General features: G+C 72.5%; 46 protein-coding genes (2 of these 46 running past the window's edge). 20 read left to right on the top strand and 26 right to left on the bottom strand.

Annotated elements, in window-relative coordinates; all coding sequences use genetic code 11:
- Together ACTWPW_RS09175 and ACTWPW_RS09170 are read right to left on the bottom strand one after the other, a co-directional pair.
- Positions 1-3092, bottom strand: the 5' portion of a protein-coding gene (locus ACTWPW_RS09175) for an AAA family ATPase (RefSeq protein ID WP_443168431.1). 775 nt of this gene lie to the left of the window's left edge; only the first 3092 of its 3867 coding nucleotides appear in the window; the start codon lies at positions 3090-3092; its stop codon lies off the left edge, out of view.
- Positions 3093-4202: an exonuclease SbcCD subunit D gene (locus ACTWPW_RS09170; protein WP_443168430.1), complete on the bottom strand. Its 1110-nt coding sequence runs from the start codon at positions 4200-4202 to the stop codon at positions 3093-3095.
- Positions 4203-4309: 107 nt separating this feature from the next.
- Between ACTWPW_RS09170 and ACTWPW_RS09165 the strand changes: the two genes are divergently transcribed.
- A complete protein-coding gene (locus ACTWPW_RS09165; protein WP_443168429.1) occupies positions 4310-5803 on the top strand; it encodes an alpha/beta hydrolase family protein in 1494 nt (497 codons plus the stop codon).
- On the opposite strand, the gene ACTWPW_RS09160 is transcribed toward ACTWPW_RS09165, so the two are convergent.
- Positions 5776-6705, bottom strand: a complete 930-nt coding sequence (locus ACTWPW_RS09160) for an alpha/beta hydrolase (RefSeq protein ID WP_375118795.1) — start codon at positions 6703-6705, stop codon at positions 5776-5778. The genes ACTWPW_RS09165 and ACTWPW_RS09160 overlap by 28 nt on opposite strands.
- A gap of 1 nt (position 6706) precedes the next feature.
- Positions 6707-7606 (bottom strand): enoyl-CoA hydratase-related protein, encoded by a 900-nt coding sequence (locus ACTWPW_RS09155; RefSeq protein WP_443168428.1) that lies wholly within the window; start codon positions 7604-7606, stop codon positions 6707-6709.
- 191 nt (positions 7607-7797) lie between these two features.
- On the opposite strand from ACTWPW_RS09155, the gene ACTWPW_RS09150 reads away from it, so the two are divergent.
- Positions 7798-9255 (top strand): LCP family protein, encoded by a 1458-nt coding sequence (locus ACTWPW_RS09150; RefSeq protein WP_443168427.1) that lies wholly within the window; start codon positions 7798-7800, stop codon positions 9253-9255.
- Positions 9256-9274: 19 nt separating this feature from the next.
- Here the strand turns inward: ACTWPW_RS09150 and ACTWPW_RS09145 are convergent, their stop codons facing one another.
- The 4 genes from ACTWPW_RS09145 to ACTWPW_RS09130 are packed head-to-tail and all read right to left on the bottom strand — an operon-like array spanning position 9275 to position 12573.
- Positions 9275-10219 (bottom strand): asparaginase, encoded by a 945-nt coding sequence (locus ACTWPW_RS09145; protein WP_443168426.1) that lies wholly within the window; start codon positions 10217-10219, stop codon positions 9275-9277.
- Positions 10212-11027: an amino acid ABC transporter permease gene (locus ACTWPW_RS09140; RefSeq protein WP_443168425.1), complete on the bottom strand. Its 816-nt coding sequence runs from the start codon at positions 11025-11027 to the stop codon at positions 10212-10214. The genes ACTWPW_RS09145 and ACTWPW_RS09140 overlap by 8 nt, the downstream gene beginning before the upstream one ends.
- On the bottom strand, positions 11024-11668 hold the full coding sequence (locus ACTWPW_RS09135) for an amino acid ABC transporter permease (protein WP_364117495.1): 645 nt from the start codon (positions 11666-11668) through the stop codon (positions 11024-11026). Before ACTWPW_RS09135 ends, ACTWPW_RS09140 begins: the two co-directional genes overlap by 4 nt.
- On the bottom strand, positions 11668-12573 hold the full coding sequence (locus tag ACTWPW_RS09130; protein ID WP_443168424.1) for a glutamate ABC transporter substrate-binding protein: 906 nt from the start codon (positions 12571-12573) through the stop codon (positions 11668-11670). The genes ACTWPW_RS09135 and ACTWPW_RS09130 overlap by 1 nt, the downstream gene beginning before the upstream one ends.
- Before the next feature lie 107 nt (positions 12574-12680).
- On the opposite strand from ACTWPW_RS09130, the gene ACTWPW_RS09125 reads away from it, so the two are divergent.
- From ACTWPW_RS09125 to ACTWPW_RS09110, 4 genes are all read left to right on the top strand, one after another.
- A complete protein-coding gene (locus ACTWPW_RS09125) occupies positions 12681-13817 on the top strand; it encodes an ROK family protein (protein WP_375118790.1) in 1137 nt (378 codons plus the stop codon).
- Positions 13818-14093: 276 nt separating this feature from the next.
- The gene (locus ACTWPW_RS09120) at positions 14094-14291 is read left to right on the top strand and encodes a hypothetical protein (protein WP_443168423.1); all 198 of its coding nucleotides are present in this window, start codon (positions 14094-14096) and stop codon (positions 14289-14291) included.
- A gap of 90 nt (positions 14292-14381) precedes the next feature.
- Positions 14382-16043 carry a YwqJ-related putative deaminase gene (locus ACTWPW_RS09115; protein ID WP_443168422.1) on the top strand — a complete coding sequence of 554 codons (1662 nt, stop codon included), beginning with the start codon at positions 14382-14384 and terminating at the stop codon, positions 16041-16043.
- A gap of 16 nt (positions 16044-16059) precedes the next feature.
- Complete coding sequence (locus tag ACTWPW_RS09110; RefSeq protein WP_443168421.1) at positions 16060-16404, top strand: toxin-antitoxin system YwqK family antitoxin; 345 nt, start codon at positions 16060-16062, stop codon at positions 16402-16404.
- Between the two features lie 240 nt (positions 16405-16644).
- On the opposite strand, the gene ACTWPW_RS09105 is transcribed toward ACTWPW_RS09110, so the two are convergent.
- The 3 genes from ACTWPW_RS09105 to ACTWPW_RS09095 form a co-directional block, all read right to left on the bottom strand.
- Positions 16645-17649 carry an enolase C-terminal domain-like protein gene (locus ACTWPW_RS09105; protein ID WP_443168420.1) on the bottom strand — a complete coding sequence of 335 codons (1005 nt, stop codon included), beginning with the start codon at positions 17647-17649 and terminating at the stop codon, positions 16645-16647.
- A gap of 11 nt (positions 17650-17660) precedes the next feature.
- Positions 17661-19037 carry an MFS transporter gene (locus ACTWPW_RS09100; protein WP_375118784.1) on the bottom strand — a complete coding sequence of 459 codons (1377 nt, stop codon included), beginning with the start codon at positions 19035-19037 and terminating at the stop codon, positions 17661-17663.
- An 84-nt stretch (positions 19038-19121) separates the two neighbouring features.
- On the bottom strand, positions 19122-19868 hold the full coding sequence (locus tag ACTWPW_RS09095; RefSeq protein WP_375118783.1) for a TetR/AcrR family transcriptional regulator: 747 nt from the start codon (positions 19866-19868) through the stop codon (positions 19122-19124).
- A 98-nt stretch (positions 19869-19966) separates the two neighbouring features.
- On the opposite strand from ACTWPW_RS09095, the gene ACTWPW_RS09090 reads away from it, so the two are divergent.
- Positions 19967-21412, top strand: a complete 1446-nt coding sequence (locus ACTWPW_RS09090) for an MFS transporter (RefSeq protein ID WP_443168419.1) — start codon at positions 19967-19969, stop codon at positions 21410-21412.
- Between the two features lie 3 nt (positions 21413-21415).
- Here ACTWPW_RS09090 and ACTWPW_RS09085 read toward each other — a convergent pair whose 3' ends face one another.
- The 7 genes from ACTWPW_RS09085 to ACTWPW_RS09055 form a co-directional block, all read right to left on the bottom strand.
- The gene (locus tag ACTWPW_RS09085; RefSeq protein WP_443168418.1) at positions 21416-22582 is read right to left on the bottom strand and encodes a VWA domain-containing protein; all 1167 of its coding nucleotides are present in this window, start codon (positions 22580-22582) and stop codon (positions 21416-21418) included.
- Positions 22579-24819, bottom strand: coding sequence for a DUF5682 family protein (locus tag ACTWPW_RS09080; protein WP_443168417.1), 2241 nt, complete (start codon positions 24817-24819; stop codon positions 22579-22581). Before ACTWPW_RS09080 ends, ACTWPW_RS09085 begins: the two co-directional genes overlap by 4 nt.
- The gene (locus ACTWPW_RS09075; RefSeq protein ID WP_375115391.1) at positions 24816-25880 is read right to left on the bottom strand and encodes an ATP-binding protein; all 1065 of its coding nucleotides are present in this window, start codon (positions 25878-25880) and stop codon (positions 24816-24818) included. Before ACTWPW_RS09075 ends, ACTWPW_RS09080 begins: the two co-directional genes overlap by 4 nt.
- Positions 25877-27280 (bottom strand): DUF5691 domain-containing protein, encoded by a 1404-nt coding sequence (locus tag ACTWPW_RS09070; protein WP_443168416.1) that lies wholly within the window; start codon positions 27278-27280, stop codon positions 25877-25879. Before ACTWPW_RS09070 ends, ACTWPW_RS09075 begins: the two co-directional genes overlap by 4 nt.
- The gene (locus ACTWPW_RS09065; RefSeq protein WP_443168415.1) at positions 27277-29109 is read right to left on the bottom strand and encodes an SWIM zinc finger family protein; all 1833 of its coding nucleotides are present in this window, start codon (positions 29107-29109) and stop codon (positions 27277-27279) included. The genes ACTWPW_RS09070 and ACTWPW_RS09065 overlap by 4 nt, the downstream gene beginning before the upstream one ends.
- A gap of 87 nt (positions 29110-29196) precedes the next feature.
- Positions 29197-30834: a discoidin domain-containing protein gene (locus tag ACTWPW_RS09060; RefSeq protein WP_443168414.1), complete on the bottom strand. Its 1638-nt coding sequence runs from the start codon at positions 30832-30834 to the stop codon at positions 29197-29199.
- Positions 30834-32411 (bottom strand): alkaline phosphatase D family protein, encoded by a 1578-nt coding sequence (locus tag ACTWPW_RS09055; protein ID WP_443168413.1) that lies wholly within the window; start codon positions 32409-32411, stop codon positions 30834-30836. Before ACTWPW_RS09055 ends, ACTWPW_RS09060 begins: the two co-directional genes overlap by 1 nt.
- 133 nt (positions 32412-32544) lie before the next feature.
- Between ACTWPW_RS09055 and ACTWPW_RS09050 the strand changes: the two genes are divergently transcribed.
- The 5 genes from ACTWPW_RS09050 to ACTWPW_RS09030 all read left to right on the top strand — a co-directional run bounded on the left by ACTWPW_RS09050 (position 32545) and on the right by ACTWPW_RS09030 (position 37367).
- On the top strand, positions 32545-33090 hold the full coding sequence (locus tag ACTWPW_RS09050) for a cupin domain-containing protein (protein ID WP_443168412.1): 546 nt from the start codon (positions 32545-32547) through the stop codon (positions 33088-33090).
- 39 nt (positions 33091-33129) lie between these two features.
- Entirely contained in the window at positions 33130-33786 is a 657-nt protein-coding gene (locus ACTWPW_RS09045) for a dsRBD fold-containing protein (protein ID WP_443168411.1), read from the top strand.
- A gap of 72 nt (positions 33787-33858) precedes the next feature.
- On the top strand, positions 33859-34767 hold the full coding sequence (locus tag ACTWPW_RS09040; RefSeq protein ID WP_375115398.1) for an alpha/beta fold hydrolase: 909 nt from the start codon (positions 33859-33861) through the stop codon (positions 34765-34767).
- 155 nt (positions 34768-34922) lie between these two features.
- Positions 34923-35795 (top strand): UTP--glucose-1-phosphate uridylyltransferase, encoded by an 873-nt coding sequence (locus tag ACTWPW_RS09035; protein ID WP_375115399.1) that lies wholly within the window; start codon positions 34923-34925, stop codon positions 35793-35795.
- Positions 35796-35828: 33 nt separating this feature from the next.
- Positions 35829-37367, top strand: a complete 1539-nt coding sequence (locus ACTWPW_RS09030) for an aldehyde dehydrogenase family protein (RefSeq protein WP_443168410.1) — start codon at positions 35829-35831, stop codon at positions 37365-37367.
- Between the two features lie 45 nt (positions 37368-37412).
- Here ACTWPW_RS09030 and glnII read toward each other — a convergent pair whose 3' ends face one another.
- Together glnII and ACTWPW_RS09020 are read right to left on the bottom strand one after the other, a co-directional pair.
- Positions 37413-38432, bottom strand: coding sequence for a glutamine synthetase (gene glnII / locus ACTWPW_RS09025; RefSeq protein ID WP_443168409.1), 1020 nt, complete (start codon positions 38430-38432; stop codon positions 37413-37415).
- An 88-nt stretch (positions 38433-38520) separates the two neighbouring features.
- Complete coding sequence (locus ACTWPW_RS09020) at positions 38521-38997, bottom strand: hypothetical protein (RefSeq protein ID WP_375115402.1); 477 nt, start codon at positions 38995-38997, stop codon at positions 38521-38523.
- Positions 38998-39067: 70 nt separating this feature from the next.
- Between ACTWPW_RS09020 and ACTWPW_RS09015 the strand changes: the two genes are divergently transcribed.
- Positions 39068-40543 carry an LLM class flavin-dependent oxidoreductase gene (locus ACTWPW_RS09015; RefSeq protein ID WP_443168408.1) on the top strand — a complete coding sequence of 492 codons (1476 nt, stop codon included), beginning with the start codon at positions 39068-39070 and terminating at the stop codon, positions 40541-40543.
- A gap of 173 nt (positions 40544-40716) precedes the next feature.
- Positions 40717-41889 (top strand): TerC family protein, encoded by a 1173-nt coding sequence (locus tag ACTWPW_RS09010; RefSeq protein ID WP_443168407.1) that lies wholly within the window; start codon positions 40717-40719, stop codon positions 41887-41889.
- A gap of 93 nt (positions 41890-41982) precedes the next feature.
- Here ACTWPW_RS09010 and ACTWPW_RS09005 read toward each other — a convergent pair whose 3' ends face one another.
- Both ACTWPW_RS09005 and ACTWPW_RS09000 read right to left on the bottom strand, forming a co-directional pair.
- Positions 41983-45189, bottom strand: coding sequence for an AAA family ATPase (locus tag ACTWPW_RS09005; protein WP_443168406.1), 3207 nt, complete (start codon positions 45187-45189; stop codon positions 41983-41985).
- Positions 45190-45199: 10 nt separating this feature from the next.
- The gene (locus tag ACTWPW_RS09000) at positions 45200-45877 is read right to left on the bottom strand and encodes an LptM family lipoprotein (protein ID WP_364117442.1); all 678 of its coding nucleotides are present in this window, start codon (positions 45875-45877) and stop codon (positions 45200-45202) included.
- A 247-nt stretch (positions 45878-46124) separates the two neighbouring features.
- Between ACTWPW_RS09000 and ACTWPW_RS08995 the strand changes: the two genes are divergently transcribed.
- On the top strand, positions 46125-46460 hold the full coding sequence (locus tag ACTWPW_RS08995) for a carboxymuconolactone decarboxylase family protein (RefSeq protein WP_375115406.1): 336 nt from the start codon (positions 46125-46127) through the stop codon (positions 46458-46460).
- Here the strand turns inward: ACTWPW_RS08995 and ACTWPW_RS08990 are convergent.
- A complete protein-coding gene (locus ACTWPW_RS08990) occupies positions 46420-47604 on the bottom strand; it encodes a PQQ-dependent sugar dehydrogenase (RefSeq protein ID WP_443168405.1) in 1185 nt (394 codons plus the stop codon). The two genes, ACTWPW_RS08995 and ACTWPW_RS08990, sit on opposite strands and share 41 nt — an antisense overlap.
- A 26-nt stretch (positions 47605-47630) precedes the next feature.
- Here ACTWPW_RS08990 and ACTWPW_RS08985 point away from each other — a divergent pair, with 26 nt between their 5' ends.
- On the top strand, positions 47631-48389 hold the full coding sequence (locus ACTWPW_RS08985) for an SDR family NAD(P)-dependent oxidoreductase (protein WP_375115408.1): 759 nt from the start codon (positions 47631-47633) through the stop codon (positions 48387-48389).
- A gap of 106 nt (positions 48390-48495) precedes the next feature.
- On the opposite strand, the gene ACTWPW_RS08980 is transcribed toward ACTWPW_RS08985, so the two are convergent.
- A complete protein-coding gene (locus ACTWPW_RS08980; protein ID WP_443168404.1) occupies positions 48496-49707 on the bottom strand; it encodes an ABC transporter ATP-binding protein in 1212 nt (403 codons plus the stop codon).
- A 178-nt stretch (positions 49708-49885) separates the two neighbouring features.
- Between ACTWPW_RS08980 and ACTWPW_RS08975 the strand changes: the two genes are divergently transcribed.
- Positions 49886-50947, top strand: a complete 1062-nt coding sequence (locus ACTWPW_RS08975; protein WP_443168403.1) for a LacI family DNA-binding transcriptional regulator — start codon at positions 49886-49888, stop codon at positions 50945-50947.
- 152 nt (positions 50948-51099) lie between these two features.
- Here ACTWPW_RS08975 and ACTWPW_RS08970 read toward each other — a convergent pair whose 3' ends face one another.
- On the bottom strand, positions 51100-51672 hold the full coding sequence (locus tag ACTWPW_RS08970) for a TetR/AcrR family transcriptional regulator (RefSeq protein WP_375115411.1): 573 nt from the start codon (positions 51670-51672) through the stop codon (positions 51100-51102).
- A 135-nt stretch (positions 51673-51807) separates the two neighbouring features.
- On the opposite strand from ACTWPW_RS08970, the gene ACTWPW_RS08965 reads away from it, so the two are divergent.
- Complete coding sequence (locus tag ACTWPW_RS08965) at positions 51808-52989, top strand: serine hydrolase domain-containing protein (protein ID WP_443168402.1); 1182 nt, start codon at positions 51808-51810, stop codon at positions 52987-52989.
- On the opposite strand, the gene ACTWPW_RS08960 is transcribed toward ACTWPW_RS08965, so the two are convergent.
- The gene (locus ACTWPW_RS08960; protein WP_375115413.1) at positions 52971-54098 is read right to left on the bottom strand and encodes a hypothetical protein; all 1128 of its coding nucleotides are present in this window, start codon (positions 54096-54098) and stop codon (positions 52971-52973) included. The two genes, ACTWPW_RS08965 and ACTWPW_RS08960, sit on opposite strands and share 19 nt — an antisense overlap.
- A gap of 134 nt (positions 54099-54232) precedes the next feature.
- Between ACTWPW_RS08960 and ACTWPW_RS08955 the strand changes: the two genes are divergently transcribed.
- Together ACTWPW_RS08955 and ACTWPW_RS08950 are read left to right on the top strand one after the other, a co-directional pair.
- Complete coding sequence (locus ACTWPW_RS08955) at positions 54233-56926, top strand: helix-turn-helix transcriptional regulator (protein WP_443168401.1); 2694 nt, start codon at positions 54233-54235, stop codon at positions 56924-56926.
- A gap of 2 nt (positions 56927-56928) precedes the next feature.
- Positions 56929-57340, top strand: the 5' end (the start) of a protein-coding gene (locus ACTWPW_RS08950; RefSeq protein WP_443168400.1) for an alpha/beta fold hydrolase. It continues 464 nt past the right edge of the window; the window shows 412 of its 876 coding nt (coding positions 1-412); the start codon lies at positions 56929-56931; its stop codon lies beyond the right edge, outside the window.

Below are 57340 nucleotides of genomic sequence, written 5' to 3'. Positions count from 1 at the left end.
CTGACGGCGGCATGCTCGTCGTCCAGCCTGCGCAGCAGCTCCGCCTTGCCCTCCCGCTCGGCCACGCTCCGGTAGGCGGCCTCCGCCTCCCGCACGTCCCCGAACCCCGCCTCGGCCGCCGCCTCCTCGGCCACTGCCCTGGCCCTGGCCAGCTCGTCCCGAGCCGCCACCGCCGCCTGCGTGGCCTCCAGCGCCTCGCGCAGCAGCTCGGCCTCGTCGTTGAGCCTGGACAGACGGGCGGTCAGCGTGTCGTCGCCGCCGCGCGCCGCGTCGAGCCGCGCGGTGAGCCGCCCGGCGTCCCCGCTCAGCTCCTCGTGCCGGGTGCGGCACGCCGCCAGCCGCGCGGCCACCCGGCGACCGCGCTCCTCCAGCTCCTGCCGCTCCCGACTGAGCCCGGCCGCCTCCCGGGCCAGCGCCGGCTCCTGGCCCGCCGACCCCTCCAGCCTCCGCAGCTCCCGCTCCGCCGCCGCCAGCACCGCGGCCCCGTCCACCTCGGCGCCGCTCGCGCCCTCGGCGGCGAACCGGGCGTCCCCGGCCGCACCCGCCTGGGCGAGCTGGGCGTGGCCGCGGGCGCGCTCCGACCGCAGGTGGCGGTGGTGGGCACGGTGGGCGGCCAGGGTCTCGGCGAGCTCCTTGGCCTGGTCGCGGACCTGCTCCCGCTCGGTCTCCACGCGTTCGAGCGCGGCCGTGAGGGCGGGCTCGCGGTCGGCCACCGCCCGGAGGCGGGCCACCTCCTCCTCGGCCTGCTCCACCCGCGCCCCGGCCGTGTCCACGTCGAGGTCACCGGCGGTCTCGACGGCGGCGGCGTGCCGGGACTCCAGCGAGGCGAGGCCCCGCTCGGCGGCCTCGCGCTCGGCGAGGGCGGCTTCGTGGGCGGTCTCGGCCTCGTGCTCGTCGTCGGGGGAAGGGGCGCTCGGCGCCGGGGAGGCCGGGTGGGGGTGGTGCTCGGAGCCGCAGACCGCGCACGGCTGCCCGTCGGACAGGTCGCGGGCCAGCTCCGCCGCCATGCCGTCGATGCGGGCCTGCCGCAGGTCGAGCCAGCGCTCCCGCAGGCTCTGTGCCTGGTCGACGAGCACCTGGTGGGTGGCGACGGCCACCTCCAGCTCGGCGGCCAGGGCGTCGCGGCGGTGGGCGGCGTCGAGGGCGGCCCTGGCGGCGTCGAGACCGGCGGCCGCCGCGGGGATGGCCGCCGCCTGCGCGCGCACCTCGGCCAGGGCGGCTCCGGCGTCGGCGATGCGTTCGGGCAGCTCGGCCTCGGCGGCGGCCACCTCGGCCTCGCGCTGTGCCAGCGCGTCGAGCTCCACCGCCAGCCGGGCCAGCTCCTCGTCGATCTCGATCAGGTGGGCGGCGGCGTCGCGTATGGTGCGGGCGGCCGGGATCCTGGCGGCGTCCAGCCGCGCCTCGGCGAGCCTGGCCTCGGCCCGCTCGATGAGCTCGGGCAGCTGGGCCAGCCGCATGGCCACGGCCTCGTCGGCACCGACCAGCTCGGCCAGCTCGGCCTCGACGCGGAGCAGGTCACGGCGTACGACGGACAGCCGGGCCTCCTCGGTGAGCAGCTCCGACAGGCGCGCGATCTCGTCCTGCCGCTGCCGCTCCAACGCCGCGAGCTCCGCGACGGACGGCTCCTTCCCCACCGGCGAACCGATGCCCGTGGCCGGCGAACCGGTGCCCGCAGTGGGCGAACCGGGGCCCGCGGTGGGCCGACCGGGGCCCGCGGCAGGTGAGCCGGGGCTCGTGGCCGGGCCGGTGGCGGGAGTGTCCGCATGGCGTTGCGGGGTCGTGCGGGTGGCGGCCAGCAGGGGGCGGGCTCGGGCGAGGGCGTCGGCGGCCATGGTGCGGGCCTTCGTGGCGGCCTCCGCGCGCTGCCGGGCCGCCGTGATGAGCGGGACCACGCGGTCCGCCCTGGCCGCGTCGTCGAGGATGGCCTGCAGGTCGGCGCGCTCGTCGGAGCGCTCGTCGAGGGTCCGGCGCAGGGTGAGCGCCTCGGCGTGGCGGCGCTGACGCTCGGCCAGGGCGGCGGCGGCCTCGAAGCGCATGCGCGCCCCGCGCACCGCCTGACCGGCCGCGGCGTGCTCCTCGTCCATCCGCGCCACGACGGCCCGCGCGGCGTCGAGCAGCGCTCCCGCCCACCGCAACGGATCGGAGTCGGGCGTCGGCACGTCGCCGGGGTCTCCGTCGCCTTCATCGGCTGTCAGCCCGGTGGCAGGCCCACCGGCCCGCACGCCGCCGCCATCCGAGGTCATGGCGGTCTGCCGGCCGGCGGACGCGGCATGCGATGTGGCGGAGGTGCCGTCGCGCGGGCCGGGACCGCTGCCCGCTGAGGCAGGCCAGTCGAAGAGGGCCGACGGTGTCTCAGGTGGGGGCGAGCCGGAAGGGGTCTCCGTGGGACGGGCCAGGGCGGTGGGCAGGGCGGTGGGCAGGTCGGTGCCCGCGACCTCCTCCACCCGCTTGATGGCGAAGTCCACCTGCTGCCGCAGCTCCTGCGCCTCCCGCCAGGCCAGCTTGCGGTGCTCGGCCAGCCACGACTCGGCCTGGGTGAAGATCTTGACCGTGAACAGCCGCTCCAGCAGTTTCGACCGCTCGTCCCCGTCGGCGCGCAGGAACTTGGCGAAGTCTCCCTGCGGCAGCATCGCCACCTGGCAGAACTGGGCGGCGTTCATGCCGAGCAGCCCGCCCACCAGGTCGCCGGCCTCGTCGAGGCGGGTGGTCAGCCCGTGCCAGTCAGCGCCCCGCCATTCCGACAGGACGACCTTGGACTTCTCCTCCGTGAACCCCGACCCCCGCAGCTTCGGCCGCTGCCAGGCCGGGGAACGCTGGATGCGCAGTAAACGGCCGCGGATCGTCACCTCAAGCGTGACCGACGGCCCGGCCGAGGGCGGGGCGTGGTCGCAGCGCAGGCTGCGGGCGCTGTTGCGCTGCCCGGGCACCTGGCCGTAGAGCGCGAAGCACAGCGCGTCGAGGATCGTGGTCTTGCCGGCCCCGGTGGGGCCGTGGACGAGGAAGAGGCCCGCCTCGGCCAGGGCGTCGAAGTCGACCGTCTCGGTGCCCGGGAACGACCCGAACGCCGTCAGCGAAAGCCGGTGCGGCCGCATCTACGCCATCGTCTCCTTCACCCTCGATGCCTCGATGGCCTGTCTTAGCAGGTCTTCCTCCTCAGGTGCGGCAGGCTCGCCGCGCACCTCCCGGACGAAATCGAGGGCGACCTCCGCCTCCGGCCGCCCGCTGACGGCCACCGGCTGGGCGGCGGGGGCGGCGCCGACCGGGTCGAAGGAGAGGGCGAGGGTGTGGGGGAAGCGGGCGCGCAGCCGGTCCATGGCGGACTTGGGGCGGACGGCGTCGGTCAGGATCACCTGGAGCCAGTGGTCCTCGTAGCGGGTGTATGCGGGGTCGGCCAGGAGGTCGTCCAGGTCTCCGCGCAGCCGGCCGACCGGGCGGGGCACGGGGGCGGGCACGAAGTCGGTCTCCTCCCCCAGCGTGACCAGCCACGAGCCCTTGACGTGGCCCACCTCGGAGAAGGAGTAGGCCAGCGGCGAGCCCGAGTAGCGCACGGTCTCCGACATGCGCTGCCGGCCGTGCAGGTGCCCGAGCGCGACGTAGTCGACCCCGTCGAAGGCCGTCAGCGGCACGTGGGCCACCCCGCCCACGCTGATGTCGCGCTCGCTGTCGCTGGCCTGCCCGCCCGTCACGAAGCAGTGGGACAGCACCACGGAGGCGCGGTGGCGGGCCGCGTCGGCCCTGATGCGCGTCATCGCGTGCGTGATCGCGGCGGTGTGGCCGCGGTCGGGCAGCTCCCAGGCCGCCCGCACCAGCTCCGGCTCCAGGTAGGGGATGCCGTAGAAGGCCACGTCGTCGACCAGCACCGGCTCCCAGGACTGGTCCGGCGTGGTGCGCACGTGCACCCCGGCGGCCTCGAACAGCGCCGAGCCGAACCGCAGCCGCAGCGCCGAGTCGTGGTTGCCGCTGATCAGCACCACCCGGGCCCCGGCCGCGCGCAGCCGCCCGAGCGCCTCGTCGAGCAGGGCCACCGCGTCCACCGGGGGCAGCGCCCGGTCGTAGACGTCGCCGGCCACCGCCACCACGTCGACCCGCTCGGCCCGCACCGTCTCCACCAGGTGGTCGACGAACGCCGCCTGCGCCGCGAGCAGGCTCTCGCGATGGAAGGAGCGCCCCAGATGCCAGTCGGAGGTGTGCAGGATCCGCATGTCGCAGCAAGCTAACAGCTCTCACCGACAAATACGGTCTCTCCTGTCCCACGCGCCGGGAGTACGCTGGAAGATCAGCGGGCAAACCAACGCACATGGGGAGGCCAATGCGCACTGGCCGTGGCACCTTGAGCGTGGCCGCCGGTCTGGTGCTGGTGGCTCTCGCGTCGGTCGGTTACGTCCTGCCACCCGCGTTCGACCCGCCGCCGCTCAAGGCCGATCCAGCCTTCCAGGCCATCCCGGCGCAGCCGGCGGGCGAGCTGAAGCCGGTGGTGGCCGTCGATCCGATCCGCCGCGAGGAGATCTCCCTCCGGGGAGAGGGCCAGCGCCTGGAAGGCACGCTCCGGGCGCCCCTCACTCCCGGGCGGCATCCGGCGATGGTGTTCGTGTCGGGGTCGGGCAACGGCTCCCGTACGGAGTTCACGCCGCAGGCGGAGTTCCTGGCCAAGGCGGGCGTGGTGACGATCGCGTTCGACAAGCGCACGATCGGCTACAACTTCCGCGAGCGGGACTTCGGGCTGCTCGCCGACGACGCGCTGCGGATGGTGGAATACCTGCGTACGCGTCCGGAGGTCGACCCCACGCGCGTCGGCCTGTGGGGCGTGTCCGAGGGCGGCTGGGTGGTGCCGATCGCGGCGGCCAAGAGCTCGGCCGTGGGCTTCATGGTGCTGGTGTCGTCCCCGAACGTCTCCCCGCTGCGCCAGGTCGCCTGGGCGCTGAACGAGCAGCTCCTGCGGCTGCGGGCCCCGATCGGTGCCCGTGACCTGCTGACCAGGGCGATGGGCGGGGTCGGCTTCCACTTCCTGCGCTACGACGCGATGCCCGCCTTAAGTCAGGTCAAGCAGCCGGTCCTGGCGTTCTACGGCACCACCGACCCCTCGATCCCCTTCGTCGAGTCGACCAAGGCGCTCATCACGGCGCTCGGCAAGGCGGGCAACGACAACTACACGATCCGCTTCATGGCCGACGGCGACCACGCCATGCGGGTCCACGGCGGTCCCTTCACCAAGGGCTACCTGGAGACCCTGGCCAACTGGATCAAGGGACTGCCGGACACGGCCCGGCCCGCGGTGCACATGGCGGGCGCCACTCCCGTCCAGCGGTTCGAGGCCAGCGACGTGCCCGCCGCCCCCTGGTACGCCGGCGGCACCATGCTCGGGCTGACGATCTGCCTGGCCGCCGTCGGCTACGTGGCCGGCCCGGTCGCGGCCATGGTCGTACGCCTGCGCCACCGCAAGCAGACCCCCGTCGAGACCAACGCCAGGCTGTGGCGGCCGATCAGGCGCCGGCTGAGCCGAATGGCGTGGACCGGCCTGGGCCTGCTGGCCTCGGTGGTGGCGTTCATCACGGTGCTGGTGCTGTTCTCGGTCAACCAGGCCGGGGCCTGGCCCGCCGTGCTGGCCGGCTGGCTGGTCGTGCGCGTGCTGGCGGTGCTGATGCTGATCCAGGAGGTCACGGCGGTGGCGGCGTTCGTGTCGGCGCTGCGCGAGGGCATGCAGCCGAGCCGGTGGCAGCACGTGGCGGTCGCGGGCGTGCTCGGCGGCAACGGGCTGCTGCTGGTGGCGGCGGCCTACTACGGGTTGTTCTCGTTCCCCTGGTAGACATAGGCGCTCATCCAGCGGTCGATCTCGGCGAACACCTGCTTGCGCGCGGGCTCGGCCGACAGCACCAGGTCGTGCAGGCCGTCCGGGATGCGTACGCAGGTCACGTGGGGCCCGAGCGCGGTGGACCAGCGGGCGATCTGGCGGGGGTCGAGCACGACGTCGGCCGAGCGCGCCTCCGGTACGAAGTCGCTCACCTGCAGCCCGCTGGCGGAGGCGAGGACGAGGACCGGCACGTCCACCGACAGGCCCGCGTGCAGCCGCCGCTGCGCCCGCCTGATGGCGGCCAGCCACATGGCGTGCACCGAGAAGCCGCCCAGCGGCTTGAGCTCCAGGTCGTAGTCCCACTCGCCCTGCTCGCTGCGGTGCAGCGTCTGCCCGTAGACGGTGCTGACGCCGAGCGGGAGCACCCGGCGCGTGTACGACAGCGGCGTCCTGAGCAGGTCGGTGGCCAGCCGCAGCGGCGTGGACACGTTGAGGTCGAAGAACGGGCTGTTGAGCACGAGCCCCTGCACCAGGCCCCGCCCCCGGACCCGGTCGGCCCACAGGGGCGCGATCAGCCCGCCGGTCGAGTGGGCGTTGATCGTCAGCTCGTCGTGGCCGGCGCGGATGAGGCGGACGGCCTCGTCGATCTCGGGGAAGTAGTCGGTGACGCTCCTGATCAGGCCCCTGGTCTGGTGCGGGAGCAGCGAGCGGCCGTATTTGCGCAGGTCGAGGGCGTAGAAGTCGATGCCGCGCTGGACGTAGTGCTCGGCCAGGTGGTCCTGGAAGAAGTAGTCGGTGAATCCGTGCAGGTAGAGGACCGCCCTGCGGGAAGGGGCCGCGGCTCTCCTGGACACCAGCGTGGCCACGACCTCGCCCTCGAAGTCGTCGGGCATCGGCAGCACGGTGATCTCGTACATGTCAGACACCATAGGGATCGTCCGGCCACGACGGCACACCGGGCGGCAGGTCCTTGCCGACCTTCATCGGGAAGTCGGCCGGCCGCTTCTCCAGGAACGCCGTCACGCCCTCGATGGAGTCGGGCGCCCCGCCCAGCTCGGCCATGAGCCGGGAGTCGGCCGCGTGCGCCTCCCAGGGCGAGGACGCCGACAGGCCCGACCACATCAGCCGGCGGATGGCGGCCACGGAGACGGCCGAGGTGTTGTCGGCGATCTCGCGGGCCAGCGCGTACGCGGCCGGCAGCAGCTCCTCCGGCGGGTGGACGCGCGAGACCAGCCGCCCTTCGAGCGCCTCGGAGGCGGGGAAGACGCGGCCGGTCGTGGCCCACTCCATGGCCTGGGCGATGCCCACGATCCTGGGCAGGAACCAGCTGGAGGCGGCCTCGGCGACGATGCCGCGCCGGGCGAACACGAACCCGAACTTGGCCGTCTCGGAGGCCAGCCGGACGTCCATGGGCAGGGTCATCGTCACCCCGACGCCCACGGCCGGGCCGTTGATCGCGCCGATGACGGGCTTCAGCGAGCGGGCGATCCTGAGCGCGACCGTGCCGCCGCCGTCGCGCGGAGCGCCGTCCACGGTCTCGCCCTCGCCGCCCGGGTGCCCGCCCCGGTGCCCGCCCCGGTGCCCGCCCCGGTGCCCGAACGTGCCCCCGCCGCCGCCCAGGTCGGCCCCGGCGCAGAACGCGCGGCCGGCCCCGGTGACCACCACCGCGCGTACGTCGTCGTCGGCGTCGGCCAGGTCGAACGCCTCGATCAACTCTCCACGCATCGTAAAGGTGAACGCGTTGAGCCGTTCCGGACGCTTCAATGTGACGGTGGCGATGCGATCGGTCACCCCGTACTCGATCTCAGAGAAGGCCATGCCCCGAATCTTATTCGGTTACTGATGTTCACCCTCTGATAAAGACATATTTCGTATCTGATGCGTAGGCTGCCGCCTCTATGGCGGCCTGAGGCGACCGCACCCGTGCGGTTCACCGCAGGTTGCGGAGTTTGCGCCTATGGTGGAATTCGCGGGGAAACGGGGAAGGCGTGCGGCAGGGTAAGGAACCGATGGGCGCCGGAGCGGTCCTCGGGTGGCTGGTGCTGGCGGCACTCGTGCCTGGGGCCGCTCATCTGCGCGCCGGCTGGCGCAGGACCGGCCTCGTCCTCATCTCCTGCTACGCCGCCGCGCTGCTGGGCCTGCTCGCGTTCGTCCTGATGAACGACATCGGCGCCCTGGCCGGCTCGGCGACCCAGGACTCCTGGCTCACCTCCATCATGGTCGGCACCATCGTGCTGGGGTTGCTCTGGTTCGGGCTGATCGTGCACTCGTTCGTCGTGCTGCGGCCCGGCCGGCTGCCGCAGTCGGGGCAGATCCTCACCGGCACCATGGCGGGGCTGCTCGCCGTCGTGGTGGTGGTGCCGTTCGGGTGGGCCGCGCAGACCGCCTCCGCGTCGCGGCAGGCCCTCAACGACATCTTCCAGACGCCCGAGAACGAGGGGGAGAGCCCGGCGCCCGAGCCCAAGCCCGAGGACCCCTGGGCGGGGCGGGAGCGGGTCAACATCCTGCTGCTGGGCGGCGACGCCGACGACAACCGGATCGGCGTGCGTACCGACAGCATGAACCTGGCCAGCGTCGACGTGAAGACCGGCAACACCGTGCTGTTCAGCCTGCCGCGCAACCTGGAGGACGTCCGCTTCCGCCCCGGCACGCCGATGGCACGGCACTTCCCCAACGGCTTCGACCTGCCCAAGGACGCCAACGGCGGCAGCAGCGACCTGCTCAACAGCGTCTGGGAGTACGCCGACGCGCACCCGGAGATCTTCGGCGGCAAGCAGCACCAGGGCCCCAAGGTGCTGATGGACACGATCGGCTACACGCTCGGCCTCAAGGTCGACTGGTACGCCCTGGTCAACATGTGGGGCTTCGCCCGCCTCATCGACGCCATCGGCGGCGTCACGATCACCGTCGAGCAGGACGTCGTGTTCGGCAAGTACAACGAGGGCCTGGTCAAGGCCGGCACGCGCAAGCTCAAGGGCGCCGACGCCATGTGGTACGCCCGCTCGCGCACCTACAGCGACGACTACACCCGCATGCGCCGCCAGCGGTGCGTGCTCGGCGCCATCCTCACCCAGGCGGACCCGGCGACGGTGCTGACCAGGTTCAACCAGATCGCGCTGGCCACCAAGGAGCTGATCAGGACCGACATCCCGCGGCCGATGCTCAAGCACCTCGTGCCGCTGGCGCTCAAGGTCAAGAACGCCGAGGTGTCGAGCGTGCAGTTCGTGCCGCCGGTGATCAACACCGGCTATCCCGACTGGGACAAGATCCGGGACATCGCGGAGAAGGCGGTGCGCGACTCGGCCCGTACCAAGGCGCCCGTCGCCGCCTCCGCCAGCCCCTCGTCCTCGCCGTCGGTCTCTCCCTCACCGCGGAGGACCGCGAAGAAGCAGGAGAAGCAGCCCGGCGAGGGCGACCCGACGAAGGGGCTCACGGAGGGGTGCGGCCCCTCGTCGGCCAAGGGCTAGAAACCGGGCCCGAAGGGCGTCAGAGACGGGTGACGATCCGTCCCACCGGGACGCCGCCGCCCAGCACGTCCACCTGCTCGTACGCCGCCGCCCCGCTCACGTCGCACCCCATCAGGCGCAGCACGGACAGCGCGACGGCCGTGGTGGCGCGCGGGCTGCCGTCGATGACCTTGACGGCGACCGTGTGACCCGACTCCAGCGCCGCCACCAGCACGCCCTCCGCGCCGCCCTTGACCACGGCGCCGGGCAGGGCCCGCATCAGCTCGGTGTTCTGGTGGCCGGTGCCGCCGACGTACTCGGGGTGCTCGCGCATCGCGTCGGCGACCTGGCGCGGCGCGCTGCCCGGCGCGGCCAGCACCAGCGCCTGCACGGCCCGCGCCAGCCCGGTGAGCGACAGGCCGAACAGCGGCGCCCCGCAGCCGTCCACCGCCACGTGCGCGGCCTTCTCCCCGGCCAGCTCCTCGGTGACCGACCGCACGCCGAGCTGCAGGGGGTGGTCGGGCGAGAGGTAGCCGGGCACGTCCCAGTCGTTGGCCACGCTGGCGGCCAGCATGGCGGCGTGCTTGCCGGAGCAGTTCATACGCTCGTGGGAGACGTCCTGGCCCCGCCTGATGAGCTCCTCCATGGTGGCCCGGTCCTCCGGCCACGACGGCGGGCAGGCCAGCGCGCCGGTGTCGAGGTCGTAGTCGGCGAGCAGCTCGCGAACCAGGCTCACGTGGAAGTCCTCGCCGGTGTGGCTGCCGGCCGCGATCGCCAGCCGCGGGCCCGCCAGCGCCGCGCCCGCCTTCAGGCAGGCCAGCGCCTGGAACGGCTTGGCCGACGAGCGCGGCAGCACCGGCGCCTCCACCCGGCCGAGCGCCACCTCGGCGCGTCCCGACGGATCCAGGCCGACGGCGCTGCCGTAGTGGACGCTCTCCACGAATCCCGAGCGGACCACCTCGGCGAGCACGGCTAGGTCAGGCACCTGCGGTTCTCCTTCTGAGCGTGACGGGCTGGCGGGCCTCCAGCGTGCGGGCCAGCTTGGACAGCGACGCGTTGACCACCAGGTATATCAGCGCGACGACCAGATACGTCTGGATGAGCAGGCCGTTGTAGGCGGCCAGGACCTTGCCGCTGTAGAGCAGCTCGCCGTAGCTGACGACGAAACCGAGCGAGGTGTCCTTGAGCAGGCCCACCGACTGGCTGACGATCGACGGCAGCACGCGGCGGGCCGCCTGCGGCAGCACGATCAGGCTCATCGCCTGGAACCGCGTCAGGCCGACGGCCAGGCCCGCCTCCGTCTGGCCGCGCTCGATCGAGCCGATGCCGGCGCGGAAGATCTCGGCGTACGCGGCCGCGTTCGAGACCGTCAGCGGCACCACCAGCTTCCAGAACAGCGGCAGGTCGAGCCCGTAGCGCGGCAGCGCGAACAGCACCACGTACACCAGCAGCAGCGCCGGGACGACCCGGACCACCTCGACGTACGCGGCCGACGGCAGGCGCACCCACGCCCGCGGCGACAGGCGCCCCAGCGCCAGGGCCACGCCCAGCGCCATGGACAGCGCCGCCGAGACGACCGCCGCCAGGAACGTGGACCACAACCCGTCCAGCAGGTAGCGCCACATCGGCCAGGTCCCGTACGGCTGCCAACGAGCCGCGTCGAGCTGCCCGTTCGCCGCGAACTGCCGCACGGCCAGCACGACGAGCACCACGGCGGCCAGCGTGCCGAGCACGGTGGCCATCCGGATGCGCCCGCGCGCCTTCGGCCCCGGCTCGTCGAAGAGCACGCTCATCGCAGGATCACCAGCCTGCGTTCGAGCCGGCCGGTCACGAACCCGGCGGCGGCGGCGATCAGCGCGTAGGCCACGCCCGCGCCCACGAAGATCGGGATGGGCTGGGCCTCGACCAGGTTCACGCGGTGCGCGGCCGCCGTCAGGTCGACCACGCCGACGGCCGCCGCCAGGGCGGTGTTCATGGTGGTCGCGATGAAGATGTTGCCGAGCGGCTGCACGACCGTGCGCAGCGCCTGGGGCAGGATGACGTGCCGCAGTGACTGGCCGAACGTCAGCCCGATCGCCCTGGCCGCCTCGCCCTGCCCCTTCGACACCGAGTTCACGCCCGAGCGCAGGGCCTCGCCGATGTAGGCGGCCTCGTACACGGCGATGACCACGAACGCCGTCACCAGCGGCTCGGCCTTGATCCCGATCTCCGGCAGGCCGAAGAAGGCCAGGACCAGCAGCACGAGCAGCGGGAGGTTCTGGAACGTCTCCACGTACGCCGTGCCGATCGCGCGCAGCACCCCGACCGGGCTCACGCGCAGGGCGCAGACCAGCACGCCCAGCACCGCCGCGCCGGCGAACGACGCGGCGGTGAGCTGGAACGTCACGATCAGTCCCTGCCACAGCTCCGGCAGGTGTTCGAGGAGGACGGACATCAGGATCCCGGCACGGAGCCGATCTGCGGCGGCTGTGGAGCCTCACCGGTGACCACGGTGCCGATGGACTTCTTCCAGATCTCCTGCCAGACGCCGGTGTCCTGGGTCTTCTTCAGCCAGTCGTTGACGAACTTCTTGAACTGGTCGTCGCCGTGCTTGAGGCCGATCCCGTACGGGTCCACAGTGAACGGCTTCGTCACGATCTCGATCGACGGGTCCTTCTTCGCGTCGGCGATGAGGATCGTCTCGTCCTGCACGTACGCCACGCCCCGGTCCTGCTTGAGCGCCTGGACGCACTCGGGGTCGCTGCCGAACGTGATGATCTCCGCCTGCGGCGCCAGCTTCTTGATCGCCGGGATGGCCGGGGTGTTCGCGCCCGCCAGGACCTTCTTGCCGTTGAGGTCCTCCGGCTTGGCGATGCCGGTCGTGCCCTTCTTCACCGCGATCGTCAGGCCCGAGGTGTAGTACGGGCCCGCGAACGCGACCTGCTTCGCGCGTTCCTCGGTGATCGTGTACGTCTGGAAGACGACGTCCACGGTGCCGTTGGCCAGCAGCGCCTCCCGGGTCTCGGACGCCGAGTTGACGATCTTGACCTTGGGCTCGCCCAGGATGTACTTGGCCAGCGCCTTGCCCATCTCCGCGTCGAACCCCTCGACCTCGCCGGTGACGGGGTTCTGCTGGGAGAGCAGGGGCGCGTCCAGCGAGCCGCCCACGAGGAGCTCGCCACGCTGCTTGATCTTCTCCATGGTCGAGCCCGGCAGGATGTCGGCGACCGCCGCGACGGGTGCCTTGGCGAGCACGTCACTCTGCTGCTTCGGCTCTCCCGGTACGGCTGGGCTGCTCGACTCCCCGCAGGCCGCCAGGGCTAACAGGGAGACGGCGGCGACGGCGACGAATCTCTTCATGAACAGCTCACTTCCTTCGATTTCGAAGATAAGCGGGACCGTAGTGGGAAATTTCGTAGCAAGTCAATACGTTGTCGGCGGAAGTCTGGACATGGTAGTTATCTCACATGAACCAGCGGCTGCCCGTGCAGGGGGCACAGGGCGACCTGCTGCGACTCGTCGCCACCGGCAGGGCCGAGTCCCGCGCCGACCTGGCCCGCTTATCGGGTCTGGCGGCCTCCAGCGTCTCGCTCCGCGTCGAGGAGCTCATCGACGCGGGCCTCCTGGCCGAGGAGGGCGCGGGCACCTCGCGGGGCGGCCGCCGCCCCCGCCGCCTGCGCCTGTCCCCCGGCGCGGGCGTGCTGGCCGTGGCCGATCTGGGGGCGCATCACGTACGCCTCGGCCTGCTCGACCTCAGCGGCGTCCCCATCGTCATCGAGGAACGCCGCTGCGAGATCGCCGAGGGCCCCCGCCGCACCCTCGACCGCATCGCCGACGCGTTCGACGCCCTGCTGGCCGAGCACGTCCCGGCCGACGTCCCGCTGCGCGGGGTGGGCACCGGCATCCCCGGCCCCGTGGACCCCGCCACCCTGCGGGTCGTCACCCCGTCCCGCATGCCCGGCTGGAACGAGTTCCCGGTCGCCGAACACCTGGCCACCCGCTACGACCTGCCCGTCCTCGTGGAGAACGACGCCAACCTGATGGCCGCCGGCGAGGCCAGATGGTGGCCCGGCAGCGAGAACCTGATGGTCGTCAAGGCCGGCACCGGCATCGGCTGCGGCGTCATCGTCAACGGCCACCTGCACCGGGGCAGGGGCGCGGCCGGGGACATCAGCCACGTACGGGTGCGCTCGGACTCCTCGATCCTGTGCGCCTGCGGCCACCCCGACTGCCTGGAGGCGTACGCCAGCGGCGCCGCCCTCATGTCCGCCCTCGCGGAGGCCGGCATCGAGGTGACCCGCCCCGCCGACATCGTCACCCTGGTCAACGACGCCGTCCCGGAGGCCACCAGCCTGGTGCGCAACGCGGGCCGCCGCATGGGCGAGGTCCTGACGGTCCTGGTGAACTTCTTCAACCCGGACGTGGTGGCGGTGGGCGGCAGCCTCTCGGCCGCCGAACCCCTGCTCACCTCGATCAGGGCGGCCGTGTGGGAGCGCTGCCTCCCGCTGGCGACGAGGGACCTGGAGATAGCGCCGGCCAGGGCGGGCCGGGACGCGGCCCTGCAAGGAGCCGGCACGCTGCTCCTGGAGGCCGCCCTGACCTGACGCGGGTCTCCCGGCAGGGGAGGCCGGGCGGTGTGCGGGCGATCGCTTCCGGGGCAAGGCGTCCTCCACGCGCCACTGGCTCAAGCAGGGCTTCGCCACCGGCGACTCCGCCTCGTGCAACACCTGGACGGCCTCGTCCGCCAAGGTGGCACAGCGGCGGGCGCGTGTCCGTGCGTAAAGAACGGGCCTTGGCGCTGTGGCGTACCCGCCGGGGTCGCGACGGAACGTGATCTCCTGGGCGACGTCGTCACCGTACGCTACTCAGGAGGTCCGAACATGCGCCGCCGAGCTCACCTGCTCGCCACCGCCGCCCTCATCACCGCCCTCGCGCCGATCGCCGCCGCGAGCACGCCCACAGGTGGGCTGCTGGAGCGCGTGCACCACGTCCGCGACGCCTTCCTCGAGGCGGGCGCCCGCCTCTACGGCCTGACCGACATCATCGGGGGCGTCAGCCTGCGCTCGCTGCCGTCCTGAGGCCCCATACCTGCTCGCACCGGCGTTGAACCCGGCGTGGCCGCGAACGCGTACACCCCTCCATAGGCGCGGCCACGTGGAGGGGGCGTCATGGGGATGCCGACGGGATGGCAGGTGCTGGGGCTCGCCGACGACCCCGCCCCGGGCGACCCCGGGCAAGTGCGCACGCTCGCCCGCGGCCTGCTCGACCAGGCCGAACTGGCCGACACCAACACGGCCCGGCTGAACACGGTATCGGGCGGCAGCTCCGCCCTGCGGATGCGCGGCGACTACGCGGCCGCCTACACCGAGGCGCTGGCCGTGCTGCCGGCCGAGCTGGCCAAGCTGGGCAAGGCCTACCGGGGCGCGGGGGACGCGCTGATGACGTACGCGGGCAGCCTGGAGCAGGCCAAGGCGCGCTCGGGTGTCGCGCTGCGGCAGGGCGCGGCGGCCCACGAGCAGTATCAGGGGGCGCTGCGCGAGGTCTCCGCCCGCCTCCCGGCCGCCGCCGGTCTGCGCACGCTCACCGACGTCGAGCAGGCCGTCACCGCCGCCGACCCCGCCGTCCAGGCCACGGTACGACCGGCGGTGCAGCGGGCCAGGAACGCCGACGCGGACCGTACGCGGGCCCGCAGGGTGGCCGACGAGGCCGCCGCCCTGCGCGCGGACGCCGAGTCCCGGGCGGTCGACGAGATCGAGCGGGCGCTGGCCGGGAGCGGCATCCAGAACAAGTCGTGGCTGGCCAAGGCATGGGACACGGTCTCGACCCCGTTCCGCTCCTGGGACGACTTCGTCAACCTGGCCCGCAACGTGGCCATGGTCGCCGGGATCGCCCTGCTGGTCATCGGCACCGGCGGGCTCGCCGGGGCGTTCCTGGTGGGCGCGGTGGTGGTCGCGGGCGCGATCGTGTTCGCCGACTCGCTGAACAAGTACCGCCAGGGCAAGGCGGGCCTCGGCCAGGTCATCCTGGACGGGATCGGCATGTTTCCCGGCGGCAAGAGCGCGGGGCTGCTGGCCCAGGGAATGGTGCTGGCCGGCGGCCTCCGAGGCGCCGCGACGGCCGTCCGAAACGGCGCCGGCCGCCTCATGGGCCGCCTCTTCGGCCGCCGCACCCCGCTCCAGCCCACCCCGGCCGCCGCCGATCTGGCGGGGGCCCGGTCACGTCTCGAGGAGCTGGGGCACCGCTTACCCGACCCGGCGGAACTGACCTTGGGACGCGGGCGCGGTGGCCTGATCGACACGGTGAACGAACGGCCGGTGCACGAATTCGTCCAGGACGTCGCCACCCAGCGCAACCAGCTGTACCGGGAGATGCGCGACAGCGGGCAGCCGCACTTCACCACGAACGACATCGGCAGAATGCACTCCATCGCCTTCGACCGGCGCACCGGGCAGCTCTTCGAAGCCGACAACCGCACCATTGCCCACGTCGTGCCGGACGATCTGCATCCGACACTGCAAAGACCGCTCGACGAGATGCGCGAGTACGCCGAGCGCAATCCGAACGCCTACGATTACGGGCCCGGATATTCGGGTGGCTATCCTCACGGCGATGTCGCCGGAACGCATTCCGAAGTGGTGGCGACGAACAAGGCTCTCTGGGCCAGGGAGAGCGACGGCCGCCATCCCACGGACGCGGCCCATCTCTCCGAGATCGTCGTGGACAACCGCCGCCTGTTCGGTGGCGGGGAGGGCCTGCCCGCCCCCTGCTGCGCGAACTGCACCGCCATTCTTGGCCCCATCGACTCGATTCCGGGAAAGTCGGGAGCATGACGGGAAAGGTGGAAGCATGACGACGCCTCGCGTGCCGCTGGCCGAGACCGATGTCGATGACCACGAGCGGGTGACCCACAACGGCGAGTTGTTCACCGGTGTCGCCACCGAAACCGGCCCCGACGGGACGCTACGGGCCGAGACCCGATACACCCATGGCATCCTGAACGGCCCGGCCCGCGCTTTCTGGCCGGACCAGACGCTCAGGCTGGAATCCGTCTACGAAGGCGGCTTCCCGGTCCTGCACAGGGAGTGGCACCGCAACGGCCGGCTCGCTCTCGAAAGGCACCTCAGAGGCGGCGGCGAGCTGGTCAGCGAGCAACGATGGGACGAGGACGGGAACCCCGTCTCCCGCCCATGAGCGTCCTCGACCAGGACATGGAAGCGCGGCTGATCGTGCGGGGGAAGGGGCGGGCAGCGACCGCGACACCGCAGATAAGAACCGACCCGACAGCCGTCTTCCCACCCATTCGGGCAGGAAGCAGGACAGGTCCTTCGTCAGCAGGACGCGTGTGATCCGCCCTCGGGTCAGCTCCAAGGCCCGCCCCCTTGAGATCCCGAAGTCCGGGGTCAACGGCAGGCGGGCCCGATCGCGCGGGCGTCACGCGTGGAAGGACTCCCGGGACATCCGCCGCAGCCGCGTCTCGTCGATGTCGTGCCCGAGCCCCGACTGCGTCAGCGGGACCGCGATGACCCCGGCGTTCGCCCCCACGATCGGCGTGACGATCTGGTTCTGCCGCGGCGGCTGCGTGACGTCGCACGGCAGCGTGCAGCCGGGCAGGCTGGCGACCGCCACCGTCGCCGCCCGGGCCAGCCCGGCCCCCTGGCCGCCCGTGCACTGGATGTCCCAGCCCGCCGCGGCGGCCCGGTCGTGCGCGCGCCTGGCCTCCGACAACGACGGGAACGAGGACGGCCGCAGCAGCAGGACCCGCGCCGCCCGCAGCGTCAGGTAGTCGTCCAGCTCGGCGGTCGAGCCGGCCTCGACCGCCACCGAGGCGGCCACCTGGTCCTGGAGCGAGGCGTGGGAGCAGGTGTCGGCGACCGGGAAGGGCCGCTCGATGACCTCGAGGCCGTAGGAGTCGAGGGCGACGAGCTGTTCGAGGTCGGTGTAGGCGTTGCCGCCGTCGACGGCCAGCGTCAGGGCAGGGTACGCCTGCCGCACCGCGCGTACGGGCTCCACGTCCCAGCCGGGCCGGACGTCCAGCGTGACGTGCCCGTAGCCGGCGCACACCTGCTGGTTGACCCGGGCCACGAGGCTCTCCACGGACGGGTCGGGCGCCAGCCGCACGGTCGCGATGAGCGACGTACGGGTGCCACCGATCGCCTCGGCGAGCGGCACCCCGCGCATCCGCGTCCACAGGTCCCAGCAGGCCATGTCCACCGCGGAGTCACCGCTCGGCACCTGATCGGGATGCTCCCAGTCGACCCCGATCAGCAGCGCGGCCAGCGACTCCTCCAGCTTGGACCAGGTCTTCGCCTGGGGGGCGGTGGCCTCACCCCAGCCCGTCATCCCGCCGTGGTCGGTGAGCTTGACGAGCAGGCTCTCCGACCTCCTGCCGAATGGCAGGACCAGCCGGAAAACCTCAAGCTCCCGCACTCGCGGCATGTACCCCCCTTTTATGACGCGGTTTCCTCCATAGTGCCCGCTGCCGGGGAGTGCACAAAACGCGGGGCCAGGATGACGCCCAGAACGGCCAGCGCGACGCTGAAGGCGAGACCGGCCGCGTAGTTCTGCGCGGCGGCGGTGAACAGGGCGCCGCTGACCGCGACGGCCATGACGGTGAACACCGACTCACCCACGCCCACGGCCGCGCTGTTGTTGCCCTCCTCGCCCTCCTTGGACATCTCCAGCACCAGCACCGACACGGTGGGGTGCAGCGCGCCGATGCCGAGGCCGACGATGGCCATCGCCACGTACGCCACCGCGAGCGGCACGAAGTCGACGAGGACCAGGCTCACCATCGCGATCCCGAGGGCGATCATGGCGGCGCCGCCCCGGATGGCCGTCATGTCGCTGATCAGGCCGCGCCCCTTGATCCAGGAGCCGGTGGACCAGCCGAGCGCCCCGACGGTCAGCACCACGCCCGCGGCGGTGGCGCTCAGGCCGCGCTCGTTCATCAGCATGAGCGGGATGAGCACCTCGGCCGCCGTGTACGAGCCGAACGCCAGGCCGCGCAGCACGGGCCCCGTCGGCAGGCCGCGGGCGGCCCGGAGCGAGCCGGGCAGCAGCAGCTTGGGCAGGGCCGTGACCAGCAGGGCCGCGCCGATGACGAGCAGGGGCAGGCCGGCCAGCCCGAGCGCGCTGCCGTACTGGATCAGGGCGGCGGCGACGGCGGTCAGCGTGGCGTAGACGAGCTTGCGGCCGAGGCCGGAGGCGGGCTCCGTGGCGATGCTGCCGTCGACCTTGCCGGCGGTGCCGTGCCAGAGCAGCACCGCCGCCGGGATGACGATGAACGTGACGCCCAGGAAGATCCACCGCCAGTCGAGGTTCTCGACCACGAAACCGGCGATGGCGGGCCCGATCATGGAGGGCACCACCCAGGCCGCCGAGAACAGGGCGAACACCTTGGGATGCATCGCCGGTGGATACACCCTGGCGACCAGCACGTACAGGGCGACCTGCGTGAATCCGGTGCCGATGCCCTGCACGAACCTGCCCGCCACGAACAGCTCCATGTTCGGCGCGAACCCGGCCAGCAGCAACCCGGCCACGAACGCCGCCACGCCGGCCACGATGGGCTGGAGCGGCCCCCGTACGTCGCTCCACCGCCCGCCCAGCACCGTCGCGATCACACTGGCTGCCAAGGTGGCGCTGAAGGCCAGGTTGTACAGCGGCATGCCGTCGAGATCGCGCGCCACCACGGGCATCGCCGTGGCCACCGCCATCGCCTCGAATGCCTGCAACATGACCAGGGCGACCAGGCCGATGCTCAGCGCCCGGTACTGCGGGGACACCACGCCCGCCGCGGCTTTCTCAACAGTCGTCGTTGTCATGACCGAAAGCTATGGCCGGGCCCGGCCCGGCACATCGGGCGCGGGGCCTAGGGAATTGGGCCTAAGGCGGGCCCCAAGGCGGGTCTAGGACGTGGGCATGCGGGCCTGGATGCCGTCCAGCAGCAGTTCGAGGCCGTAGCGGAAGCGATCTTCACCGTCGCCGGCGACCAGGTCGTCCACGTATTTGCTCACGTGCGGGAACCGATCCGAGGGCAGCGCGCGGTAGTAGCCGGCGATCTGGCCGACGAACGCCTCGAAGTATTCCTGCTTGCTCTGCAGCCCGGCCGCGCGCATCCGCGCGTAGTGCAGGGAGCCCTCGTAGGCGTCGCCGACGATGTAGAGGGAGAGCCGGTCCATCGCCAGGGAAGCCTCGCTCGGGGGCATCCCGGCCTCGATCAGCAGCCCGAAGAGGAACTCGCCGGCGCGGACGGAGTTCTCCCCCGACGGGATGTTGGCCAGCGCCGCCCTGGCCACGTCGGCGTGCGCGGCCAGCACGCGGTGCACCTCCATGGCGTACGTCCGCAGCTGCTCCTTCCAGCGGCCCGCGTCGCGCTCGGGCAGCCGGATCTCGCCGAGCACGCGGTCGTAGACCAGCTCGAGCAGCTCGTCCTTGCCGGCCACGTGCGCGTAGAGCGAGGCGGGGCCGGTGTCGAGCTCCTGGGCCACCCGTCTCATGCTCAGCGCGTCGAGGCCCTCGGCGTCGAGGATCCGCAGGCCGGTCTCGATGATCAGGTCCTGGCTGAGCTGCCGCTTGGGCTGCGCCGTCCGGCGCGCCTTGCGCCACGGGGGCGCGGGCACCTCGCTCCGACCGTCTTCCTTGCCATCCGCCATACGAACACTGTACTTGACACGAACACTGTTCGTCACTAAAACAGTGTTCGTGACGAACACCGTTCGTCCATAGAACACCGTTATGAAGGAGTTTGCCGATGACAGTCACCGCCTCAGCGGCGACGACCGAGGTCCAGCCCTATCGCTGGCGCTGGGTCGCCCTGTTCGTGATCCTGGCCGCCGAGGTCATGGATCTGCTCGACGCGCTCGTGACCACCATCGCCGCCCCCACGATCCAGAAGGAGCTGGGCGGCTCCGAGAGCCTCGTGCAGTGGCTCGGCGCCGGCTACACCCTGGCCATGGCCGTCGGCCTGATCACCGGTGGCCGGCTCGGCGACCTGTACGGCAGGAAGCGCATGTTCGTGATCGGCGCCTGCGGCTTCACCGTCGCCTCCCTGCTGTGCGGCGTGTCGGTCACCCCCGAGATGCTGATCGCCAGCCGGGTGTTGCAGGGCCTGTTCGGGGCCGTGCTGATCCCGCAGGGCCTGGGGCTGATCAAGGAGATGTTCCCGCCGCAGGAGCTGGGCAAGGCGTTCGGCATGTTCGGGCCGGTGATGACCATCTCCTCCGTCGGCGGGCCCGTCCTGGCCGGCTGGCTGGTGGACGCCGACTTCTTCGGCACGGGCTGGCGCATGATCTTCCTGATCAACCTGCCGATCGGCCTGGCCGCCGTGCTCGCCGCGCTGCGCTTCCTGCCCGAACACCGCCTGGCCAACGCCACCAGGCTCGACCTGCCCGGCGTGGCGCTCGTCTCGGCGGCCGCGTTCCTGCTGGTCTTCCCGCTGATCCAGGGCCGCGAGCTGGGCTGGCCGGCCTGGACGTTCGTCTCGATGGCCGCCTCGATCGTGATGTTCGCCGTCTTCGGCCGGTACGAGTCCCGCCGCGCCGCCTCCGGCCGCGACCCGCTGATCACGCCCACCCTGTTCCGCAAGCGGGCCTTCACCGGCGGGATGGTGGCCGGCCTGGCCTTCTTCTCCGGCATCATGGGCTTCGGCCTGGTCTTCAGCCTCTACACGCAGGCGGGGCTCGGCTTCACCCCGCTCGAGGCCGGCCTGACCGGGCTGCCGCAGGCGCTGGGCGGCGTCGTCGGCTTCGGCCTGGCCATGGCGGGGCTGCAGGAGAAGCTCGGCCGCGGCCTGCTGCAGATCGGCACCGTCGTGATGGCCGCCGGCGCCGCCGTGCTGGCGATGACCATCCACCTGGCCGGGATGGAGGTCGGCAGCTGGCAGCTCGCCCCAGGCCTGGCCCTGGTCGGCATCGGGATGGGCCTGACCATGGCGCCGTTCTTCGACATCGTGCTGGCCGGGGTCGAGCCGCACGAGTCGGGTTCCGCCTCGGGCACGCTGACCGGCGTCCAGCAGCTCGGCGGCGCGCTCGGCACCGCCGTGCTCGGCACGCTGTTCTTCAACCTGCTCGGCAGCGAATGGAGCTTCGGCGCCTCGATGCAGGCCACGGTGTGGGTCGAGGTGGGACTGCTGGCCCTGACGTTCGCGCTGTCGTACCTGCTGCCCCGGCGGGCCAGGCCGGAACAGCAGGGTGCCTGACGGTCAGGGAGCGGTGTGGCGTTCGGCCCACCGGGCGATGTCGCGCCGCTCGATGGCGGCCGCCATCAGGTCGGGGAAGGCGTCGGGCGTGCACGCGAACGCGGGCACGCCCATCGCGGCCAGCGCGGCCGCGTTCTCGTGGTCGTAGAACGGCGCGCCCTCGTCGGACAGCGCGAGCAGCACGATCACCTGTACGCCGGCCTGCGTCATCGCCGCCACCCTGCGCAGCATCTCCTGCCTGACGCCGCCCTCGTACAGGTCGCTGATCAGGATGAAGATCGAGTCGGCCGGCCGGGTGATGAGCCCCTGGCCGTAGGCGATGGCCCGGTTGATGTCGGTGCCGCCGCCGAGCTGGGTCCCGAACAGCAGCTCCACCGGATCGTGCAGCCGGTCGGTGAGGTCCACCACCGCCGTGTCGAACACCACGAGCGACGTCTTCAGCGACCGCATCGACGCCAGCACCGCCCCGAACACGCTGGAATAGACCACCGAGGCCGCCATCGACCCGCTCTGGTCGATGCACAGCACCACCTCGCGCTGCACCGACCGCTGCCTGCGCGCGTAGCCGACGAGCCGGGAGGGGACCACGGTGTTCCGCTCGGGCAGGTAGTTCTTGAGGTTCGCCCTGATCGTCCGGTCCCAGTCGATGTCGGCCACCCGCTTGGGGCGGTGGGTCCTGGCCGAGCGGTCGAGCGCGCCGGTCACGGCCGCCCTGGTCTTCTGGGCCAGCCGGCGCTCTAGCTCCGTCACCACCTTGCGCACCAGGGCCCGGGCGGATTCGCGGGCCTGGTCGGGCATCACCTTGTTGAGCGCGAGCAGGGTGCCCACCAGGTGCACGTCCGGCTCCACCGCCTCGAGCATCTCGGGCTCCAGCAGGAGCCTGGTGAGGTTCAGCCGCTCGATCGCGTCCTTCTGCATGACCTGGACGACGGTGGAGGGGAAGTAGGTACGGATGTCGCCCAGCCAGCGCGCCACCCGCGGGGCCGACGCGCCCAGCCCGCCCTCCCGCCCCCCGCTCCGCGTGCCGTCTGGCCCGCCCTGGTCGTAGACGGCGGCCAGCGCCGCGTCCATCTGCGCGTCCACTCCCTCCAGCCCGCACCCGGTGCCGTCGGCGGACCCGCCGCCGAGCACCAGCCGCCAGCGCCGCATCCGCTCGTCCGCCACGCTCATCCGCCCGCCCTTCCGATGATCGACAGGACCGTCGCGACGGCCGCCGCCGCGCGCCGCTCGTCCACGTCCGGCTCCGCTGCCCCGTCGTCGTGGCCGGCCGAGCGCAGCCGCTCGCCGACGGCCCGGCGCTCCGGCGCGGCGAACGCCCCGAACGTACGGCGCAGCAGCGGGAGCACGTCGGTGAACTGCTCGCCGGACAGCCCGGTCAGCCACCCGTCGACCAGGCCCAGCAGGCGCGGGTCGTGCACCAGCAGCAGCCCGCCCCCGGCCAGGAACCCCTCCACCCACGCCGCCGCCCGCGCCGGCGCCTGCCCCCGGGACATGGCCCTGGACATGCGGTCACCGGCGTCGTCGAGCTCGCCGGAGTCCAGCAGGATCCTGGTGAACCGGCCCTCGATCAGCCCGTGCAGGTCCTGCCGGTCGCTGATGCCGCGCAACGTGCCCAGCCACCGGCTGCGCGGCGACGTCTCCTCCCGCACGCCGTCGGACAGCAGGGCGACGGCGGAGTGCACCGCGTCGACGTGCTTGAGCAGGTCGGCCGCCGCGTCGTCGTCCAGCCCCGTCACCGCCACCGGCAGGCCGACGCGGATCCGCTCCAGCATCGAGCGCACGATCACCGCCAGCCCCTCCGCCGGCGTGCCGCGCACGTCGCCGTACCGGTGGGCGCGCACCATCGCGGGCAGCGCCGCCATCAGGTGCGTGACATCGGTGTCGAGCGCGGCCTTGGCCGACAGCGCCGCCAGCACCTCGGGCAGCGCCAGCGGCAGCTCGGCAAGCAGGCACTGCTCCACCAGCGACGTCAGGTCCGCCAGCGCCGCGGACTCGGCCGCCGCCAGGTCCCCGGCCCGCTGCGCGGCCGCGGCGGCCACGGTGGTGCCGAGCGCGGCGTGCTCGATGAGCGCCAGGTCGTGCTCGGGCCGCCACCGCAGCGTCCACGTCTCCCTGAACGTGCCCTTCCCCCGGGCCTGCCCCGGCGTGCCCCAGCCCACCCCGAGCAGCCGCAGCCGGTGCAGCAGGTGGCTGCGGTCGAGGTCGAGGGGCTTGCGCAGGTCGAGGTCGATCTCCCGGTCGAGCGCCTCGGGCTTGAGCTTCAGCCGCCGCTGCTGCTCGCGCAGGTCCCGCTGGAGCGGCACCATCGGGGTGCCGTCGGAGACGTGGCCGAGCCGGTCGCCGACGACCATGCGCCGCTGGATCAGCTCCACCGCCAGGTCGTCGCCCTCGCACAATACGGCTCTGGCTGCCTCGGTGACCTCGCCCAGACCGGCCAGCGGCCGGCCGCGCAGGGTGGCCAGGCTCTCGGCCAGGCGTACGGACTCGATGACGTGCGCGGACGACACGGGCAACCCCTCGTCGCGCAGCACCGCGGCGGCCCCGGCCAGCCAGCGCTCCACGGGCCGGTCGGGGGCGTCGAACAGGTGGTGGTACCAGCCGGGGGAGGTGATCCCCGCGCCGTACCCGCTCCACGAGGCCAGCCGCCCGTACGTCCACGGCACCCACGTCAGCTCCGCCTTCACCTTCGGCAGGCCGCGCAGGAGGGCGTTGTCTGCCGTGACGGGCGGCAGCGGCCCGGCCAGCGCGGGCACGTGCCAGGCCCCGCAGATCACCGCGATCCGCCCGAAGCCCTGCTTGAGCGCCGCGCGCAGGGTCTTACGCATGTACGCCTCGCGCCTGGCCTCCCGGCCGTCCGGCTCGTGGCCCTCGCGCACGGCGGCCATGGCCTCGGCGATCACCTCGAACGGCGTGTCACCGCCCCGGTGCTCGACGACGTCCTCCCACCAGCGCTCCGGATCGTCGTACCCGGCCGCGCCGGCGAGCGCCCCGATGGGATCGACCCGCAGCCCGGAAGGCTCTTCACCGTCCTCGGCCCGCCCGCCGGCAGCGTCGTCGCCGTCCTCGGCCCGCGGGCCGGCGGCATCGTCGCCGTCATCGGCCAGGGAATGGGCGGCGGGCAGGTCGCAGAAGCGCACGGGGACGCCGGCCGACGTGGCGTACATGATCGCCTGCCACTCCGGCGAGAACGCGGCGAACGGCCAGAACGCGGCCTTGGCGGGCTCCCCCGGCACGTGCGCGAGCAGCGCGACCGGCGGCTCCAGCTCGGGCGCGAGCCAGACCAGGCCGTCGGCCTCGGGCGGGCCCTCGATGAGGATCACGTCGGGGCGCAGGCGTTCGAGCTCCCGGCGCACCGCCCGCGCCGAGCCGGGGCCGTGGTGGCGTACGCCCAGGACGGAGACGCTCATGACTCTTCGCGGCAGGCGCGGTAGAAGTCGCGCCAGTCGGAGCGCTCGCGGACCACGGTCTCCAGGTATTCGCGCCACACCACCCGGTCCGACACCGGCTCCTGCACCACCGCGCCGACGATCCCGGCGGCCACGTCGGAGGGCCGCAGCACGCCGTCGCCGAAGTGCGCGGCCAGCGCGATGCCGCTGGTCAGGACCGAGATGGCCTCGGCCGTGGACAGGGTGCCGCTGGGCGACTTGACCTTGGTGCGGCCGTCCTCGGTGACGCCGGTGCGCAGCTCTCTGAACACCGTCACCACGCGCCGGATCTCCGCCATCCCCGTCGTCGTCTCCGGCAGCGCCAGCGCGCGGCCCAGCTGGGCGACCCGGCGCGCGACGATGTCCACCTCCTCCTCGGCGGTGGCCGGGACCGGCAGCACGACGGTGTTGAAGCGGCGGCGCAGCGCGCTGGACAGCTCGTTGACGCCCCGGTCGCGGTCGTTGGCCGTGGCGATCACGTTGAACCCGCGCTCGGCCTGGACCTCGCGGTTGAGCTCGGGTATCGGCAGTGTCTTCTCCGACAGCACGGTGATCAGGGCGTCCTGTACGTCGGACGGCATGCGGGTGAGCTCCTCGACCCGGGCTATGCGGCCCTCGGCCATGGCCCGCATCACCGGCGACGGGGTCAGCGCCTCGATCGAGGGGCCCTCGGCCAGGAGCCTGGCGTAGTTCCAGCCGTACCGGATGGCCTCCTCGGCGGTGCCGGCCGTGCCCTGCACGAGCAGCGTCGAGTCGCCGCTGATGGCGGCGGCCAGGTGCTCCGACAGCCACGTCTTCGCGGTGCCGGGCACGCCGAGCAGCAGCAGCGCGCGGTCGGTGGCCAGGGTGGCGACGGCGACCTCGACGATGCGCCGCGCGCCCACGTATTTGGGGGTGATGCGCTCGCCGTCGCCCAGGATGTACGTGGTCACGGCCCACGGCGACAACTTCCAGCCCGGCGGCCTGGGCCGGTCGTCGTCCTTGGCCAGGAGTGCCAGCTCCTCGGCGTACTGGTCTTCCGCGTGCGGGCGCAGAACGGTCATAGGGAAAGCTCCTTGTACATGTCAGCACGAAAACGCAGCAGGGCGGCGACCTGCTGGATGGGCTCGACCGGCGAGTAGCTCTCGGCCAGCGGGAACAGGGCGGGGTCGATATGCTCGCCCGCCAGCTTGACCAGCTCGCCGAGGTTCCACGGCTGCGTGGTGGCCACCTTCACGATCTTGCGGAGGACGGCCGTGGCCAGGCCCTCGCGCCAGTGGGACGACACGCCGCCGAGCACCATGATCAACTGGCTGTCCAGGTCGTGGTTCCGCACGAACCTCGCGGCCAGCTCCTGCTGCTCCTCCGGGGGCAACGACTCGAGCAGGTCGGCGATCGGGTCCCAGTCGAACATCGCCCGCGCCCACTCGGGGTCCTTCTGCAGCACGGCGGCGCGTACCCAGGCCGCCTTCACCTCGGCGTCCCAGTCGGGGATCTTCAGCTTGAGCAGCAGGGCGGGCGGCCGGTCCCACACCGACAGCGGGGCGCGGGCGATGATCTGCTGCAGCCACCAGGCGCGCTCGCCGATGCCCCGGGGCGGCTTCGGGCGCACGCCGTCGCGTTCCATCGCCTTGTCACAGGCCGTGGGGGCCTCGACGGCGATGACGTCACCGGTGCCCTCCCGCCGGATCGTCACGCAGGCGCGCACCCGCTCGGCCATGCGTTGCGACATGCGCGACCCGGGCAGGCGGGTGAGGAGGTTGGCGGCGGTCTGGCGTACTTCCCTGCGGCGGTCGTCGAGCGCCTCCTCCAGGAACGGCTCGTCCGCCATGCTGAGCCCCTCGGCCAGCACCTCCGCGAACTCGGCCCGGTCGTCGGGCGTCTCGCGCTCCCACGTGCTCTCCAGCAGCCGCCGGGCCTGGGCCGGGTCGGCCGCCCTGAGCGCGCGCAGGTGCGCCCGCCGGTCGGCGGCACCGCCCAGCTCCCACGTCTCGCCCGTGGGCTCCTCCAGCAGGTAGTCCCAGGCGGGGTTGAGCCCGGCCAGCCAGCGGCCGCGCTGCCCGGCCAGGACGCCGAGATGCACCCTGATCGAACGGTCGCGCCGGCCGCGTTCGAGCAGCTCGGGCAGCACGAAGGCGGGCACCCTGCGGCCGGTGGCGGCGGCCGCGGCCAGCCATTCGGGGAGCAGCCGCTCGTGCTCGCCGCCCAGGATCCGGCCGAGCCGCTCGGCCGCCCGCCGCCCCACCGCCGCCCGCTCCTCGGCAGGCGCGCTCCCCTGCCCTCCAGCCCCGGCCTCGACCTCCTCGGCGGACGCGCTCCGCTGTGCCGCCGTCCCGGCCACGCGCCGTCCCGCCCGCCGCCTCGCCACCTCGACGGCGGCCGCCTCCAGCAGGTCACCTCCCTGGTACGGCCGCCGGTCGGTGCCGACGAGCGCCGTGGACGCCAGCTCGTCCCAGCCGGTCACAGGATCACCGCCGTTCCTTCGTCGTCCCAGGTGGTCAGGGGTCGCACGCCTTGGGGGGTCCATTCGACCGCCACGGTGACCGGGTGCCCTCCGGAGACGGCGATCAGCCGCCAGGGGTCCTGGCAGCGGGGATGCAGCGGCAGGCCACCGACGGAGGTCCGGTCGGGGACCACGCCGGCCAGCACGAGCGGCCAGGACTCGGTCCACGGATCCTCGGCCAGCGCCCGCGCCACCTCGTCAAGCCCTTCCTCCGGCGACACCCCGGGCGGCACGGCACGCGGTACGGCGGGGGCCTGTACGACGGAAGGCAGCCCGGCGGCGACTCGCCCCTCGGGCGATGACGCGACGGGAGCCGACCCCGCGCCGGCGCCTCGCCCCTCGGAGGCCGACGCGGCAGGAGACGCGACTCCGCCCGGCATCGCCGGGACCTGCGCGGCAGGAGGCAGCGCGGAGGTGGGAGGCAGTCCGGTGGCGGCTTGTCCCTCGGGAGGCGCCGCACCCGGAGACGGCGCACCCTGGGACCCCACTGCCCGTGACGGCGCGGCCGGGGACGGCGCGGCTGGGGAGTCCGCTGGTGGGGACGGGTCGGGGGTGGGTGGGGGCCAGGGGGCGGTGCCGTGGCGGGTGGCGACCAGGGCGCGCAAGGGGGCGGCGCCCGGGTAGAACGTGAGGTCGGCGTCGATCGTGGTGCCCGTCACCAGCGAGGCGTCCAGCGGCTGCCCCTGTGGTGCGAACGACAGGATGAGGGCGGGCCTGCCGGTGCGGCGGCCCCGCAGCCAGACGCGGCGCGCCGTCAGCCGGTCCTGCGCCTCGTCGCGCCTGCCCAGGACGTCCCAGTGGTCGCGCACCGGCGGCCCGGCCAGCACCTCTTCCCTGGTGACGGGGAACCCGGCGCGGATGAGGACGGTCTGTGCGAGGGGCTTCGGCAGCTCGGCCCGCCGCCGGTAGGCGATGGCAAGCAGGTTGATCAGGGCGTATTCCTCCAGCAGCCGCCCCGGCCAGCCCTCCTCGGCCCGCACCCGGGACAGCCGGGACACGACGCCCGCCACTCCCGGGGCCTGGGCGTCGATGAGGCGCTTGGCCAGGCCGTCCCAGTCGTGCTCGGCCGCTCCCGCCAGCCCTTGGCGCACCTGGTCGGCCAGCCACCGCTCCAGCTCGGCCAGCCCGGCGGCGACCCGCGAATGACGTACGGACTCGCCCCGACCGCCTGCCGAGGTCCCGTTCGCCCCGATCGCGGTCCCGGGCCCAACGCCTCGTCCCGGCACACCCGGACCCGGCCCCTCCGCGCCGAGCGCGCCCAGGTCCGACGGGTCGGTGCCCGAGGTGTCCGGGCCCGGCGCGCCCGTCTCGCCGAGGGTGGCCCGGCCGGCCGCGTCGCCAGGCCCGGCGTCCCCAGCTTCGGCTCCCCCTGCCCGGGCGGCGTCTCCGGCTTCGAGGGCGGCGGCCTCGGCGGCCTTGACGCGCGCGGCTTCGAGGCGGGCGGCCGACTTCTCGGCGCGCTCGGCCCGCCCTTCCAGCCACTCCGTCACCCACTGCGGCGCCGCCTCCTGGACCGGGACCGCGTCGGCGGACCACAGGAGCAGCAGCCCGAGCGCATGCTTGCACGGGAACTTCCGGCTCGGGCAGCTGCACCGGTATGCGGGCTCGGTCAGGTCGACGCACGCCAGGTAGGGCTTGGCGCCGCTGCCCTTGCACTCGCCGTACAGCACCGTGCCTGTCGTGCCGCGTAACGACCACTTCCCTGGCGCTGCCACTCCCTGCGCCGCCTTCTGGGACGGCGCGTCGGGGGCGAGGGCGAGGACCTGGTCGCGGCTCCACCGTTCCGTCACCTGCCGCAGACTAGCCAGCCCGACCGACAGTTCGCGGCCGGTCAGGGGAGATCGGCCGGCTGTTCCGACGCGACGGGTTCCGACGGGTCAGCCGGCGGTCACCTCCGCCGCCGACAGGTACGAGCCGCCGCCGGCCCTGGTGCCCTCCAGCCGCACGTAACGGGCGTCCACGGCGGGGAACGTGGCCGTCTTCAGCCGGGCGTCGCCCGCCCACGTGCCGCCCGCGACCTCCGTGAAGGTCTGGCCGTCCGTGCTGACGTAGACCTTGTAGTCCAGGATCGTGCCGTTCAGGTTGCCGTCGAAGCGCGGCTGGTAGCCGACGTTGCCGACCTGCTTGACCTCCCCCAGGTTGAGGGTGATCGACTGTGGGAGCGGGGTGGGCGGCGAGTACTCCGAGTGCCAGAACGTGGCGATGTCCCCGTCCACGGCGCGCTCGGGGCCGAAGCCGGCGTGGAAGCTGCTGGCGTACACCTTCGGCTCCGTGCACGTCTCCGTGACCGTGACCGGCACCTCCGTGCTCTCGTCCCCGACGCGCACGGTGATCACGTGCTCCCCGGGAGGGGTGTCCCTGGGTGCGGTGATCTTGATGGTGGCGGTGGTGGCCTGACCGGCGGGCGCGTCGAGGGACGCGGTGGCGGGGGTCGCGGTGAGCGGCGCGGCGGCCGTCACCGTGAGCGGCCTGGAGAGCGCGTCGCCGGTGTTGTTGACGATCCTCGCCGCCACCTCCGCCTGGCGTACGGCCAGCTCGCAGTGGTCCAGCGCGATCCGGCTCGGCGTCACCGTCTGCTGGACCGGCTGCCCGGCGGCCAGCAGCGCCCAGCCGAACGGGACGTCGGCGTAGTACGCCGAGCGGCAGTCCCGGGGCGCCGAGCGGGGCCGGCCTGCGTCGAAGTGCGGCTTGCACGAGGCGCGGTCGGGCAGGTCGGCGTCGTACGCCGTGTCCAGCCCGGCCGCGAGCACCTGCCCGCGGGCGAACAGGTAGCCGCTGTGGCTGCGGCTCTGCGCGTCGGCCTTGTCGAACAGCGCGTCACTGTACGCCTTCGGCCCGGTGAGATCCGCCCAGAACGCCTGGGGCGCGCACCCGACGGTCTGGTCGGTGCTCGGCACGGCGCAGCGGGCCGCGCGGAAGTCGCCCCCCAGCACCGTGACCTGCGCCTGGGGGAACTTGTCGGCCGCCAGGGCCGTGTACGCGGCCGTCGCCGTGGCCGGGTCGCCACCCGGGTGGACGGCGAGCAGCGGCACCTGGAGGCTGCCGTCGCGCCTGGCCGCCCCCGTGTACGCCTGGTCCTCGTCCTGCACGCGCTCGTACCCGGTGGGCCGGGCCGCGGTCATGGTGTCGGCGTTCAGGATGATCGCGGTCTCGCGGACGGAGCCGTCCGCCTGGAACGCCGAGCGCTCCCCCGCCACCTCGACCCGGTAGCGGTACCCCAGGGCCCTGCTCAGGCTGGTGGCCAGGCGGCGGGCGCCGGGGCCGAGGAGCTCGTTGAGCACCAGGGCGTCTGGGGCGGCGGGCAGCCTGGCGGCCAGCCGGGCGGCGAAGTTGTCCAGGTCGGTGGTGTCGGCGGCGTCGGCGGGGCGTACCGAGTCCTGGAGATCGGCCTGCACCACGAGCACCTGACCGGCGGGGGTCCTGGGCAGCTCGGGGGCGGTGGTGGAGCCGGCCGCGGGCACGGCGCCCAGGGGGATGAGGGCGAAGGCGGCGGCGAAGTGGAGAGATTTCTTCATCACGCGTCCTGGAGGGCGGGCCGGCCCGACTCGACGACGAACGACTTGCGTACGGAGGCGGTGCCGTCGGGCGTGGTGACCTTGTCCACGACCACGTAGTCGGCCCGCATGGTGTCCTTGGCGACGCGGCAGCGGATGTAGCCGCGCTGGTTGTTGAAGAACTTCAGGTGCGGGTTGGCCGCCAGCCACTCGGCCCCGCCGGCGGTCGTGTCGGAGCCGTTGCCGCCGGAGGTGATCGAGGTGCCGAGGAACTCGACGCCCACGGTCGGGGAGCCGGGGTCGGCGAAGTCGGCCTTGAGCTCGGCGGCGCAGTTGACGTGCGCGTCGCCGGTGATCACGACCGGGTTGGCGACCTTCCGCTGGGTGATGCCGGCCCACAGGCGGTCGCGCTCGGCCGCGTACCCGTCCCAGGTGTCGGGGTTGAGCTGCTGCAGCCCGGGGTCGGTGAGCCGGTCGAGCTGGAACATCATCACCTGGTTGGCCAGGACGTTCCACGTGCTGCGGGAGCGGCCCAGGCCGTCCAGCAGCCAGGCGGCCTGCTGCTCGCCGAGCATGGTGCGGTTCGGGTCGAGGCGGGCGGTGACGTCGGCGGGGCTGCGGAACTGCCGCTCGTCCAGGACGTGGAACGTGGCCAGCCGGCCGTACCGGATGCGCTGGTACATCGGCATGTCCGGCCCCACGGGCAGGGCCGAGGGGCGCATCGGCTGGTTCTCGAAGCAGGCGCGGAAGGCGGCGGCGCGGCGGCGCAGGAAGTTCTCCGGGGTGCCGCCGGTGGGCGACAGGTCGGCGCCCCAGTTGTCCTCGACGTCGTGGTCGTCCAGCGCGAAGAACCAGGGCGCGACCGCGCGGGCGGCCTGCAGGTCCGGGTCGGAGTTGACCAGGGCGTAACGCAGGCGGTACTGCGAGAGGGTCATGGTGGGCGCGTTGTGCGCGGCCGACAGCGACGTCTTGCGCTGGCCGCCCGTGGCGCCGATCGCCAGCTCGTAGATGTAGTCGCCCAGGTGGCCGATCAGGTCGAGGTCCTGGGCCGCCATGTCGCGGTAGGCGGTGTAGAACCCGCTCTCCCACTGCTGGCAGGAGGCGTACGCGAAGGAGACCTCGGTGTTCCAGCGGGGGTCGGGCGCGGTCTTCGTACGGCCGGTGCGGCTGGTCTCGTCGCCCACCGTGAAGCGGTACCAGTACTCGCGGCCGGGACGCAGCCCGTTCACCTCGACGTGGACGGCGTGGGCGAGCTCGGGACGGGCGGTGGCCACGCCCTTGCGCACCACGCGGCGCATGCCGTCGTCCTCGGCGATCTCCCACCGGACCGGCACGGGGACGCGCGGCATGCCGCCCATCCCGTCGTCGGCCAGCGGTTGCGTGGCGAGCCTGGTCCACAGCACGACGCCGTCGGGGCGGGGGTCGCCGGAGGAGACGCCTAACGTGAACGGGTTCGCGGACAGCGCGGGCGCCGGGTCGCTCACGCCGCCGGGCACCTGGCCCAGGGCGATGAGCCCGGCCACGCCGGTGGCGTACGTGAGCATCTGGCGCCGGGATGCCCTGCTGTCGAGCAGCGAACGCCATTGATCGGGTTTCACCTGGTCTTGCCTCATTCGTCGGTCTGGTTGCCGGTGAAAAAATATTAAAATATGAGAAATCGTCCGGCAGGTGAACGCGCGGGGTCATCGGCGGAAGCAGGACCTGTCCGAAATATCCACATAGACTCACCTCGTGGAGTTGCGGATCTACCCTGACGGCCCGTCCATCCAGGTGGCCGACGAGGCGGCGGCCCTGGCCGCCCCGCTCGACGGCCAGCTCGTCCTCGACGGCAACCGCTTCCTGCGCCGGGACGTCAAGGGCGCACCGGTCGCGTTCGTGGAGCGACCGCCGATCGCCGAGGCACTCGACCTGCTCCCCCACCCCGAGGGCGGCTGGTTCCGGGAGACGTGGCGGTCGCCGGTGACGTTCACGCCCGACGGGTACCCGGGCGCGCGAGCCAGCGCCACCGCCATCTACTTCCTGCTGCACCCTGGCGAGGAGTCGGTGCCGCACATGGTCAGGTCGGCGGAGATCTGGCTGTGGCACCGCGGCGGACCGCTCGACCTGACGATCGGGGACGAGACGGTCGTCCTGGGGCCGGACGTGGAGCACGGGCAGGTGCCGCAGGCCGTCGTGCCGGGCGGCGCGTGGCAGTCGGCGCGCCCCGCGGGCGACGAGGCGGTGCTGGTGAGCTGCCTGGTCTCGCCGGGCTTCGACTTCGCCGACTTCACCGCCTAGCGTCCGGGTTCACCTGCTCCACCACCTGGCGTTCGAGGCATGACGCGGCCGGCCCTCTTCAACCTCGATCGGACCCTGCTCCACCTGGACGGGGCGTTCGTCCTGTGGGCGGGCGAGTTCGCCGAGCGGCACCGGCTGACGGAGGGGGCGGTGGAGCGGCTGGAGGGCTTCCACGCGCGGATGCCGCACCTCGCGGAGCTCTACGCCGGGGTGCCGGAGGCGCTGACCTGGTTGCGCGCGGCGGGATGGCGGGTGGGTGTCGTCACCAACGGCCCGGCGCGGCGGCAGCTCGCGAAGATCCGGCGGACCGGGCTGGACGACCGGACCGCGAGATCCCCGCAGGCCCGCCCCCTGAGCCCCAGTCGGTGGAAGGTTTACCGGCGCCCGGCCGGGCAGCCCGCTAGGGGTGGAGGAGGTGTGGCCATGGAGGCCAAGGAATGGACCGTGCGGATCTCTCTCGCCGAGGACGGCGACGACACCGCCGCCCGGGCGACGCTGACGATGGGGAACGGCGACCGCGTGACCGGGACCGGCCGGGCGCGCCGCAATCCCGCCGATCCGGCGGTGCCGGAGATCGGGGACGAGCTGGCCGCCTCCCGCGCGCTGGCGGACCTGGCGGAGCGGCTGGCGGTCATCACAAAACACGATATTTCGGAAACAACCGCCGAATCTCCAGCCCCCACCCGCTCGTGGTAACGCTATTATACCACGAAATGCGAATTAACGCATTTCACCGCTAAATGGCAAGATTTCGCTATATTGATGGCCATGGGTGCCGCAGAAGAGAAATTCATCAAGTCCGGGAAACTGCGCCTGTGGACCGAACGGTTCGGCGACCGGAGAGACCCCGTGGTGCTGCTCGTCATGGGCACCTCCACCTCCGGCCTCGGCTGGCCGGACGACCTCGTGGACACCCTCGTGGCCGGCGGCCGGCAGGTGATCCGCTTCGACCACCGCGACACCGGCCGCTCCGACTGCGTCGACTTCACCACCGACCCGTACACGCTCGCGGACCTGGCCGCCGACTCCCTCGCCGTGCTCGACGCGTACGACACCCCCTCCGCCCACGTCGCCGGCGCCTCCCTCGGCGGCGCGGTCGGCCAGTGGCTGGCCGCGCACCGCCCCGAGCGGGTCACCACGCTGACCGCGATCATGGCCAGCCCGATGGGCACCGACGCGGGCCCCATCTGGGTACGCGCCATGTCCGGCCAGGCCCCGGACCCGGACGACCTGCCACCCCCCGCGCCCGGCTTCCTGGAGCACCTCATGCGCGCGGCGGCCGTGCCGAGGACCACCCGCGAGGAGAACGTCGCGGCGAACATGGAGACGTGGCGGGTGCTGAACGGCGAGGTGCTGCCCTTCGACGAGGCGGCGGCCCGGCGGCTGGTCGAGGAGTCCTACGACCGTGCCGGCAACCCCGCCGCCGCGACCAACCACGACCTGGCCGGGCGCGCGATGACCGCGGACCGGCGAGCCCCGCTGTCCTCGATCAAGGCCCCCACGCTGGTGATCCACGGCACGGCGGACCCGCTGCTCCCGACGCCGCACGGCGCGGCGCTGGCGGCCCGGATTCCCGGCGCGCGGCTGGAGACTATCGAGGGCATGGGCCATTCTTTCCTGTCTCCGGGGCTGCCCCGCCGGGTCGCCGAGCTCATTCTCCGGCACACGGCACAATAACGTTCCGAGCCTGCCCAGATATCGCCCGGACCATGAAAGAGGGAACGTCTCTCTGGCAATTGCCGCAATGCGGTCGTAGGGCCGGACGACGCCTGGGGTAACGTCGGCTCTCTCCGGTCGGTCACCCGACTCGCCGCACGCACGAGGAGAGACGCATGGTCCGCAAAGCCGTGATCCCGGTGGCCGGCCTGGGCACCCGGCTGCTCCCCCTGACGAAGGCGCTGCCGAAGGAGATGCTGCCGATCGGCGACAAGCCCGTGATCGAGCACACCATCAGGGAGCTCGTGGACTCCGGGATCGACGAGATCACCATCGTGACCTCGGCCCGCAAGGAGCTCGTGCAGCGGCACTTCGCCCCGGACGCCGACCTGGAGCAGCAGTTGCGCGACGCCGGCAAGGACGACCTCGCCGACGCGGTGGCCGAGCTGTCGTCCCTGGCGCACATCACGTACCTGTACCAGAACGGCCCGTACGGCAACGGCACGCCCGTGCTGAACGCCGCCCGCGTCATCGGTGACGAGCCGTTCATGGTGCTGTGGGGCGATGACGTGTTCGTGGCCGAGGTGCCCCGCGCCAGGCAGCTCAAGGCCGCCTACGAGGCGACGGGCGCGCCCGTGCTCGCCCTGCTGCCGATGGCGGTCGAGGACGCCTCCCGCTACGGCGTGCCGATCGTCGAGGAGGACCTCGGCGGGGGCCGCCTGCGCATCTCAGGCCTGATCGAGAAGCCGCGCCCGGAGGAGGCCCCCTCCCGGTACGCCGCCATCGGCGGCTACGTCGTCACTCCGGGAGTCGTCGCCGAGCTGGAGGCCGCCACCCGCCGCTGGCAGGCCGACCCCGAGGGCGAGATCTACCTCACCGACGCCCTGCACCGCCACGCCGCCGCCGGGAACCCGGTGTACGGCCAGGTCATCGACGGCACCTGGTGGGACACCGGCTCGCCGCTCAACTACCTCAAGGCGCAGTTCGCCGCGGCGCTGGCCGATCCGGTCCACGGCCCGGAGCTGCGCAAACTGGCCCTGGAGAGCTAGCGTCTACCGCAGAAGCACATGAGGAGGGCACCGGTGAGCCGACAGATCGTTTCCATCGTGGGTGGCAAGGACGCGGAGTCCGCGGCCACGTACGAATCAGTCAACCCCGCCCGCACGGGCGAGGTCGTGGCGCAGGTGGGCCTGGCCGACGCCGGCACGTTCGCCGCCGCCTGCCGCACCGCCAAGGAGGCGCAGCGCGAGTGGGCCAAGGTGCCGGCGCCGGTGCGCGGCCGGGTGATCGCCTCCATCGGGCGGCTGGTCGAGGCCAACGCCGAGCGGCTGGCCCGGCTGGTGACCGAGGAGATCGGCAAGCCGTACGCCGAGTCGCTCGGCGAGGTGCGGGAGATCGTGGACACGTGCGACTTCTTCCTGGGCGAGGGCCGCAGGCTCTACGGGCAGACGGTCCCGTCGGAGATGCCGGACAAGAACCTGTTCACGTTCCGGAACCCGATCGGCGTGGCGGCGGTCATCACCGCGGGCAACTTCCCGGTGGCCGTCCCGTCGTGGTACCTGGTCCCCGCCCTGCTGTGCGGCAACGCCGTCGTCTGGAAGCCCGCCGAGTACGCCGCCGCCTCCGCGCACGCGATGTTCCGGCTGTTCACGGCGGCGGGCCTGCCCGACGGCGTGCTGAACATCGTCTTCGCCGACGGCGCGGAGACGTTCGCGGGCCTGGAGCTGGCCCTGGGCGAGGGCAGCGTGCAGAAGGTCGGCTTCACCGGCTCCAGCGAGGTGGGCCGGAAGGTCGGTGAGCTGACCGGCCGCCACCTGCAGTCGGCCTGCCTGGAGCTGGGCGGCAAGAACCCGATGGTGATCATGCCGGACGCCGATCTCGACCTGGCCGTCGAGGGCGCGCTGTTCTCCGGCTTCGGCACGGCCGGCCAGCGCTGTACGAGCCTGGGCACGGTCATCGTGCACGAGAGCGTCCACGACGCCTTCGTGGAGCGGTTCGCGCGCGCCGTGGGCGACGCCCGGATCGGCGACCCCGAGCAGGACGTGCTGGCCGGGCCGCTGCTCGACCGGAAGTTCGCCGACCGCTACGAGGAATACCTGACCTGGATCCAGCCCCACCACAAGGTCGTCACGGGCGGCCGGGGGCGGATCACGAAGGACAACCCGCGCGGCGACTTCGACGGCGGCGAGGGCCTCTACTACCACCCGGTCGTGGTGGACGGCGTCCGTCCCGGCGACCGGCTGTTCATGGAGGAGACGTTCGGCCCGCTGGTGGGCGTGACCGCGTTCCGCACCCTGGACGAGGCCATCGAGCTGGCCAACCTGCCGGGTTACGGCCTGTCGAGCTCCATCTACACCACCGACCCCAAGCACGCCTTCCGCTTCCGCGAGGGCATCTCGGCCGGCATGGTCAGCGTCAACAACTCCACCTCCGGCGCCGAGGCCCACCTGCCGTTCGGCGGGAACGGCAAGTCGGGCAACGGCAGCCGGCAGTCCGGGATGTGGGTGCTCGACCAGTTCACCCGCTGGCAGGCGATGAACTGGGACCACTCCGGGCGCCTGCAGAAGGCGCAGATGGACGTGGCGGAAATCACCCCCGATCTGGACTTCCGCCTCGCATGAGAAAACGGGGCTCCTTCGCGCGAAGGGGCCCCGTCCTCCGGAGGATCAGACCTGGCCGGCCTTCTCCAGGGCCGAGCAGCAGGTGTTCACCAGCAGGCGGGTGACCACGTACGGGTCGACGTTGGCGTTCGGGCGTCGGTCCTCGATGTAGCCCTTCTTGTCCACCTCGACCTGCCACGGGATGCGCACGGAGGCGCCGCGGTCGGACACGCCGTAGCTGTACTTGTTCCACGGGGCGGTCTCGTGGGCGCCGGTCAGGCGGCTCTCGATGTCGGCGCCGTACTGGGAGACGTGCTCCATCGGCTTGTCACCCTCGCCGAGCGCCTCGCAGGCGGTGATGATGGCCTCGTAGCCCTCACGCATGGCCTTGGTGGAGAAGTTGGTGTGCGCGCCGGCGCCGTTCCAGTCGCCGCGGGCGGGCTTGGCGTCGAGGGTGGCCTCGACACCGAACTCCTCGGCGGTCCGGTAGAGGAGGTAGCGGGCGAGCCACAGGTGGTCGGCGACCTCGATCGGGCTGGCCGGGCCGACCTGGAACTCCCACTGGCCGGGCATGACCTCGGCGTTGATGCCGGAGATCGCCAGACCGGCGGCGAGGCAGCGGTCGAGGTGCAGCTCGACGATCTCGCGGCCGAACACGGCCTCGGCGCCCACGCCGCAGTAGTAGTGACCCTGCGGGGCGGGGAAGCCGCCCTCGGGGAAGCCGAGCGGGCGGCTGCCCTTGAAGAAGGTGTACTCCTGCTCGATGCCGAACCAGGACTCCTGGGCGGCGTACTGCTCGGCGATCGGGCGCAGCAGGGCGCGGGTGTTGCTGACGTGCGGGTCGCCGTTGATCTCCTCGACCTCGCACAGGACCAGCTTGTTGTCACCACCGCGGATCGGGTCGGGACACGTGAGCACCGGACGGAGCACCCGGTCCGACGAGTGGCCCTCGGCCTGGTTGGTGCTGGACCCGTCGAAGCCCCAGACCGGAGGCTCGGCCCCGTCGGCAAGGATCTTGGTCTTCGAGCGCAGCAGAGCCGTGGGCTCGGTGCCGTCGATCCAGATGTACTCAGCCTTGTAGCTCACGGCGGTCCTTTCGGGGTTCTTCTCAGCCACGCCGAGTCTTACGGACGGCCGTTTCCCGGTTTTTGCCCGAATGTGAACGCCGTGTTAATCAGGAGGTTTCTCGCACAGTGCCGTCACCCTCAATGGTGAGCTCGGCGTTGGGGCCGCCCTCCCCGCATTCGGGGCCGTTGGGGTAGCGGCCCTTCGGGGTGACGCTGACCGTACGCTCCAGCACCGGGTCGTCTCCGCCGCCCCGTAGCGTAAGACGTACCTCGACGGGCCGGTCGGGCAGCCCCTCCACATCGCCGAACCCGTGCTTCTCCCCGGTCGGCACGCCCGTCACCGCGCAGGTGTCGCCCGAGCAGGTCTCCCGGCCCGCCCGCGAGGACGGATAGAGCTCGGCACGCGCCTGCTTGCAGGCGCCGTCCCAGCACACCTCCAGCTCGACGGAGCCCGACCGGGCCGCGAGCGGCCCCTTGACGTGCACCCCCACGCCCACCGGGGTGCCGATCAACGTGCACGGCACGCTCGGCGAGCAGCCGGTGAGGAGCAGGAGGGCGGGGACGAGCCAGACGAGTCGGCGCACAACCGGTAAGACGCGGGGCAGGCGCCGCCGGTTCGGAGGGCCGTGCGAACATCGAGTCAGGGGGATTCTCATGCACGATCTGTGGTTCGGCGCGTTCCTGTCACCTGAGGCCGCCGGGCGCGACCGGCTGCTGCGCCACGTCACGCTGGCCGACCGGCTCGGGCTCGATCTGATCGGGGTCCAGGACCATCCGTACCAGGCGGACTTCCTGGACACCTGGACGCTGCTGTCGGCCGTGGCACAGCGCACCGAGCGGATCCGGCTGGTCCCCGACGTGGTCAACCTGCCGCTGCGGCCGCCCGCCGTGCTGGCCCGCGCCGCCGCCTCCCTCGACCTGCTCAGCGGCGGTCGGGTGGAGCTGGGGCTGGGCGCGGGGGCGTTCTGGGACGCGATCGCCGCGATGGGCGGGCGCCGGCTGTCGCCGCCGGAGTCGATCGAGGCGCTGGCCGAGGCCATCACCGTGCTGCGGGCGCTGTGGACGCCGGGTGAGCCCGTGGTGTTCGAGGGCACGCACTACCGGCTCGGCGGCGCCCGGCCCGGGCCGTTCCCCGCCCACCCGATCGGCATCTGGATCGGCGCGATCAAGCGCAGGATGCTGGAGCTGACCGGGCGGATGGGCGACGGCTGGCTGCCCTCCTCCTTCTACAGCCCGCCCGAGGCGGTGGCCGCCCAGGTGAAGGTGCTGGACGCGGCGGCCGCGGACGCGGGGCGCGATCCGGCCGCGATCCGCAAGGTGTACAACATCGGCGGCTCGTTCTCGCCGCTGCCGGGGCCCGGGTTCCTCGACGGGCCCGCCTCGCTGTGGGCCGAGCAGCTCACGGAGCTGGTGTTCGAGGTGGGGATGACCGGCTTCGTGCTGGCGCCGGGGCCGCAGGCGGAGCGCGATCTGCGCACGTTCGCCGAGGAGGTGGCGCCGGCCGTGCGCGCGGCCGTGGCCGATCAGCTGGGCCGGCCCGCACCCGAGCCGGTCGAGCGGCCCGTCACCATCGCCGAGCTGCTCGACCTGGACGAGGAGGGGCGGCCGCACGCGCCCAAGCAGGACCCGGCCGCGCTCACACCCGAGCAGCGGCGGCTCGGCAAGCACCTGGTGGACGTGCACGACGGCTACCGGCAGGAGCTGCGGCAGGTCCAGGACGCGGTGGAGGAGGTGGCGGCGGGCCGGCTGGACGCGGAGGAGCTGCGCTCGACGATCAACCGGCTGAGCGTGCGGCAGAACCACTGGACGCTGGCCACGTACTGCGCGACGTTCTGCCGGCTGCTGACCGTGCACCACACGGTCGAGGACGAGGCCATGTTCCCGGCCATCCTGGAGCGCGACTCGACGCTGGCGCCGGTGATCAAGAAGCTGGAGCAGGAGCACGAGGTGATCGCCGAGCTGCTCACCCGGCTGGACGAGGCGTGCGTGGACCTGCTGCGGCGCGGCCCGGCCGGGCTCGACGGGGTCAGGGCCCGCGTGGACCGGCTGGCCGAGGTGCTGTCCTCGCACTTCGCGTACGAGGAGGAGGAGCTGGTCGAGCCGATCGCCCGCCTGGGCATCCAGGTCTAGACCCGGTCCGGGCCGGCGCGAAGGCGGCGCCGGCGATCGCCCGGCGGGCCTTCTCCCTCCGGTACGCATGCCGGGTGAGATCCGGTAAGACCGGGTACCACTTGCGAGGATACGAGTTCGCGCCCGCCTGAAGTCGCCACCCCCCACGACGGCCCGCACACATGGAGCCTCGAGTGGACGTATCCGCCGCGGTGTGGTGGCTGACGATCCTGGGGATCGTCGGGCTGCTGCTGTTCGACTTCTTCTTCCACGTCCGCAAGTCGCACATCCCCACGCTGCGCGAGGCGTCTGTCTGGTCCGCCCTGTACGTGGGCATCGCCCTGCTGTTCGGCGTCGGCGTCTGGCTGCTCGGCGGGCCCGAGCCGGGGGCCGAGTATTTCGCCGGTTACGTGACGGAGAAGGCGCTGTCGGTCGACAACCTGTTCGTGTTCCTCGTCATCATGTCGAGCTTCAAGGTGCCGCGCGCCGACCAGCAGAAGGCGCTGCTGTTCGGCATCGTCTTCTCGCTGCTGGCCAGGACCGGGTTCATCCTGGTGGGCGCGGCGCTGATCAACATGTTCGCGTGGGTGTTCTACCTCTTCGGCCTGATCCTGCTGATCACGGCGGGCAACCTGCTCAAGCCGGAGGGCGAGGAGAGCCACTCCCCCGACAACCTCATGGTCCGCGTGGCCCGCCGGCTGCTGCGTACCACCGACACCTATGACGGTGACCGGCTGTTCACCGTCGAGGACGGGCGGCGGGTCATGACGCCGATGTTGCTGGTCATGATCGCCATCGGCGGGACCGACATCCTGTTCGCCCTCGACTCGATCCCGGCCATCTTCGGCCTGACCCAGAACGTCTACCTCGTCTTCACCGCCACCGCGTTCTCCCTGTTGGGCCTGCGCCAGCTCTACTTCCTCATCGACGGGCTGCTGGACCGGCTGATCTACCTGGCCTACGGCCTGGCCGTCATCCTCGCCTTCATCGGGGTCAAGCTGGTCCTGCACGCGCTGCACGAGAACAACGTCCCGTTCATCAACGACGGCGAGCCGGTGCCGGTCGTCGAGATCAGCACGGGCCTGTCCCTGTCGGTGATCATCGGGGTGCTGCTGGTCACGGTGGTGGCCTCGCTGGCCAGCGCCAAGGGCCGCGCGCAGAACACGGTGTCGGTGGTCCGGCGGCACGCGCAGCAGTACCTGGACGTCGAGCAGGACCCGGAGGTGCGCGAGGAGATCTTCCGGCGGCTGCTCGCCGAGGAGGCGCAGCTCAGGAAGCTGCCGGAGAAGTACCGGCGGCAGATCCGCGACGAGGACCGCCTGATGGCCCTCCTGCGCCGCGCCCACGAGGAACACGACCGCCCCTGACCGCGCACCGCCCCCGAGCACGTACGCGCCGGACACGCACCGGGCCCGGGCGTCGTGCCCGGGCCCGATGGCCCGATCCCGTGGACGGTGCGGCTACGCGCGCCAGTCGGTGCCGTTGCCGTTCCCGTCGTAGCCGAGCAGCCGCATGGCCTTGTCCGGCTCCATCGCCGCGGCCAGGAGCTGGGCTCGGGCGTTGGCCGTGTCGCGCTCCTGCTCGGCCCTGGCCTGCGCCGCGCGTACGCCCTTGATCGCGACGAACGCCAGCCCGCCGCCCACGATCGCCGCGACGATCACGACGAACAGCAGGAGCAGCAGCCCCGGCGAGGCCACCGGAGACGAGCCGGCCACGTTGGCGCCGTTGCCGCCCGCCAGCGTGCCCGTCACCGCCAGGGCGGCGATGATGGACAGCACGACCAGCCCCAGCAGGCTGGCGACGACCAGCCAGATCCGGCCGGCAACCCTGCGCCGCGCCGGTGCGGCGGCCGGCGCGGGTGTGCCCACCACCACGGGCACCGGCGTGGCAGCCGCCGGAGCCACTCCTGAAGCCGGCGCGGGAGCGGCGGCGGCCCACGGCACGAACTCGGGCCGGTCGGCAGGCTCAGCCGGCCTGTCGTGCGCGACCGACCCGTCATGCACGACCGGCCCGTCATGCGCAACCGACCCGTCATGCGCGACCGGCGACGCCCCACCCTGGAGGGGCGAGACCTGCGAAGCCCCTTCCTGCAGAGGCGCGACCGGCGACGACCCGCCCGTCGCGGGCGGCCCCGCCGCCGTGGGCGACGCCGGGGAGCCCGCCGGCAACGGCGGCCCGTAGGGGGCGGGTGGCTGGATCACCGGATGGCCCTGGATGACCGCCGGCGGGCCAGGCGGCATCGCGCGGGCGGCCTTGAGGCCCGATCCGCCGAAGCCGACCGGCACCGCCTCGACCCGCTCCCCCGCGTTCCCCGGCAGGTCGCGCTCGATGTGGCTGTGCTCCTTGTGCGCCCTGGCCGCGTCGCGGTGGTAGTCCTCCAGCTCGCGGTAGAGCTCGTCGGAGGCGTAGACGGTGCCGTCGATGAGCGGCCCGGGCTCGCGCCGGATGATGGCGACCACGTCGTCGCCGTTGAGCGTCTTGTGCGTCTCCAGCGCGTGCGCCAGGCAGAGCACCTCCCTGCGGTGCTCCTGCAGCAGCGCCTCGGTCTTCTCCAGCAGCCGGACGAGGTTGAACTCGATGCGCTCGCCGAGCACGTCGGGCGTCAGGTCGGGCTGGTTCCGGGCCGGCTCCCTGTCGGTGATGCCGATGGAGCCGCCCGGGCCGCGCTTGCGCATGGCCTTGCCGCCCATGATCTCCAGCTCCTGGAGCGCGGGCAGCGAGGTGACGCCGGAGCCCATGCCCCAGTACGACTCCATCATGGCGGTCAGGTAGGTGGCCGAGTAGAGGTCGCCGGAGACGCCCGAGGAGTTGTCCTCACCGAAGAACATGCGCTCGCCGGCCAGCGAGGCCAGGGAGACCATGATGTCGGCCTCGTGCTCGGACTTCCACCGGGTGAACTGGTCCTCGGGCTTGATCGAGGCGACCATGCCCAGGTAGTCGGCGCCCTTCTCGATGGTGGCGATGTCGATCTCGAGGTGGAAGCGGGTCACGTACGCCACGACGGCGTGGCAAGCCTCGTGCACGGCCACGGCGTGCCGCTCGCGCTCGATGTACTCGACGTCCTCGGGCGGGCCGAGCTGCTTGAGCCGCTTGGCGCGCAGCACGTCCGACCAGGTGATGATCTCCCGCCCGTCCCTGATGGCGGTGATGAGCGACTCGTTGACCAGGTCCTTGATCGTGGCGCCGGTCGCGTACGGGGTGATCGTGGCCAGCTTGTCGATCTGCTCCGGCGTGAGCTCGTGCCACACCTTGTCGAAATAACCCTGGTACGTCCGCACCCGCCCCGCCTTGGACGGGTAGCCGACCTTGTAGATGCGGTCGATGCGGCCCGGCCGCAGCAGCGCCTCGTCCAGCGCGTCCGGCCGGTTGGTGGCCATCATGACGAGGATGCGGTATTTGGGCGGCGGCTTCGGCCGCATCCCGAGCAGCCGCCGCACGAGGCGGTTGAAGAACCCGCGCGGCTTCTTGAGCCCGGACAGCTCGGTGAGCAGCGCCTGCAGCGTGCCGGGGTCGCCGCTGCCGTTCATGCCGCCGCCCATGAAGAAGCGGTTGCGCCTGCCGGGCTCCTCCTCGGCCGGGTGCCCGCCGCGGAAGGCCAGCACCTGGCGGGTCTCCTCGGTCAGGTAGCTCAGGCCGTGGCAGCCGTGGTGGCCGGAGAACTCGGAGAAGCCGCCGCCCTGGCCGGGCGGGCCCTGCTGGGCGAGGCGGCCGCGCTTGCCGAGGGAGTCGGCCTCGTCGAAGAAGACGATCACGCCGCCGTACCGGAGGGCCAGCTTGCGCAGCTTCCTGAACAGCCCCTTGACCTTGAGGATGCCGACGCCCATGAACATGTTCGTGAACGCGCCCGGATCCACGAACACGTACGGCTTGCCGGTCTCGCCGGCCACGGCCTCGGCCATGAGGGTCTTGCCGGTGCCCGGCGGGCCCCAGAGCAGCAGGCCGCTGGGGACGTACCCGCCGCGTCGCTCGATCTCGTCGGGCCGCTCCAGGAAGACGATGTTCTCCTGGACCCGCTCGACCACGTGGTCCTGCCCCCACACGTCGCGGAAGCGGGTCTTGATGTCGTCGGGGAAGTACGTCTCGACGCCGCCCCTGGACAGGAACCAGAACAGGCCCACGAACTGGATGATGACGAAGAAGAACAGGAAGACGATCTGCAGGAAGAACGGCAGCGCCTGCCAGATGAGCGCCGGCGCCTGCAGCAGCGCGGCGAACGGGCTGACGTCCAGCACCGCACCCAGCACCAGCGCGGTCAGCGTGATGAAGAAGGCGATCTTCAGCGCCCGTGCGAGGCGGAAGCGCGTCCAGTCGTCGAAGCGGCGGTGCGTCCAGCGCTCGAAGCCGCCGAAGACCTTCTGGCTCCAGAAGCGGTGGTAGGCCGACCAGTGCTCGCTGACGAAGAAGTGCAGCTGCCGCAGCACCTCCGCGCCGAGCAGCCAGAAGATCCACTGGTAGGCGTACGCGATCTGCTGCGCCGCCTCGGGAAAGGTGACGACGCCCTCGAAGTCCGCCATCACCTTCCACGTGAGGATGAGGTAGGCCAGGACGAGGACGATGAGGAACTTGCTCCGATCCCAGAACTGCATCTTCTTCCTGGTCACGGATTCGGGATCGGAGGGCCCGCTGCCGGGGGCACGCAGCCCTTCATGCTGATTGGTCGTGGTCAATGATGCTCCCTCATCCGGGCAGCCGGAGCAGCTTGAACGAACTCGCGATCTTCTCGAACTCGGCGGCGCGCTTCCGGAAACAGACCGACTGGCAGCCGATGAGCATGACGGAGACCGTCCCGCCCTTCTCGTCGAGGATGGCGGTGTGGTCGAAGGTCTGGACGTCGTTGCCGATCTGGTAGTTGAAGCGGACGTGCACGCCCCTGGCGCCCTGGTCCAGGAGCAGGACCTCGTCGCTGATGGGCTCGAAACCGTTGAACATCGGCGCCTGCCCGCCCGCCGCGGCCTGCTGCGCGTAGAGCATGCGCATCTGCTCGGTCACCGGCAGGATGAAGTCGCGCAGCCGGTTCAGGGAGATCGAGTCGCGTTGCTCCTCGGTGAGCTGGTGCACGGTGGCGTAGACGAACGGTTCCGGCGAGCCGAGCAGGTGGTTGACCGACGGATCCGTCGACTGGTCGAAGGCCGTCGACCAGACCCGCTGGGCGCGCAGCAGAGCCGCCTGCGAGTTGGGGTGGTCACCCGACAGATACAGCTCGATGGGATAGGCGTCGAGTTGGGTGAACGAAGCGGGCACCTTGAAGTAGGTCGTGCCACCCTTGTCACGTACGTAGGTGAACTCCGGCTGTCCGCACGCGGACAGCATCAGGACCGCGCCCATGAGCGCGATCAAAGCCCGTGCCTTTTTCACCAGGGCTTACCTCCGCTTTACGGACCAACGGAGTGGTTGTGCCCGCTTTCAGGAGGAATGAGCCCGATGGGCGGCGAAAAATCTTGACCAAATCTTGGCCGTCCATTGGCTTTACTTGTTACAGATCAAAAAGCCGTCCGTACCGGGTCTGTGGCGCGCCGCTACAACGTTCATGCAACCTCCATTGGTTCAACTCAGGAAGTAGCGAAAGATATGAGGATCCCTACCGCCACCCCCGGAGCGAACAATGACAGAACCCGCGATGGAGACCGTGGACTCCTTCGGCATGACGGCTGAGCGCCAGTTCGCCGATGTCTGGTCACGGTCTGTCCTGTCGATCAGGGAGCGCCGCCTGCTCCTCATCGGGCTGCTCGTCGGCCAGGGACTGCACGAGATGACGGACGTCCAGCTCGACGCCGGCCTGCGCGCCGGGGACCTGAGCGAGAACGAGCTGCGGGAGGTGGTGGTCTTCCTGACCCACTACGCGGGCTGGGCCCGGGGCGCGAAGCTGAACGACCAGGTGGAGGACCTGATCGAGCGGATCAGGCAGCCTCGATCCGATAGAGCGGACCCTGCAGGCTGAGCGCGTAGAGCTCGCCGTCGGGGCCCTCGCCGAACGACGAGAGCTGATCCACCTTGCCCACCTCGGCCGCGGCCTTGAGATCGTCCACGGGCGCGGCCCTGACCCATCCGGCGCAGAAGTCGCCGTACAGGAACTGCCCCTGCAACCAGGGGATCTTCTGGCCGCGGTAGACGTGGCCGGCGATCACCGAGCAGTTGCCGCCCTCGTGCAGGGGATAGACGATCACCGGGTCGACCAGGTCACCGGCCTTGCCGTCGCGGAAGGGCTGCTTGCCCTCGCGCAGGTTCCAGCCGTAGTTCTCGCCGCCCTCCGAACCGGCCGGCTGGTAGTCGACCTCCTCCCAGGCGTTCTGCCCGACGTCGCCGATCCACAGGTCGCCGGTGGAGCGGTCGAAGCTGAAGCGCCAGGGGTTGCGCAGGCCGTAGGCCCAGATCTCCGGACGTGCCCCCTCCTTGCCGACGAACGGGTTGTCCTCCGGCACGGTGTACGGCTTCCCGCGCGGGTCGATGCGCAGGATCTTGCCCAGCAGCGTGCCCAGGTCCTGGCCGTTGCCCTCCGGGTCGCCCGCGCTGCCGCCGTCGCCGAGCGCGATGTAGAGGTGGCCGTCGGGGCCGAAGGCGAGCTGGCCGCCGTTGTGGTTGGCGTACGGCTGGTCCTGGGTGAGCACGTCGCGCCTGGCGGTGGCCCGGGTGCCGTCGTAGGCCCACTCGGTGACGTGGGTGTGGCCGTCGGCGTCGGTCCAGTCGAGGTAGACCCAGCGGCCCGAGGGATGGAACGCGACGCCGAGCAGCCCCTGCTCATTGCCCGTGCTCACCTCGCCGGACAGGTCGATCACCGTGTCGCCGCCGGAGGTGCGCAGCCGGCCGGTCTGCTCGGCGACGTAGAGCCGGTCGTCGCCCTTGCGCACGGCGAAGGCCACCGGCTGCTCCAGCTTGGCGATCTCCGTGAAGCGCAGCTCACCCCGCTCGGGCGGCGGGGTCACGCCGGGAGAGGGGGTGGCGTCGGGAGACGGCGCGGGAGACGGGGACACCGCGGAAGCGGTCGAGACCGCCTCGGCGGGTGGCCGGGCGGTCGAGCAGGCGGTGAGTGCCACGAGGAGCGACACGATAAGCGACACGGCCACGACGAGGCGCACACCGTTCATCCTGCCATGAACGTTATGGTTCAGGCATGCCTACCGCACTGATCACTGGAGCGACCGCCGGCCTCGGCGCCGCCTTCGCCCGGCGCCTGGCCGCCGACGCGTTTTCGCTCGTCCTCGTGGCGCGCGACGAGCTCCGCCTCGCCCAGGCCGCCGACCAGCTCAAGCTCAGGTACGGCGTGGACGTCGAGGTGCTGCCCGCCGACCTGGCCACCGAGGAGGGCCTGGCCAGGGTCGAGGCGCGGCTCCGTGACCCGGCTCGCGGCGTCGACCTGCTGGTGAACAACGCCGGGTTCGGCAACGCGGGCCACTTCCCGAACGTGCCGGTCGCGAACGAGGTGCGCATGCTCAAGGTGCACTGCGAGGCCGTGCTGCGGCTGACGCTGGCGGCACTGCCCGGCATGCGGGAGCGCGACCGGGGCGCGATCGTGAACGTGGCGTCGGTGGCCGCGTTCTTCACCCGGGGCACCTACAGCGCGTCCAAGGCGTGGGTGGTGAACTTCAGCGAGTCCGCCGCGCACGAGGTGGGCAACCCGCGCATCAGGATCATGGCGCTGTGCCCCGGTTTCGTGCGGACCGAGTTCCACCGGCGGGCCTCGATGGACACCTCGGGCATCCCCGGGTTCCTGTGGCTGAAGGCCGAGGACGTGGTCCGCGAGGCCATGCGCGACCTGGCGCTGGGCAAGCGCGTGTCGGTGCCGGACTTCCGTTACAAGGCCATCGTGGCGGTCGGCCGCCTCGTGCCGCGCGGCCTGCAGTCCATGGTGTCGTCGCGGATCGGCCGCTGACCTTCCGCGGCAAAGGAACGGGCCCCCGCCGCGGGAGGGGGTCGCGGTGGGGGCCCGAGCGGCCGTGAGCTGGGCTCACGGCCGGGAATCAGGAGTCAGGGGGTGCTCAGCGGTTGGCCTCGTGGCCGATCGCCAGGCCGGAGGACGGGTCGAAGAAGTGCAGGTTGTGCGTGTCGAGGACCAGGTCGATGTTCTGGCCGGGACGCACGTGGCTGCGGGCGTTGACGCGGGCGGTCCACAGGGACTTGTCGCCCACGAGCGGCAGCGCGGCCTCCTCGTCGTCACCGGTGTCGGCGGCGGCGACGGTGTCCTTGTGCTCGACCGGCGGGGCGTCGATCAGGAACAGGACGTTGATCTCGGAGCCCAGCTCCTCGGTGACCTCCGCCTTGACGGGCAGCGTGGCCCAGCCGTTGGCGTGGGTGCCGGCCGAGGTGGCGTCCTCGAAGTCGGAGGGGCGGATGCCGAGGATGATCTTCTTGCCGATGTACTGGTCGAGGCCCGGCTTGTCGGTGAACGTCGAGTCGGGGATCGGCAGCTTGATGTCGGCGAAGGTCACGGCGGCGCCGCCGTCGCGGACGAGCTCGGCGGTGACGAAGTTCATCGACGGGGAGCCCATGAAGCCGGCCACGAACAGGTTGACGGGCTTGTCGAACAGGTTCTGCGGGGTGTCGACCTGCTGGAGCAGACCGTCGCGCAGGACGCAGACGCGGTCGCCCAGGGTCATGGCCTCGACCTGGTCGTGGGTGACGTACACGGTGGTGACGCCGAGGCGCTCGTGCAGCGTGTTGAGGGAGGCGCGCATGGAGACGCGGAGCTTGGCGTCCAGGTTGGACAGCGGCTCGTCCATGAGGAAGGCCTGCGGCTCACGCACGATGGCGCGGCCCATGGCGACACGCTGGCGCTGACCACCGGAGAGGGCGGCCGGCTTGCGCTTGAGGTAGGTGTCCAGACCGAGCATCTTGGCGGCTTCGCCGACGCGCTTCTGGATCTCCGCCTTCGGCATCTTGCGGAGCTTGAGACCGAAGGCGAGGTTCTCCTCGACCGTCATGTGCGGGTAGAGCGCGTAGTTCTGGAAGACCATCGCGATGTCGCGGTCTTTGGGCGGGAGGTGGTTGACGACCTTGTCGCCGATCGAGATCTCGCCGCCGCTGATGTCCTCAAGGCCGGCGATCATCCGGAGCGCGGTCGACTTACCGCAACCGGACGGGCCGACCAGCACCATGAACTCGCCATCCTTGATCTCAAGGTTGAGCCCGTTCACGGCCTTTACGCCACCGGCGTAGATCTTGTCGACGTTCGTCAGAACGATGGATGCCATGACATTCCTTCGCGCTCCAGGGCTGTGGCCCGGACGTTGGTACAGAGTCCCACTCACGTGGATACGTTTTCAAGCATCTCACCCGAAACGGACATCGGTGTCAAGGGTTACCGCGTGACCAGCCGTTGTCAGCGCGCCCGTCTTCCGATTTTCCTGGAACCATGATGGAATCGTTTCCATGGAGCGGCGGGCGACGATCAAGGATGTGGCCGAGGCGGCCGGCGTGGGCGTCGCGACCGTGTCCCGGGTGCTGTCGGGCGGCTCGGCCAGCCCGCAGACGCGGGAGCGCGTCCTGGCCGTCGCCGCCCAGCTCGACTACCGCCCCAGCGCCCTGGGCCGCAACCTGCGCCAGCGCCGCACGGGCGGCATGGGCCTGCTCGTCCCCGACCTGACCGACACCTTCCACGCCCAGCTCGCCGAGGGCGTGCTCGCCTGTGCCCGCTCGGCCGGCGAGCCGGTCGTGCTCGGCTCCACGGGCGGCGACCCCGAGCAGGAGTCCGAGCTGATCGGCATGCTCCTGGAGCAGAGCGTCGACCGCCTCATCGCCGTCCCGTCCGGCGACGTGGAGACCTGGGCCCCGGCGATCCGCGCGGGCATGACGGTGGTCTTCGCCGACCACCTGCCGCCCGGCCCGGCCGCCGGCGACGATCCGGCCGCGACGGCGATGACCGACCTCATGCGCCTGGACGGCCTGCCCTCCGCCCCGCAGCCGCGCCCGCTGGACGTGCCGTCCGTGGTGGCCGACGACCGGGCGGGCATCCGTACGGCGGTCCGCTACCTGCGCGGCCTGGGCCACAAGCGCATCGCCTTCCTCGGCGGCCCCGGCCAGGACCGGCGGGTGGCGGCGTTCCGGGAGGCGGTGGGCTCGCCGGTGGACGAGGAGCTGGTCGTGTTCGGCACGGGCAGCCGCGACTCGGCCTACGCCGCCGCCTCCGGCCTGTTCCAGAGCCGTCCCGACCTGACGGCGGTGCTCGCCGGGGGCAACGTGCTCGGGGAGGCGGCGGTGCTGGCGGCCAGGGAGCTGGACCTGCGGGTGCCCCGGGACGTGTCGCTGGTGATGTACGACGACGTGCCCTGGGCCGAGCTCTGCTCCCCGCCCCTGACGGTGATCGCTCAGCCGGGCCGCGACATGGGCTACCGAGCGGCCGAGCTGGTCCTGCGCTCCGGCGGCCGCCGCCCGCGCGGCGTCGTCCTGCCCACGGAGCTCATCATCCGCGGCAGCTGCGCCCCCCGCCGCTGAGCCCCGTCACCCCTCGTTCCCTCCCTCCCGGAGGATCCACGCCGAAGTGCGCGCGGAGGTCCGCCCCTGTCATCCCTCGTTCCTTCCGTCCCGGATGACCCACGCCGAAGTGCGAAGGGACGGGAGGGTGCGGGTAAGGGGTGGCGGAAAGGCTAGGGGCCGGTGGTGAGGACGGCGGCGGCGCCGCGCAGGAGCTCGGCGCGCAGGTCGGCGGCGGGCACGTCGGGGAGCTGGGTGATCGGGTCCGTGACGGCGGCCAGCGCCTGCGCCGCGCGCACCCGCCGCCGCCAGTCCGGGTCCGGGCCCGCCAGCAGGTCGACGGCGCGATTCATGAGACCGACCACCCGGGACATCGTCTCGGTCGTCTCGTCCCCGTAGACGGAGGCGTCGCGCAGGAGCAGGACCATGGTCTCCCGGTGGGCCAGCATGACGTCGAGGCAGCCCTCCAGCACCCGCCGCCGCACCTCCGCCGGCCCGATGCCCGCGGACGCCTGCTCGCTCGCCGCCTCGATCGCCGCTTCCAGCTCGTCGATCGGCGGCCCCACCAGGCTGGCCAGCAGCTCGCTCTTGCTGCGGAAGTGGTGGTAGAGCGACGGCTTGGTGATGCCGACGCGGGCGGCGATGTCGCGCATGGAGGCCGCGCGGTAGGTCTGCGCGGTGAACAGCTCCCGCGCCGTCTCGATGATCCGAGACCTCGTGTCGCCACCCGGCTCGTCCCTGGTCAACGTCGCCTCCTCCTCATCATTACCGCGCCAGCCTAACATCCCTACCTACCGGTCGGTTGCCAACCTTCCGGTCGGTAGGCTAGCGTCGAAGCTCCCTACCGACCGGAAGGTCGGGAAGATCGAAAGGAGTGCCCGATGACGTTGGCAGAGGGTGTGGTGGCACCGGGGTTCGAGCCGGTGCGGGAGGCGTTCGAGCGGAACTTCGCGGACGGCGGTGAGGTGGGCGCCGGGCTCACCGTCTACCGGCACGGCGAGCCGGTGGTCGACCTCTGGGGCGGCTGGGCCGACCCCGCGTCGCGCCGCCCCTGGCGCCGCGACACGATCGCTCCCCTCGCCTCCACCTGCAAGACCTTCGCCTCCGGCGCGCTCCTGCTGCTCGCCGAGCGGGGCCGGGTCGATCTGGAGGCGCCGGTGGCGCGCTACTGGCCGGAGTTCGCGGGGCAAGGCAAGGACGGGATCACCGTACGCACGCTGCTCGGCCACCGAGCGGGGCTGCCGAGCCTGCACATGCGCCCGATCACCTGGGAGGACCTGCGGGACTGGACACCGATCACCGAGGCCCTCGCGGCGGCGGCCCCCGAATGGCCGCCGGGCACCGCGCACGGCTACCACGGCGTGACCATCGGCCATCTCGCCGGCGAGATCGTCCGCCGGGTCTCCGGGCTCACCCTGAGCGAGTTCCTGGCCAGGGAGATCACCGGGCCGCTCGGGCTGGACTGCTACGTCCGCGTGCCGGACGCGGCGATGCCGCGGCTGGCCACGATGGTGGTCCCCGACGCGGAGGCGGTGCGCCTGGGCATGGAGGTGCCGGAGCTGGCCGAGTTCGTCGAGGCGTTGCACGACCCCGGCACCCTGACGTACCGGGCCCTGTACGGCAGCGTCGCCATCGGCTGGGACACGACCAACGAGCGGCGCACGTACGAGGTCGAGAGCCCGTCCATGGACGGCGTCGCCTCGGCCCACTCCCTGGCCCGCTACTTCGCCGCCCTGATCGGCGAGGTCGGCGGCGTCCGGCTGCTGAGCCCGGACCTCCTCGACCGGGTGCGCACCCCGCAGGCCGACGGGATCGACCGGATCCTGCGGGTGCGCACCGCCTGGGGCATCGGGTTCGCGGTGCCGGGCGGCCCGTTCTGGCCCGCTCCCGAGCACCTCACCGGGCTGTTCGGCCAGAGCGGCGCCACCGGCTCCTTCGCCTTCGCCGACCCGGACCGCGGCCTGGCCTTCGGCTACGTGCCCAACCGCGGCTCCGAGCTGCTGGAAGGCGGCGACTTCCGGGTCCGTACGCTGATCGAGGCCCTCTACCGGGCCCCGCTGTAGCGGCGCGGCAGGATCATCACAGGGTTGTCGTCGAGGATCACGTCCGGCGGGCCGAACTGCGCCGCGACCTCCCTGATCTCCGGCTCGTCGAGCATCAGCAGCCGCCCCTGCTCCACGAACAGCTCCCCGTCCACGACCACGGTCGGCCGGTCCACCTGGCAGTCGCAGTGGGCGAAGCCGGGCCCCGACTTGACCGGCACGCCGTCGGTCAGGCCGTCGAGGCCGCAGTAGAACGCCCCGGCGTGCTTCTCCCGCTCGAACTGCGTGCCGCCGGACAGGCGCACCTTCGGGTTCAGCCCGAACAGGCCGTGCCGCATGTAGAAGCCGCCGGGACAGTAGCGGCGCAGCTGCTCGGCGGCGACCCCGCCCTCGACCTTGCGGACCAGGTTGCCTTCGAGCGTGATGCGCAGGGGCTCCTCCGGCACGCCGGTGACCGTGGAGTCCTCGACGACGAGCACGCCCTCGGTGTCGGTCGGCCAGAAGTTGGCGCCCCCGTACGGGAAGGGCCGCCAGTCGCCGGGCCGCAGCGCGCCCGGGTCGGGGTCGAAGGTCAGTCCGGAGAACGTCACGTCGGTCCCGCGCCCGGACGTCACCCGGATCGACGTCGCCGCGGACAGCTGCCGCAGCGCCCGCCGCAGCAGCGCGTAGAAGACCTCGGCGGGCAGCCGGCCGCCGGTCAGCAGCGCGCCGGCCGTGGCGGTCATGTGCAGGGACAGGAAGCGGGAGGAGCGGGACTTGATCTGGTCGAAGAACAGCGGCGCCGTGTGCACCTCGCCCCACCAGGTGCCGCTGATCACGACGTCGGCCTCGTGGAAGGCGGCCGTCTCGATCCCCAGCGGTGCCTCCCGGTCCCACCCGCCGGCGCTGAACGGCGGCACCGACAGGATGCGCACGTCCGCGTCCCGCAGGGCCGCCGCCGCGGCGATGGCCTGGACGACGACCGGATCCACGGTGTGCTCCATCAGCAGCAGGACACGCTCACCGGGTGCGAGCCGCACGTATTCGCACAGATTGCGCACGCCGGGCATCAACTCGACGATCGAGTACGGGGCCGCGGCCGGCTCGGCGACGTAGGTGAAGGGCGATCCGGCGTACGGGTTGATCGTCATGCGCGCTCCCTGCGTGACGTGCGGCGAGTGTCCCGGCCGGCGGCGGGCCGGCCGACAACGTAGAGCGGTACCCAGCGCGCGCTGCGGCACCGCCCGCCTTTCCCATCCCCTGACCTGCCAATACAGTCCCCTTTGTGCTTTTCGGCAGATCGGCGGAGACCGCCGCCATCGACGACGTGATCTCCCGGGCCCGCGACGGAGCCGGCGCGGCCCTCGTGCTGCGCGGCGAGGCGGGCGTGGGCAAGACGGCCCTGCTCGACCTGGCCGCCTCCCGGTGCGGCTCCATGCGGGTGCTCAGGACGACCGGCGTCGAGCCCGAGTCCGACCTGGCCTTCGCCGCCCTGCACCAGCTGCTGCGGCCGGTGGCCGGGCTGCTGGACCCGCTGCCGGAGCCGCAGCGCGAGGCCGTGCGCGGGGCGCTCGGTCTGGCCGGGTCCGCGTCCGGGGACCGGTTCCTGCTGGCGGCGGGGGTGCTGTCGCTGCTGGCCGAGGCCGCCGCGCCGGACGGGCTGATCTGCGTGGTGGACGACTTCCAGTGGGTGGACCGGGCCTCGGCGGACGCGCTGCTGTTCGCCGCCCGGCGGCTGGGCACGGAGCGGATCGCGATGCTCCTGGCCGTACGAGGGGACGCGCCGGTGAAGGGGGTGCCCTCGGTGGATCTCGGCGGCCTGCCGGAACCGGCGGCGACCGAACTGCTGGAGGCGGGCGCCGGCGAGCGGCCCGGGCCCACGGCGGGCGCGTCGGGCGCCGGGGTCGCGGCGGGGGTCAAGCGGGAGCTCGTGGCGCTGACCAGGGGAAACCCGCTGGCCCTGCGCGAGACCGTACGGCTGCTGAGTCCCGGGCAGCTCGCCGGCCGTGAGCCGCTGCCGGACCCGCTGCCCGGCGGCAGCCGGCTCTTCGGCGACCAGGTCGCCGCGCTGCCGGAGCCGGCCCGGCTGGTCGCCCTGCTCGCGGCCGTCGAAGGGGACCTCGACCTGGTGCTGCGCGCCGCGGCCCGGATGGGCGCGGACCGGGCGGCGCTGCACGAGCTGGAGGCGGCCGGGCTCGCGCACATCGCCGGCCCGGCCGTGCGCTTCCGCCACCCCCTCATCCGCTCGGCCGTCCACGAGGCCGCGACCCCGGCGGCCCGCCGCGAGGCGCACGCCGTGCTGGCGGAACTCGCCGACGGCGACCGCCGCGCCTGGCACCTGGCGGCCGCCGCACTCGGCCAGGACGAGGGCGTCGCCGCCGCGCTGGCCGAGACCGCCGCCCGGGCCCGCGACCGGGGCGGGTACGGCGACGCCGCCACCGCCCTGGTCAGGGCCGCCGAGCTCACCCCGGAGCCGCCGCTCAGGGCGGCCCGCCTGAAGGACGCCGCGGTCGCCGCCTGGCTCGGCGGCCGTCCCGGCCAGGCGGAGTCCCTGCTGGCCGAGGCCCGCGAGCGCGCGGGGGCGGACGCCGCGCTGGGCATGGAGATCGCCCAGCTGCGCGGCCGGTTCGAGCTGAACTCGGGCAGCGCCGCCGAGGCCGTGCGGATCCTGGCCGCCGGCGAGAGCCTGGGCATGCTGGCCGACGCCTCGGAGGCGGCCTCGTACGCGGGCGACACGGCGGCCATCGTGGAGATCGGGCGGCGGGCGCAGGCCTACCCCGAGGGGTTCCTGCGCGACGTGCTGGCGGGCATCGGCGCCATGCTCTCCGGGGCGGCCGGCGGGCACGACCTGCTCAGGCGGGCGCTCGGGCGGACGGACGAGCTGACGGAGGCGGCCGAGTTCCTGTGGGCGTCGGCGGCGGCCAGCTACCTGGGCGAGGCCGACCTGTCGGGCGAGCTGGCCGGGCGGGCCGGCCGGGTGGCCAGGGTGTCGGGGATGGTCGGGCAGCTCCCCGTGGTGCTGGAGTTCGTGGCCACCGGCGAGCGGTTCGCCGGGCGGCTGGCGGAGAGCCGGGCCCTCTCGGAGGAGGGGCTGGAGCTGGCCCGCGAGGCCGGGTACGCCAACACGGTGGCCGCGCACCTGGCCAACCTGGCGGTCCTGGCGGCGCTGCGGGGCGCGGAGGAGGAGTGCCGCCGGCACGCCCGGGAGGCGCTGGCCATCGCCGTCCCCCACCGGGTGGGGCTGCGGGTGGGCGTGGCCGCGTACGCGCTGGCCATGCTGGACCTGGGGCTGGGCCGGTTCGCCGCGGCGCACGACCGGTTCGCCGCGATCGTGGCCGCGGGTCCCGGAGCCGGCCATCCGACGGTGGTGTGGCGCTCGACGCCCGACCGGATCGAGGCCGCCCTGGGCGCGGGCGACGTGGCGGCCGCCGGGGCGGCGCTGGAGGCGTACGAGCGGTGGTCGGCGCACGCGGGCACCGCGGAGTCGCGCGCCCTGCTGGCCCGGTGCCGCGCGATGGTCGCACCCGGCGAGGGCGACTTCGAGGAGGCGCTGCGGCTGCACGCGAACCCGTTCGAGGCGGCCAGGACCGGCCTGCTGCTGGGCGAGCGGCTGCGCCGCGCGCACCGGCCGGGCGAGGCGCGCCCGCACCTGAGGGCGGCCCTGGAGACGTTCCGGCAGGCCGGCGCGGAGCCGTGGGCCCGCCGCGCGCACGGCGAGCTGCGCGCGGCGGGCGAGAGCGCGCAGGACCCGGGCGGCTCGGTGCTGGACGCGCTGACCCCGCAGGAGCGGCGCATCGCCGGGCTGGTCGCCGACGGGCTGTCCAGCAAGGAGATCGCCACGCAGCTCTTCCTGAGCCCCCGGACGGTCGAGTACCACCTGTACAAGATCTATCCGAAGCTCGGCATCGGTACCCGTACCGAGCTGGCGCGGCTAGTAGTTCTACGGAAGGCGCCCGTGGCCGGACGGGACATGCTCTGAGCATGCAACCGAACATCTGGAGCGAGGAGTTCGGCGCCGCCACCGACGCGCCGATCGTGTTGATCATGGGTTCGATGTCGCAGGGGATCCTGTGGCCGGACGAGTTCGTCGGCAGGCTGGCCGCCGGGGGCCGCCGGGTGATCCGGTACGACCACCGCGACACCGGCAGGTCCGGCACCGTCGATTTCGCGAAGGAGCCGTACACGTGGGACGACATCAAGGACGACGTGCTGCGGGTGATGGACGCGCACGGGCTGGAGAGCGCGCATCTGGTCGGCCACTCGGCGGGCGGGCTGCTCGGGCAGCTGATCGCGGTCGAACGGCCGGAGCGCGTGCGGACGCTCACCGTCATCGGCTCCTCGCCGCTCGGCGGCGGTGAGGGCCAGGTGATCATGCGGGCGCTGATGGGGCAGC

The organism is Nonomuraea sp. KM90 (genome assembly GCF_052246675.1).
GTDB lineage: Bacteria > Actinomycetota > Actinomycetes > Streptosporangiales > Streptosporangiaceae > Nonomuraea.
This window is presented reverse-complemented; position numbering and strand designations above follow the sequence as displayed.

Excerpts from the sequence above, each read along its gene's own strand:
- ACTWPW_RS09170 (WP_443168430.1), bottom strand. The coding sequence starts at position 4,202 with ATGCGGATCCTGCACACCTCCGACTGGCATCTGGGGCGCTCCTTCCAT.
- ACTWPW_RS09165 (WP_443168429.1), top strand. The coding sequence starts at position 4,310 with ATGCGCACTGGCCGTGGCACCTTGAGCGTGGCCGCCGGTCTGGTGCTG.
- ACTWPW_RS09160 (WP_375118795.1), bottom strand. The coding sequence starts at position 6,705 with ATGTACGAGATCACCGTGCTGCCGATGCCCGACGACTTCGAGGGCGAG.
- ACTWPW_RS09155 (WP_443168428.1), bottom strand. The coding sequence starts at position 7,606 with ATGGCCTTCTCTGAGATCGAGTACGGGGTGACCGATCGCATCGCCACC.
- ACTWPW_RS09150 (WP_443168427.1), top strand. The coding sequence starts at position 7,798 with ATGGGCGCCGGAGCGGTCCTCGGGTGGCTGGTGCTGGCGGCACTCGTG.
- ACTWPW_RS09140 (WP_443168425.1), bottom strand. The coding sequence starts at position 11,027 with ATGAGCGTGCTCTTCGACGAGCCGGGGCCGAAGGCGCGCGGGCGCATC.
- ACTWPW_RS09135 (WP_364117495.1), bottom strand. The coding sequence starts at position 11,668 with ATGTCCGTCCTCCTCGAACACCTGCCGGAGCTGTGGCAGGGACTGATC.
- ACTWPW_RS09130 (WP_443168424.1), bottom strand. The coding sequence starts at position 12,573 with ATGAAGAGATTCGTCGCCGTCGCCGCCGTCTCCCTGTTAGCCCTGGCG.
- ACTWPW_RS09125 (WP_375118790.1), top strand. The coding sequence starts at position 12,681 with ATGAACCAGCGGCTGCCCGTGCAGGGGGCACAGGGCGACCTGCTGCGA.
- ACTWPW_RS09120 (WP_443168423.1), top strand. The coding sequence starts at position 14,094 with ATGCGCCGCCGAGCTCACCTGCTCGCCACCGCCGCCCTCATCACCGCC.
- ACTWPW_RS09115 (WP_443168422.1), top strand. The coding sequence starts at position 14,382 with ATGGGGATGCCGACGGGATGGCAGGTGCTGGGGCTCGCCGACGACCCC.
- ACTWPW_RS09110 (WP_443168421.1), top strand. The coding sequence starts at position 16,060 with ATGACGACGCCTCGCGTGCCGCTGGCCGAGACCGATGTCGATGACCAC.
- ACTWPW_RS09105 (WP_443168420.1), bottom strand. The coding sequence starts at position 17,649 with ATGCCGCGAGTGCGGGAGCTTGAGGTTTTCCGGCTGGTCCTGCCATTC.
- ACTWPW_RS09100 (WP_375118784.1), bottom strand. The coding sequence starts at position 19,037 with ATGACAACGACGACTGTTGAGAAAGCCGCGGCGGGCGTGGTGTCCCCG.
- ACTWPW_RS09095 (WP_375118783.1), bottom strand. The coding sequence starts at position 19,868 with ATGGCGGATGGCAAGGAAGACGGTCGGAGCGAGGTGCCCGCGCCCCCG.
- ACTWPW_RS09090 (WP_443168419.1), top strand. The coding sequence starts at position 19,967 with ATGACAGTCACCGCCTCAGCGGCGACGACCGAGGTCCAGCCCTATCGC.
- ACTWPW_RS09085 (WP_443168418.1), bottom strand. The coding sequence starts at position 22,582 with ATGAGCGTGGCGGACGAGCGGATGCGGCGCTGGCGGCTGGTGCTCGGC.
- ACTWPW_RS09080 (WP_443168417.1), bottom strand. The coding sequence starts at position 24,819 with ATGAGCGTCTCCGTCCTGGGCGTACGCCACCACGGCCCCGGCTCGGCG.
- ACTWPW_RS09075 (WP_375115391.1), bottom strand. The coding sequence starts at position 25,880 with ATGACCGTTCTGCGCCCGCACGCGGAAGACCAGTACGCCGAGGAGCTG.
- ACTWPW_RS09060 (WP_443168414.1), bottom strand. The coding sequence starts at position 30,834 with ATGAAGAAATCTCTCCACTTCGCCGCCGCCTTCGCCCTCATCCCCCTG.
- ACTWPW_RS09045 (WP_443168411.1), top strand. The coding sequence starts at position 33,130 with ATGACGCGGCCGGCCCTCTTCAACCTCGATCGGACCCTGCTCCACCTG.
- ACTWPW_RS09040 (WP_375115398.1), top strand. The coding sequence starts at position 33,859 with ATGGGTGCCGCAGAAGAGAAATTCATCAAGTCCGGGAAACTGCGCCTG.
- ACTWPW_RS09035 (WP_375115399.1), top strand. The coding sequence starts at position 34,923 with ATGGTCCGCAAAGCCGTGATCCCGGTGGCCGGCCTGGGCACCCGGCTG.
- ACTWPW_RS09015 (WP_443168408.1), top strand. The coding sequence starts at position 39,068 with ATGCACGATCTGTGGTTCGGCGCGTTCCTGTCACCTGAGGCCGCCGGG.
- ACTWPW_RS08995 (WP_375115406.1), top strand. The coding sequence starts at position 46,125 with ATGACAGAACCCGCGATGGAGACCGTGGACTCCTTCGGCATGACGGCT.
- ACTWPW_RS08990 (WP_443168405.1), bottom strand. The coding sequence starts at position 47,604 with ATGAACGGTGTGCGCCTCGTCGTGGCCGTGTCGCTTATCGTGTCGCTC.
- ACTWPW_RS08985 (WP_375115408.1), top strand. The coding sequence starts at position 47,631 with ATGCCTACCGCACTGATCACTGGAGCGACCGCCGGCCTCGGCGCCGCC.
- ACTWPW_RS08980 (WP_443168404.1), bottom strand. The coding sequence starts at position 49,707 with ATGGCATCCATCGTTCTGACGAACGTCGACAAGATCTACGCCGGTGGC.
- ACTWPW_RS08975 (WP_443168403.1), top strand. The coding sequence starts at position 49,886 with ATGGAGCGGCGGGCGACGATCAAGGATGTGGCCGAGGCGGCCGGCGTG.
- ACTWPW_RS08965 (WP_443168402.1), top strand. The coding sequence starts at position 51,808 with ATGACGTTGGCAGAGGGTGTGGTGGCACCGGGGTTCGAGCCGGTGCGG.
- ACTWPW_RS08960 (WP_375115413.1), bottom strand. The coding sequence starts at position 54,098 with ATGACGATCAACCCGTACGCCGGATCGCCCTTCACCTACGTCGCCGAG.